Here is a 43,688-nt window from a genome sequence, read left to right on the forward strand (position 1 = left end):
GTAGCTGTCGATCGCGATACGCTCGGCTATCAGATCCTCCTTGATCATATCGATCAGCGACTCGCCCTCCACGTATTCGGAATGGCTTTTCGATTGCAATCCTTCCGGCGCCAAATCGGGCTCTCCGCCCAACTGCACGATGCGTTGGGCAATGCTGTCCGCGTGCATCTGTTCCTCGTTGGCGTGCTCCAGGAACTCTTGGGCGACGCTTTGCGCATTGATGCCGGTCGCCATGAAATAGTGGCGCTTGTAACGGAGCACGCATACGATTTCCGTGGCCAGTGCTTCGTTGAGCAGTCGGATCACAACCTCTCGGTCGGCCTTGTATCCCGGAGTCACCGCGCCCTGCTCGATGTGCTGCCTTGCGCGTTCTCTTAACGTTTTGACGTCGGTCAAAAACGGTCGATCTCCCATAGCCGAATCTCCTTACTGGTGATGGACATCTTGCTGTCGACGCTTGGCAGGTCTTGACCCGCTATTCGTTAAGACAGCTGATCCTGCAAAAAAGTCGAGCCAGTATCGAAGAGATGACGCCGGAATTGAGGGATCATCCTGCAAAAAGCCGAGAACTTCGGGTAACCGGCGCCAAGCTGCCGAGTCGTTGCCGGTATCCGGCCTTCAAGCCTCCAAGTGCTTGTACCTAAGCATTTTTTCACTATAATGTTTCCCTTCTTTTTGGGGCAGTCTTGCGACTGCCTTTTTATTTTGGGGAAGACGAGTGATGACCAGTCAGGTAATGCCGACTTATGCCCGGTTGCCGATAACGTTCGACCGGGGCGAGGGTGCATGGCTTTGGGACACGGAGGGCAAGCGCTATCTGGACGCCATTTCAGGGGTGGCAGTATGCAGCCTGGGTCATGCCCATCCAGCCGTTTCCCGTGCGATCTGCGAACAGGCGGGCAAATTGCTGCACACTTCGAACATTTACCGCATCGAGCTGCAAGAAGAGCTCGCCGGCGAACTGTGCCGCCTGAGCGGACTGGATAACGCCTTTTTCTGCAATTCCGGCGCCGAGGCGAACGAAGCGGCCATCAAGATCGCCCGCCGTTACGGGCATCATCGCGGCATCGATCGGCCCGCCGTGATCGTCATGGAGGGCAGCTTTCACGGCCGCACGCTCGCGACCTTGAGCGCCACCGGCAATCCCAAGGTGCAGGAGGGTTTCGAACCCCTGGTCGAAGGCTTCGTGCGAGTGCCGTACGGCAGCGTCGCGGCTGTCGAGGCCGTGGCCAACCCCAATGTCGTGGCGGTCCTGGTGGAACCGGTGCAGGGCGAGGGCGGCGTACGCGTTCCGGCTGACGATTTCCTGCCCGGCCTTCGCCGCATCTGCGACCGGCGCGGTTGGCTCTTGATGCTGGACGAGGTCCAGACCGGTATCGGCCGGACCGGCAAATGGTTCGCCTTCCAGCACCACGGCATCATGCCCGATGTCATGACCCTGGCCAAAGCCTTGGGCAACGGCGTACCGATCGGTGCCTGCCTCGCCAGAGGAATTGCGGCGGACATGTTGACCGCCGGCAAGCACGCGTCCACCTTCGGCGGCAATCCCCTGGCATGTAGCGCCGCACTGGCCGTATTGCGGACGATCTCCGAAAACCGCTTGGTGGAGCGTGCGGGAGAACTCGGCGAGCGTTTGTTGATCGGGATTCGCGACAAGCTGGCCGGCAATCCTCGTGTCGTGGATATCCGCGGGAAAGGGCTGATGATCGGCATCGAGCTCGATACCCCTTGCATCGATCTGGTCGCTCAGGCGCTGAGCCGCGGGTTTTTGATCAATGTTACGGCGGACCGAACGATACGCTTGTTGCCGCCGTTCGTTTTGAACGACGATGAAGAGAAGCTGTTAATCGAAGGGATCTCTGCTCTGGTCGCCGACTACACGGCCCATGGGGTCGGAGAACGCGTATGAAACCACGTCATTTGATTACTCTTTTGGATTTGAGCAGCGAGGAGTTCCGCGCGCTCATCCGACGGGCCATCGAGCTCAAGCACATGAAGAGCCCATACGAGCCGCTGAGAAACAAAGTGCTCGGGATGATGTTCGAGAAGTCCTCCACCCGCACCCGATTGTCGTTCGAGGTCGGCATGGTGCAGTTCGGCGGTGCCGCGATCTTTCTGTCGCCGCGGGATACCCAGTTGGGACGGGGCGAACCCATCGAAGACTCCGCCCGCGTCGTTTCGCGCATGGTCGATGGGGTCATGCTGCGTACCCATGCCCACGAAACGGTGGAAACTTTCGCGGCCTATTCGCGGGTGCCGGTCATCAACGGTCTCACGGATAGATTCCATCCGTGTCAGCTGCTCGCCGACATGCAGACCTATTTCGAGCACCGCGGCGACATTGCCGGCAAGACGGTGGCCTGGATCGGCGACGGCAACAATATGTGCCAGACCTATATTCACGCGGCAGGATTGCTCGATTTCAAGCTCCGGATTGCTTGCCCCGCAGGTTACGAGCCGGAATCGGCATTGATCGAATGGGCCGGCGATCGCGTGGAACTGCTGAGCGATCCGTCGGACGCAGCGCGCGGAGCGGATTTGGTGGTGACGGATGTTTGGGCAAGCATGGGGCAGGAATCCGAACAGGCGCAGCGCAGGAATGCCTTCCAAGGCTACCAAGTCGATTCGACTCTGATGGAACTGGCGGCTTCGGAGGCGCTATTCATGCATTGTCTCCCGGCCCATCGCGGCGAGGAGGTCAGCGCCGAAGTGCTGGAAGGCCCGCAAAGCGTGGTCTGGGACGAGGCCGAGAACCGCTTGCATTCGCAAAAGGCGTTGCTGGAATTGCTGCTGGTAAAAAACTGACTTTTTATCCGGGACGCGGCGGCCGACACTGCGCCGCCGCCCGCGTTCAACGGAGGAGATGCCGCACCGCTTCGCGTTCGGCCAACAGCTCGGCTTCGGTTATCTTGAGTTTCTCCCGGCTGAACTCGCCGGTTTCCAAATTTTGTACGATCCGGTACTGTGCGTCCTCGATTTCGACCGGGTAGGAAAACATGAGGCCCGGTGCGATACCGTAACTGCCGTCGCTGAGGATAGTCATACTGGTCCAGTCCCCAGTCGGCGTGCCGAACAGCCAATTCCGCATATGGTCTAGCGCTGCGTTGGCGGCGGAAGCGGCACTCGATTTTCCGCGTGTTTGAATCACCACCGCGCCGCGGTTCTGTACGGTCGGAATGAACTCCTTTTCGTACCAATCCCATTCGACCCTGTCGAGCGCCGGCTTTCCCTGAACCAGTGCATGATGCAAGTCCGGGTACTGCGTGGTCGAATGATTGCCCCAGATGATCACTTTCCGAATATCGCTCACCGAGCAACCGCAATGCAGGGCTAACTGGCTTACCGCCCGATTGTGGTCGAGCCGGGTCATGGCGGAAAAATTTTCCGGCGGAAGATCGGGGGCATTGTGCTGGGTGATCAAGGCATTGGTGTTGGCGGGATTGCCGACCACCAGCGTTTTGACGCTGCGTTTGGCGGCGGCATTGAGCGCCCGGCCCTGGATGGCGAAGATGTCCGCATTCACCCTCAAGAGATCCTTGCGCTCCATGCCGGGCCCCCGCGGTTTCGCGCCGATCAAGAAGGCGAGATCGGCATTTTCGAACGCCACATAAGGATCATCGGATACGATCACATCGTGGAGTAAGGGCGCGGCGCAATCGATGAGTTCCATCCTTACGCCGTCCAATCCGACGATGGCCTCCGGAATCTCGAGCAAATGCAATACGATGGGTTGATCGTCGCCCAGCAAGTCCCCTGCAATCAGCCGAAACAGCAATGCATAACTAATTTGCCCCGCCGCTCCCGTAACGGCGATATGCGCAGGCGTTTTCATGTGAATACCCTTTTTATAGTTGAGCATCGAGCCGCGGCACGAAGGCCGATAAGCATCTCCCTGCTTGAAAACCTCTCAGACATTAGACAGGGATGCGGCGCGATTCGCCATTCCATTCTATCCATCGGCACTGCTCCGAATACCATTACGAGTCGGCAAACATTTTTCCTATCGTGTGCTGGATTTGTGGACGCGGCTACGGTCCCTGCAACGCCGAACGGATTGCTCATCCTAACGGAGGAAAGTACCGCCTGGCGCAAAAGCTCGCGTGACGGAACTTTCAGCCGACCGTGAAGCCTTTTTCGGTGATTGCCTGCTTAACCGAGGCCAGGTCGGTTCTTGTTTCGTCGTAATCGATTTCGACCGTGCTGGCCGTGTGGGAAGCCTTGGCTGATGAAACGCCGACACAGGATTTAACGGCGTCCTGGACCTGATTTTCGCAGCCGCCGCACTTCATGCCCGTTACCTTCAAGACAATTTTAGCCATTGGTCATACTCAATCTGTGAAATCTGTGATTTTCGACACGGACTCGCGGGCCAGCCGCGATTGTGATCTCGCCAGTGCGACATCGTCTGAACTAAAAGCCGGTGGATTGCGCCGAAGTTCAAACAGGGCAATGCCGCTTCTAAAGCAGGCTTTGAACTTGATGCCATGTCCGGACGCCCAAGAATTATAAGTCTTGGCGTTGGAGCGAACCAGACATTCAATACCGGCTCGAATGGCATTTGAAGCAATAGTCCGTTTGACAGCCGATGTCCGATCGCTCGATGATTCGATATCGCTAGACATTATTTATTTGTGACTCCGAACAGCCAAAAAATTCCGCGTAGTTTTTAAGGGCCGTTAATAATCGCCGACTTTGTCTCGGACGCCCGTCTGATATCGCAGGACCGGATTACAGCATGAAAACACAACACGCCGCGCTCCTTACCGATCTTTATCAGCTTACCATGCTGCAGGCCTATCATCGGGAGGGCATGTCCGGCACCGCGACCTTCGAACTGTTCGTACGGAAGGTTCCGCCGAACCGAAATTTTCTGATTGCCGCCGGGCTGGAACAGCTTGTCGAATTCCTGGAAGACTTCGAGTTTTCCGACGAGGAGTGCGAGTGGCTCGGTACTTTGGATTACTTTACGCCCGAGTTTATCGACCATTTGTCCAAGCTTCGCTTCACCGGGGATGTTTATGCCATCCCGGAAGGAACGGTCTTTTTTCAGAACGAGCCGATCGTTCGGGTAACGGCGCCGATTGCCGAGGCCCAGATCATCGAGACCCGTTTGATCAATATCGTTCAGCTCCAGACCATGATCGCTTCGAAAGCGGCTAGATCGGCGCTCGCCGCGCCGGGAAAGCTTTTGGTGGATTTCGGACTGCGCCGCGCCCACGGCGCCGAGGCCGGTCTGATGGCCGCCCGAGCCGCTTATCTGGCCGGTTTCGACGGTACGTCGAATGTTCTGGCCGGAAAATTATTCGACATTCCGGTTTACGGCACCATGGCCCATTCCTACATCATGGCGCATGACGACGAGGTCGAAGCATTCGAGCGGTTTGCGGAAAGCCTGCCGGGCAACGTGCTGCTTCTGATCGATACCTACGACACGCTGGAAGCCGCCCGAAAAGTGGTTGCTTTGGCTCCCAGGCTGGCCGAAAGAAACATCCCCATAAAAGGGGTGCGTTTAGACAGCGGCGATATGGCGGAACTGGCTAAGGGGGTACGGTCGATTCTGGATGAGGGCGGGCTCACGGAGTGCAGCATTTTCGCCAGCGGCGATCTGGACGAGCACGAACTCCTGAGGATGCTCGAGGCAGGCGCTCCTATCGATGGATTCGGAGTCGGAACGCGTTTGACGACGTCCCAGGATATGCCGTACTTGAACTGCGCCTACAAGTTGCAGGAATATGCGGGGCGTCCCAGACGCAAGCGATCGAAAGGCAAGGAGAATTGGCCTGGGCGCAAGCAGGTGTACCGCCGTTACGACGATGAAGGCCACATGCTGCACGATGTGATGGCCGAGGAAAGCGAGTCTCAGATCGAAGGCGAACCGCTGCTTCGCCAGGTAATGGCCAAAGGCAAGCGCGTCGGTGCACAGGAGACGCTCGCTGTCATGCGGGAGCGGCTACGGGGACAATTGCAGCAATTGCCGCCCGCCCTGAAAGCCATCGAAGATGGCGCGGCGTACACCGTTCTGATTTCCGATGGTCTGCAGCGTTTGGTGGAACGGATGGATAGCGCGGGTCTTTGAACGGGGTTGTTCGGTTTGCGTCAGCCAGGCTCACCGGCCCAATGGCCCACGGTTAATCTCGCGCCTCGGGACGGCGAATTGTATTTCGTCGAAGATTTCGTTTCTCGCCCGGAAGCGGATGCGCTTCATATCCTTTTGCGGCGGGATTTGGCTTGGCAGGAAGAAGACATCACGGTTTTCGGCAGGCGGGTGAGGGTACCGCAGTTGGTGTGCTGGTACGGGGACGCGGGCGCGGCTTACCGCTACTCCGGCGTGAGCCATGAACCGCTGCCTTGGAACGAAACCTTGTCGATGCTGAAGGACCGCGTTGAAAGGTTTTGCGGGCGGCGGTTCAACAGCGTGCTCGGCAATCTCTATCGAGACGGCCGGGACTCGATGGGCTGGCATGCCGACAAGGAGAAAGAGCTCGGATCGAACCCGTTCATCGCCTCTTTGAGTTTTGGCGCCGAACGGCTGTTCAGGCTTCGCCACAACAAGACCGGAGAAACCTTGGAAATCGTCTTGACCCACGGCAGTCTGCTGCTCATGGGCGGGCGTTTGCAGCATGGGTGGCGACATTCCGTGCCGAAAGCGCGGGAGCCTAAGACCGAACGCATTAATTTGACTTTCAGAACCATTTTTTCCTGAGTTGAGGAGTTCGATCCATGGGCGATGTCGTTAATTTCCGGCGGCCGAAGGCCTCGGAAAAGCACGCCGGCAAGACATTGTGCCGGAGCGGTTTTCACAAATGGATAGTGGTGCGGGAAAAGCCCTTTGACGTCAAGCAGGGCAAGCTGATTACCGTTTATCGGTGCGAACGCTGCGGCACCACGAAGAACGAGTCACGCTGATCAAGCCAAGTTTAGGGCTACGTCGAGTTTCTCCGTCGTCTCAAGCCTTGTTAGCCGAAATCGATCGGCGAAACCAACAACTTGTCCACTCGATTCTTGTCCATGTCGACCACTTCGAAACGAAGGTGATTCCATTCGAAATGATCGGCCGCGCGCGGAACGTGACCGAGCTGCAGCATGACGAAGCCGCCTATCGTATGGAAATTGCCCGTGGCCTCGTCGGGTAGTTCCTCCAAGTCGAAGATCTGCTTGAATTTCGCGGTGCTCAGCATTCCGTCCAAAAGCCAGGAACCGTCGTTTCGCTGAATGGCTTCCGGTTCTTCTTCCCCTTCAGCCATAGGAATGTCGCCCACGATGGCTTCCATCACATCCTTGAGCGTGACCAGTCCGGCGACTTCGCCGTATTCGTCCACGACTAAAGCCATGGGCGTTTTCGAGCGCTTGAACTCCTCCAACAGTTGCATGGGATTGAGGGATTTCGGCACGTAGCGTGGCGTTTTGATCAGTCGGCCCAGGTCGATGGAATCGCCGAGGAGGGCTTTGGTCAGCAGATCCTTGGCCTGGACGAATCCTATGACGTTGTCGAGCCCGTCTTTGCAGACGGGGATTCTCGAATAGGGGCTGTCGATGATCTTTCGGCGGTTTTCCTCGAATGAATCCTTGATGTCCAGGTAATAGATATCCATCCGAGGCGTCATGATCGCCCCGACGCGAAGCACATCCAGGCGCAGGACGTTCGAAACCATCTCCTGTTCGGATTTATCGAACACGCCGGCTGCGGTGCCCTGATCGATCATGATCCTGATTTCCTTTTCGGTGATCAGCGGCTCCTCGGGCTGTCGCGCTCTAAACAGCCGCAGAATGAAGTCGGTCGATAGGCTCAGAATCTTGACCAGAGGATACGCCACCAGCGAAATGAAATTCATCGGCCGGGCGATAACCATGGCGATTTTCTCCGGCTTTTGCAGCGCTAGCCGCTTCGGAACCAGCTCGCCGATGATCAGAGAAAAGTAAGTAATCCCGATGACCACCACGGCCAGCGATAGACCGCGGCTGTAAGGCGCAATTTCCGGAAACTGTTCGAGATATTCGGCTAGTTCGCCGGAAATGGCGGCTTCACCGAAAGCGCCCATGAGAATCCCGATCAAGGTGATGCCGACCTGAATCGTGGAAAGGAAATGAGAAGGTTCGTTGGCTAACTGGAGGGCGGCTTTAGCGCCGAAATGGCCTTCTTGGGCGGACTGTTGCAGGCGGATTTTCCGGGCGGAGACTATGGCCATTTCCGACATGGCGAATACGCCATTCAACAGAAAAAGAAAGACCAATATGAGAATTTCCATCAAAAGATAGCGGTTGTTTATCCGGTAAGCTAGAGTAGCGAATAAGAAAGGGCGATGCAAAAATGGTGTTTTGAAGCGCCGACAGTTGAAGAAGGGGAAAAGAAAACCGAAGGAGACATCTTGCGAACCCCACGCCATGTTGCCGATACGGCTTTCTCTTGCAACACTTTGACATGGGTTGTTGTCGAATGTTGCACGACCTATGGAAGGCAGCAGCTCGTCGCAAAGCCGTTGAAAAATGTCGTTAACGGTCTTATTTCAGAAACCGGCATGTCCGGCTTTGTTCTCTCTAGCGTGCCTGATATGTGAATCCAAGTTTGCGTTTATAAAGGAGGAAATGCTATGACCGACAAGCGAGAGAGTCAGACCAAAAAGTCCACCGGCAAAGAAGTGACGCAGCCGCAAGCGGGGCAATTCCTAAGCCCCTTGGACGAGCTCGAGCAATGGTTCGACGAGGTGCGGCGCAACTGGATGCAACCGTTCTTTTTTGGACGGGGCTGGCCGGAAAGAGAGTCCGTCTTCGGCGGGCGCGTGCCTAGAGTGGATGTGATCGACCGCGAACCGGAGTTGCTGGTCCGTGCGGAGTTGCCGGGGGTCAGCAAGGAAAACCTCGATGTCTCGCTGCAGGACAATACACTCAGCATTCGAGCCACGACCCGACGCGAGGAAGAGGAGGAAAAAGGCCAGTTCTACCGGCGCGAGCTGAGTCGGGGCGAATTTCAGCGGACCATCCGCCTGCCTTGCCCGGTGGAAGGGGATAAGGTCAAGGCGAATTTCAAAGATGGCGTGCTCGAGTTGACCATTCCCAAGGTGGCCACCTCCAAGCGTAAAAGCATTAAAGTCGAATAACCCATGAGGGGCCGTGGGACATGCCCCACGGCCTTTTTTATGGGCTGGACCAGCGCTGATGCGATCACCGTTTTCACCTCTCTACTTTTTGTTCTTTTTGGGCTTGCTGCTGTGGATTATCTTCAGTATCAAGCTGGGGCTGATTACCCTAACTTTCCAGAAACTCGGTTTGAATCCGGAATCGGCGCTGACGCTGTTGATTACCTCCTTGCTCGGCAGCGCCATCAATCTGCCTTTGTTTACGCTGCGGGTATCCGCCGCGCCACCGCCGATTGAAAGAATAGGATACGGCTTGCTGCGCCGGCCGCCGGTGCCTTTTACCGGCCGCACTCAAGTCGCGGTAAACGTGGGCGGCTGTTTGGTGCCGGTGCTGTTCTCGCTGTACCTGGTCAACAGCTACAGTGTTCCGCCTTTGCAAATTATTGCGGCTACGGCTTTTGTCGCTTCGGTCAGCTACTTCATGAGCCGGCCCATTCCGGGCGTCGGCATCGGCATGCCGGTCTTGGTCGCTCCGCTCGCGGCGGCTCTGGCCGCCATTTTCCTGGGAGAGGAATATCGGGCTCCTCTCGCCTATATCTCGGGATCGTTGGGGGTCTTGATCGGTGCCGATCTCTTGCGCCTGAAGGATATTCGCCGAATGGCGGCTCCGATTGCATCCATCGGAGGCGCCGGCACTTTCGACGGCATTTTCATAACCGGCCTGGTGGCAGTGCTCTTGAGCTGAAGCGGCGACATTCTCGAATTGCGGTACCGGTTTTGGGCGGCCGATTACGGTGACAATGCTGACTCTTAAACTTCTATTCCTGCTAATGGCCGCTAACGGCGTTCCCATACTGATCAACAAGGGACTGGGCGAGCGTTTGGCATGGCCTATAGACGGCGGCGCGCATTTCGTCGACCGGCGGCCGCTGTTTGGCTCGTCCAAGACCTGGAGAGGGTTCATTGCTGCGATTCCGGTTACCGGACTGGCCGCCGCGGGGGTAGGATTTCCCTTCGAGCTGGGTCTTTGCATCGGCGCCACGGCGATGCTGGGCGATCTCTTTTCCAGCTTCATCAAGAGGCGTCTTGGTGTTCCGGCCAGTGGCATGGCATTAGGACTGGATCAAATTCCGGAGTCTTTGTTCCCTTTACTTGCCGTGCGTGTCGAGCTGGGTTTGGAGCTTATCCATGTGGCCGGTCTCGTCGCCGGCTTTACATTCCTGGAACTCGTGGTCTCGCGTATCCTTTTCCAGCTCCGGATACGCGAGCAGCCCTACTAGGTCGAGCGCAACTGATGCAGGGTTATCTCGGGCGGGCAGTTCAAACGCACATCCACGATGCTGACACCGCTGCCGGCTGATGTGTAACCCTGCAAGGAGTGGTAACGCCATGGTCCGTTGCAGAACGCTCTAGGGGCGTTTGCGTTGAGAATGATGGGAATGCCTCCGGGCAGGCAAATCTGGCCGCCGTGCGTGTGGCCGCTCAGCATCACGTCGAAATTGGCATAGGCCGCGTGCCGATACATCTCCGGCGAGTGCGAAAGCAGAATGGAAACCGACTCCTGTGGAATTTGATCGGTGGCTTTCTCGATGTTGTCGGCGCGGTAGTAGTGAGGGTCGTCGATGCCGGCGAGATAGATGGTCGCATCGCCGCGAGTTAGGGCGATAGACTCGTTCAACAGCATGTGGATTCCCAGGTTTTCCAGCCCAGGCGACATGCGGATGGTGTCATGATTGCCCAGGACGCCGTAGACCGGCCCCTTCAGAAACGGACGAACCTTTTGCATGGCCGTCAGCGTCGGTTCGTACGGACCATAGGTTTGTGCACGAAAATCGCCGGTCAGAACGCAGATGTCGTAGCCATCGACCCGGTTTACGGCGTCGATGAGCGTGTCGGGAATATCCTCCGAGATGTCCAGATGAAGATCGGTAATGTGCAGCAGAGTAAAACCGTCGAACGCCCGCGGGAGCCGTTCGAGCTTGATCTCGTTATGACGGATTTGGATGGTTCGGGCATTTTCGCGGCCTCGGTTGTGCAGCCACAAGAGTCGCAGGATATGGCGCATCAAGCCATGAACGGAATACCAATTTTCGATATGGAATAAAGTGCGTCCCTGGCCGAACACGCGAGCCTCGAAATCATGCTCTATGCCCAGTCTTTGGTTGAGGTGGCAGCGCCCCACCCGCCTTTCCAACCTTCGATAGGTCTCTGAATCGATGGGCGGACAACGGAGGTGGCCGAGGGGAATGGATTCTGACGCGAGCGCCGCGTCTCCGGCCGCCTTCAGCGGCGGAAAGGGAAAGCGCTGGCCCGGTGGCGTGGGCTGCATTCGCGTCAAGGCATCACATGATTCAAAAGCTTGGCCAGCTTGCCCACCGCATCGTACACGACCGGAACGGCATCGCCTATGCGGGACGGCTCCTTGACGGCTCTTTCGACCCGAGCCGCCGCTTGGTTCATGGCCTGAACCGCCTGCTGGTAAACCGGTGACGAGCTGCTGATGGTGATATTGACAAGGTCGATTTTCTGCTGAAACAGTTGATCAAGCAGTTCGTCCACCTGATCGGCTTCGGGCAGCTTTTTTTCGCTCAGGGTTTCCAAGGCGCGAATCGTGCGTTGCAGGTTCTGAATAAGACTTTCCATTTTTTTACACCTTCACGAGCGATTGTTTACAAACATTGAACGAAATCACGCGGAGTTCGTCCAGAGCTTGTTGTATTCATTCTCTTGCCATATTCGTGTTAACTATTTTCGCTTAATCCGCCTCAATAAAAAAATACGCTAACAGAGCTTTCCATGAACATTGCAGCGATACAACAGGCTCTACGAGAGTTTGCCCGTGACAGAGACTGGGACCAATTCCACAGTCCGAAAAATCTCGCGATTGCGCTTTCCGTGGAGGCGGCGGAACTGCTGGAGCGTTTTCAATGGCTTAAGGATGATGAATCGCATCGTCTGGCCGAAAATCCCGAAGATTATCGCGCAGTGCGGGAGGAGATCGCCGACGTTCTGATTTATCTGCTGCGGCTGGCCGACCTCATGAGTATCGATTTGGAGGAGGCCGTGCAGGAAAAGATGCGGAAGAACGCTGAAAAGTATCCTGTCGAATTGGCCAAGGGAAACGCGGTGAAATACAATCGGCGCGACCAATAATCCCTCGCGGAGAACGGGTCTGTCATTTTTCGCCATTCGTTGCAGTCTGTGATGACAAAAACTTTACGCAATCAAGTGATCGCTTTGGCCGGCCTGTCCCAGGCGGTTTACCTCGTGCAGCACATCGCCAAGCGGGGAACGGCCGATCGCGAGGACATGGCGGCCAGCATCGGCAGCGTGCTCAAGATCGACTCGGGGGACGTGGTGGATGTTTACGGCGGTCTCCACTGCGTTATGACGGGGCTCAGGCAAATCGAAAAACAGTTGGGCGGTCCCGATGTCGTGGATCCGGAGCAGGCGCGCTACGCCTCGACGCTTATTTTTCTCGAGCGCAAGCTGATGAAGCAGCCCCGCATGCTCGAGGCCATTCGTGCAGGCATGGAAAAAGCCGCCGCCATTGCCGAAGAGCGGGGTGTTCTGGATGAGGAAGTGCTCGCAACGCTTGCCGAAACCTATCATCAGACCGTCAGCCAACTGAAGCCGCGGGTGATGGTGGCGGGCGAGCAGATGTATCTGTCCGATCCGGAGAATGGCAACAGAATCCGTGCGCTCTTGCTGGCCGGTATCCGCTCGGTGGTGCTGTGGCGAAAGTGCGGCGGCAGCCGATGGAAACTGCTGTTCCTTCGTCCGAAGCTGCAAAAGGAAGCGCAGCAGTTGCTCGAGTCGCTCAGTCGTACTTGAGATACCTGAAGCGCGGATCGTCCGGTGTGCCTTCCAGGATGCCGCCGGTTTCCGCGCCAGGCTGCCATTGCACGACCTCCTCGATCTTTTTCGCCAGAGCGAAATCCTTGTCCGTTACGCCTTTTGCCGTGTGAGTCATCAGCTTGACGATGACGAACGCATAAGACACGGTCAGATCGGGATGATGCCAGGCGGCCTCCGCGAGATGTCCGACCGTATTCACCACCATCAGGGTGGCTTTCCAGCTGTGGGTTCGGAATTTTCGGCGTATCCAGCCGTTTTCGTAATACCAATGCGGAAGCTCCTGCTTCAGGCGCTCTTCGATTTCTTCCTGGGAATAGGCCTTTTCTTCTTTTTTGGTCATGGTGAATACCTCCGGGCACGAGTGCTGACCAGTGACCCAGCTTGTGGTTCCCGAAACCTATTGTCAAGGCTCATACGGGTTCTGAGCAGTAGCATCAGCGCCATCATCCCCGTTGCATTGACCCGGTCATCGGCGAGATTTAACCTTGGCCTATCGATCTCTCGGAAACCGCTGGCTTTCTGCTGATCCGGAGCTCCGCGAGGGGAAGGAGAATACGATGGGTACACAAGGTCGAATTTTGGTGACCGGCGCGCTCGGCCAAATCGGTTCGGAGCTGATTCCGGCGTTGCGGACCCGATACGGAGACGGCCTCGTGGTGGCGGCCGATATTCGCATGCCCCCCGCCGGCGCGGGCGAAAGCGATAGCCTGTTCGAGCATCTCGACTGTACCCAGTTGCGCCAGATTCAGGACGTGGTGCGCCGTTACCGGATCGAGACCATTTATCATCTGGCGGCACTTCTTTCCGCCGTAGCCGAAGATCGGCCTCAGGTGGCCTGGAACGTCAATATGGGCGGTTTGTATCGTATGCTGGAAGTCGCCCGCCAGTACCGATGCGCCGTATTCTTTCCGAGTTCGATCGGCGCTTTCGGACCGACCACGCCGCGCGAAGACACGCCTCAAGACACCATCCAGCGTCCGACGACGATTTACGGCATCACCAAGCTTACCGGCGAATTGCTCTGCGACTACTATTTTCGCCGGTTCGGCGTCGATACCCGAGGCCTGCGCCTGCCGGGGATCATTTCCTATCGGACTCCGCCCGGCGGCGGAACCACCGATTACGCGGTGGAAATCTTCTACCAAGCGATCCGCTATCGTCATTACACCTGTTTTCTCCGGGCCGACACGCGTCTCGACATGATGTACATGCCCGATGCCGTTCGAGCCATGATGATGCTGATGGAAGCCGACGCCGCCGGGCTGAAACACCGCAATGCATTCAATGTGACCGCCATGAGTTTTACCCCTGGCGAATTGGCTGCCGAGATTCGGAAACATATTCCGGAATTTGCGATCGACTATGAGGTGGACCCGGTGCGTCAGGCGATTGCCGACTCCTGGCCCCAATCCCTGGACGACAGCGCGGCACGGACGGAGTGGGGCTGGACGCCACATTACGACATAACGCGTATGACGAGCGACATGCTCGAAAAGATTCGCGCAAAATTGCAGGGTGTATCTGCATAGGGACGGCAGCGGACTGCCTGAACGGATTGGAAAAGCTCCATGGAGCCCGGCTATCCCGGCTTTGATTCGCGTCCGATTGCCGTTTCCGGAATCAATTATTGAGCGACGAGGTGAACTATGGCCATGGACCGAATGGAGGCTTTGTTGAAGCAAGAGCTGGCGCAGCTGGACCGGTCCGGCGTGCGCAAGAGCCGGGAAACGATCATTACCGGCGTTCTGCCGCCGAGGGACGGGCACGGCATCCGTTATCTGCTGAAAGGAGAGGGAGACCGTCCGTTTCTCCGCATGAACTCCAACGGCTATCTTGGGCTCGCGCATCACGCGGACGTGATGAGGGCGGAGGAGGAAGGCGTCCGGAATTACGGTGCGGGTCCCGGAGCCGTGCGCTTCATCAGCGGCACCTACGAGCCGCATGTGCGGCTGGAACAGCGTCTGGCCGAGTTCCACGGCCGCCAGGCGGCAATGCTGTTCAGCTCGGCTTACGCGGCGGTGATGGGCGTTTTGCCGAGTCTGATCAGCCCCGAAACCGCGGTCATCAGCGACGAGTTGAACCACAACTGCATCATCAATGCGATCCGCCTGGCCCGGCCGAAGGAGAAGTTCGTTTACGAGCATTTGAACCTCGATCAGGCCGAGACGTTTTTACGGCAGGCGGCCGAGTCGTGCCGGCGGGGAATCATCGTGACTGATGGCATCTTCAGCATGCGGGGCGATCATGCTCCACTAAGGGAACTGATGGCGCTGGCCGAGACCTATGATGAAAAATTTGCCGAAGGGGTGTTCGTCGTCGTTGACGACTCCCATGGCGTCGGCGCTTTCGGGCAAACCGGCCGAGGCACCGAGGAGTATGCGGAGTGCGGGCCGGCGGATATTTTGATCGGTACCTTGGGAAAGGCTTTCGGCGTCAACGGGGGGTATGTCGTCGGCAGTTCGCTGCTGGTCGATTTTTTGCGCGAAAAAGCCCCGCTCTACATCTATTCGAACCCGATCACGCCGGGCGAAGCGGCCGCCGGCGCGAGAGCCGTGGAAATCGTGAGCGGTTCCGAGGGGCAGCAGCGGCTCGCGCGGCTGCGAGACTTGACGGCCAAGTTCCGGCAAGGTCTAACGGATTCGGGATTCGAGACGCTTCCCGGCGCGCATCCGGTCGTCCCTTTGATGCTCAGGGATACCGAAAGGACCCGGAGCATGGTCCTTCATCTGCGCGAGCGGGGCATTCTGGCGACCGGGATCGTTTATCCGGTAGTGCCCCGCGGCGACGAAGAAATCCGGTTTCAGGTTTCCGCGGATCATACCGAGGCGGACCTAGACGAGGTCTTGACGGCGCTGCGCGAGTTCTGGCGAACGAACGCCTCGTAATCGAACACCGGTTCCCGTGGCAAATCGGCCGGCAACCGTTTTCGAGCGCACGAGTCTTATGAATAAGCTTTCGCGTGAATATGCGGCGGGGCGCAAGTCGACAGGGCGACTTCGGGTTGTATATCATGTGCCCGGAGCGGCACGGAAATAAGGGGCTGAGCGCATATTCGGCCCCATCGACCCAAGCCTTACAGGGTCACAACACAACAACCAATGGACCGAACCACCAAGCAGAAGCCGGAAATTTGGACGAGCCGGACAGCATGCGCTGGACCAGGGCTTCGGTGGAGACTTTTTGGACTACTTACAGACTTGACACTTAATGGGAAAGACCTATGCAAGTACCACTAGAGATTACGTTTCGAGGCATTCCTCATTCCGACGCCGTTGAAACCCGCATTCGGGAGAAAGCCGCAAAACTGGAGCAATTCTGTGATCACATCATCAGCTGTAGAGTCGCCGTCGAGGCGGAGCATCATCATCAGCACCAGGGTAATCTCTATAAAGTCAGAATCGATTTGAGCGTTCCTCAGAAGCAGATCGTGGTCAGCCGCGACCATCACGACAAGCAGGCACATGAGGATGTGTACGTCGCGTTACGCGACGCGTTCGATGCCGCAAAGCGTCAGCTCGAGGAGCACGTCCGCATGCAGCGTGGCGAAATCAAGAACCATAAAATTTCGTCCACCGCCCTCTAATCGTTTAACCACACGACGGTCCGGGGCGTAACGAGATTTAATTGCTTCTTACGCCCCGCCGGTGTCCCGGTTCCCGCCAAAACCCCTTTCTCAGTTCCGCGCCTGTTTTATATCCGAGTGTCGTGACAGAGCGACATGTGCCGGCGGCGTCACGGGCTAATCGTTCTGTTCGCAGCAGATAGCGGAATCCGTCATGGGCTCCGTCGGGCTGATTACGACTCCGGTAATGGGATTGGGCCGATAAGTGGTACAACCCTTTAGTCCCATGTCGTAGGCCTGGCGGTACAGTGACTCCATATCGGAGAAAGGAAAGTTCTCGGGCAGGTAGACCGTTTTCGAAATGGCGTTGTCCACCGAACGTTGGATTGCGACCTGCATACGTAAATGTGCGAGCGGCGACAATTCGAAGGTGGTGACAAAAGCCGGCGGCAGCGTGTGCTTCGAACATTCGAGCTTCCACAACCGGACCGCATAGTTTTCGATGTCGTAGTTCTGAAGACCTTCGGGAGTTAGGACGCGTCGTTGATAGCGCTCGGCAAATGCCGGTTCGAGCCCGTTGGACACGTTGTTCGCGAGCAGACTAATGGAGCCGGTGGGCGCGACCGCCAGCAGATGGCTGTTCCGAATGCCGTGTCCGGAAATGCCTTTTCTGATGGTGCGCGGCAAGGCCCGAACAAATGGACTCTGTAGGTATTTGTCGCGATCCAAACAGGGGAAAGAACCCTTTTCGCTCGCCAGTTCGATCGACGTCCGATATGCCGCGAGACACACGGTTCGCATGATTTTGTCGGCAAGCTGACACGCCTGTTCGTCGTCGTAGCGCACACCCAACATTATCAGGGCGTCCGCCAGCCCGGTAATTCCCAGACCGATACGCCGTTTATCGAGCGCTTCATTCCGCTGTTGCGGCAAGGGAAACCGGCTGACATTGATGACGTTGTCCAGCATGCGCACAGCCACGGCGGTAATCCGTTCGATGCCCGCGAAATCCAGAGCGGCGTGATCCTCGAACGGCCGCGATACGAAGCGGGTGAGATTGATGGAGCCCAAATCACAAGCGCCGTAAGGGGGCAAGGGGATTTCGCCGCAAGGATTGGTGGCCGATATGTGTTCGCAATACCAAAGATTGTTTTCCCGATTGATGCGGTCGATGAACAGAACGCCCGGTTCGGCATGTTCATAGGTGGACCGCATGATGGCATTCCACAGGTCGCGGGCTCTGATCACTCGAACGATGCGGCAGGGAACAGGGGTGTCGATATGGGACCAGCGTCTCAGAACGATCTGTCCGGTACCGGCAGGGGTTCCCTCGGGATTGACGGGAAATACCAGCGGCCAATCCCGATCATGCTTCAGCGCGTCCATGAAATCATCCGTGATCAGTACGGAAAGATTGAAATTCCGTAGCTCGCCGAGGGTTCGTTTGGCACCGACAAAGGTTTCGATGTCCGGATGATCGCAGCGCAATGTACCCATCATGGCACCACGTCGGGCACCGGTCGAAAGAACCGTGGCGCACATGCTGTCCCAAATGCGCATAAATGATACCGGGCCGGAGGCGACGCCACCGCATCGGTGGGCGGGGATGCCGGACGGGCGCAGGGTGGAAAAGTCGTAACCGATGCCGCCTCCTTGCTGCATGGTGAGCGCCGCTTCCTTGAGCGCCGAGAAGATGCCTTCCATGGAATCTTCAATAGTGCCCATTACGAAACAGTTGAACAGCGTGACATCGTGTCGGCTGCCGGCTCCGGCCAGAATTCGCCCGCCCGGCAAGAACCGGAAGTCTTCCAAGGCTTCAAAAAAAGCGCGTTCCCAATGGGCGGAATTTTCGGGCTCGGCGCTGGCCAGGGCTCGCGCTACACGCCGCCAGGTATCCCTTACGCCAAAGTCGCGGCTCGCTTCGTCCGTGAGACGGTATTTCCAATTCCAGACCTCCCGTGACACGGGGTTTTCGAATACATCGGCGCGGTCCTGCATGAGACATCTCCGCTGCGTTTTGCGAGATCGTTGTGCCGGGATGAGCGGCGGGGGCAAGCTGGATGCCCGATTTCGCCGCGACATCCGACATTGTTCTTGCCTTAGACGCTTAATTCAACCCTGTTTTCTCTGAAGGCTCTAAATCTTGCCAAACGATTTTGCTCCGGGACGCGAGATCGTGCCAGCTACGGCCTTGCGAATCGAACAAAACCCAGAGATAGCCGAGGCCTAGGCAGCCGAAGGATATCAAGCCGCAGAAGAAGCGAATCGAAGCCTGGCCCCAGGAGATGGAAGTGTCGGCTGTCGTGCACAGGCGAATTTTCCAGGAACGCATTCCGAGAGTTTGTCCGCCATGGGTCCAGAACCACCCGACAAACGCGAAGCTGACCGTCAATAGATATGCGCTATACAGCCCGTGGTTCGGTTGAAAGGCTTCTCCGTGATGAAGCGGCAGCAGGAGGACCGTTGCGGCGAAGAGTACCGCAACCAGCACGACCATGTCGTAAACGAGCGCCGCCAGGCGGCGCAGCAAGCCGGGTGAGTTGTGCTTCGGAGTCACAAAGGCGACTCAATCGGAGTCTTCGACGCGCGTCCCCGCCTTATGCGGAGTTCGTCGCAGCGGATGAAACATCAACTGCGGCGCTCGAAACATTTGGCTTGTGCATGGTTTTTGCATTAATCATTAACGAGCGGTTTTTCCGGAAGTTGGTACTAAATCACATTATCTCGCGCCGTCCGCATGTAAGCTGAACGTCGAACAGTTTCGACCGGCGAGATAGCAGGATGACCGTTCAGTGAACGCTTGGTTTATCGTCGTTACTCAACGACAAGAGTCTCTGGGTTTCGTTAGCCGCCGATTTGGCGCCAAAGAACATCGAGAGGTAGACCAGTAGCGCGACTAGCAGCATGGACAGGGTGATCGGTGGGCGTACCAGGGGCAAGAACAGCAGAACCAAAAAGTTCGCGATGAGAGCGCTGGTATGAATCGGGCAAGCAAGGAATACGTCGAGTCTGGGTTTAAACATGTATCTCCTCTTCCAAAATCTTTTGCAATCATGGATTCGTAGAGATGCAGAATCGTACATCCCCTTCGAGCTGGATCGCCATTCCGGTGGCAATCCGGGAATCCTTGAAGTCGGGCAGCCGGCAGCGAATAGTAGCATAAAGGCTATGCAGGCCGCGGCGTTGTTGCAAAAGGGGATAATCGAACTGATCGTCAAGCGGTTTTCCTTCTACGCCTTGTTGACGATATGCTGGATATTGATCGCCGCTGCGGGATTGGCGTTCGCCGTTTTTCTCGACATTCAGCGGGAAACCCAGCGGTTTTCCGAGACGTCCGCCCTGATTCAAACGCAATTGGTTTCGCAAACGCGCCGCTATGTTGATGCGACACATGGACTGGCGGCATTCCTCAAGACCGAGGAGCCCATAAATCAGGAGAAGATCACTACCTACGCGCGCCTGATCTCGGACCAGGATGCCGGCATCTACTTCATGGGCACCGTTCCGAAGTTCGACAAGGAGACTTTGGAAGAATTCGTTGCCTTAAGGCTTCATGAGGGTGTCGCTTCTTCGGTACATCTTTTTTCCGATCGTAGGAATCGCCTGATTCGAGTCGCGGCTGTGGGCAAACCGTTCTTGTATGCTCCGAATTCCATTGCGCCGGACGCCGATGAGACGCGACCCTTGTCGGAGACCGATGTCGATTTGGTATCGGTACTCGGAAACGCCTTTCAGCGCGCTCTGAGGTCCGGAGAAATTGCCGCCAGTCGCTCGTTCCTGCTCAATAACGGCGATTGGGGTTATGCGCTCGTGGAGCCGGTAAGTTTAACAGGCGGCGTAAGTTTCGCCGTAGTGATATGCAGGGTGAAGGCTCTTTTCCATCTCCCTTCCGATTCCGTTGCGTTGGCGCTCACCCTGTTCGAGTCGGTGCACGCTGGAGCAAATCCGGGTGACAAGTTGATTCATAAGCAGGCTTCGCCGGCAACGCCCCTCGAATCCAGCTTGTTTCCCAAGCTGCTTTTTCGCAGCTCTTTCGGAGAGCCGGAGAAACACTTATCTCTCGAAATCGAACAACAATTGGGGTGGGCGAATCTTGATTGGAACCGGCTGAACCTGATTTTTGTGGGATCCTTGGCATGTCTCCTCATGTTTTTCAGTGTTGCCAGAATCTATGACCGCTATGAAAAACGTAAACTCGAGGAGGGCAACAGGCTATTTTTGTTGGCCAATTTCGATCCGTTGACCGGACTGCCCAATCGTCAGTTATTCATGGATCGGTTGGATCAATCGCTGGCCGAAGCTCACCGGTCGAGGCGGAAGGTGGCCGTGCTTTACCTCGATTTGGACGGATTTAAACAGGTCAACGACTATTACGGGCATCAGACCGGGGACAAGGTCTTGCAACGCGCCGCCCGCATTTTTCAGCATTCCGTTCGGGAAACGGATACCGTAGGCCGATTGGGAGGAGACGAATTCGTAGTGCTTCTGCAGAATATCGGAGACCGTTCCGGTGCGGAATCCGTGGCCAGGAAAATCAAGAAAGCGTTTTTCCAACCGTCCGTGGACGTCAATGGAACCAATAAGTTGATGCCGGTCTTAGGCGCTAGCGTGGGCATCGCCGTCTATCCTGAAGACGGCTCGACCACCGCCGAATTGCTGAGGGCAGCCGATCAAGCCATGTATCGGGACAAGGCCGTCGGCAAGAGCCAACAGAGTCCCACCCTTGTACTCAAATCTCTGGATTGTCATCCGGCGTCGTGGTGACGATCACTGCTTTTCCAACGCATCCCGTCACAAGTACTTCCGGAGCGGCGTCAGAACGAAAGACTGATCGCCGCGTCCCCGGCGCGGCGCATTGAGCTCGTTTGCGTCCGGCTCCGGCGTTTTTTGGGGTCCATTCAGCTATCGCGATTTATACCGGCGACTTCGTTTCAGAACCGCGCAGGGACAAGCGGGTCCTAATCATTAGGAGCGGAAATCCTCCGATTACTGCTTTAAAGCATTGAATATTCATTGTGGATACGGAGGTCTGTCATGAAAACATCAATCATCATCACCGTGCTCGCATTGCTGGGTTCATCCTGGGCAGCGGCTGAGCAACAGCGAGTTCCGGGAACTCCCAACCCGGATGAAGCGACTGAAAGATCCCTGGACATTACCAACCAGCCGGCCGAGCCGCCGGCCCAGCGCCCGTCCGGCCAGCAGATCGAAAAGGACATACCGGCGACCAAGCATCAGGTCGAGGTCGAACGGGAAATCAAGAGCGAGCGTTTCAAAAAGCTGGACGAGAACCGCGACGGCCTGATTTCCGAAAGCGAAGGTCGCTCCGACAGCAAGTTAATGGAGCGTTGGCGCGAAATGGACAGGAATCAGGATGGCCAATTGGATCCGGATGAGTTTTCGAAGTTCGAGCAGAACGAACCAGTCGAATAGCCGGCTACGTAAATGCGGACTGGCGCATTGTCATTTCCACCTCGAAGACGCTATTGCCGATTCCTCCGGGGGCGCCGCAACTATCCCTGCCGCTTTCAACGGCTCACGGCCGCTCAGAAGGTGATCTTTCCTCGGGTCGCATCGGGTGTCGCTTTCGGCGGCACCCTCATTTCAAGCGGAGCATTGGCTATCCCGTCTTGCCAAGCATGGTCTTACGGAGATAGGCGAACGGTTTTGCCGATTGCGTGAATGACCGAAGCGGCCGGGCCATTGCGGTAAAGCCGAGCGTCTTCAAGATTTCATGCGGGTCGCCTTGTGGAGTTTGAAGCAAGGCTTGATCGAGTCCGTGTATCGCTAAATAGCATGGATCGTCCGGGACGGACCCCAGGCTTAGCGGATTCAAGGTTCGTAGGGCAGGGCCGACCTTGGTCGGTACGCAACCGACAGCAAAACTGTTACGAGGTTCCGATTCAACCAGATCGCGGCTGCCGAGGGCATGATAGTCACCGCGGCCCATCAGCGGTTGACCGGGATATTCGGCATTTGAACAGCAAGACCAGCCGTCCTCCACCGTAAGAATGCAGAAGACCATAATGATCGGCTTTTCACATTCCGAAACGGCCTTTATCACCGGCTCCCCCTGTTCGAATGTCCTTTGTCTGACGATGCAGCGGTCGGTTTCCGTGAAGGAAAAATGCGAGTCAACGTCAAAGGATGTCGGGTACTTTGCACCGAACGAGATGCTCGACGGAACGGCCGGCTTAGCGGCGACGACGCCCGACAAAATCGAAACCGCTGCGGCGGCAGCGGCAATGCTGAGGGTTTTCATAGGGTTCTTCCTTGAGATGGTTTCCGTCGCTCGTGTCTCGTTCGGAGTCCCGATCAGCTACCAAATTGTGCGTACAAGAAGATACCCGCATCAATTCGCGGCATAACATAAGTATGCTTCCATAGGTGTACAAACCTATACCGTCGGCTCGACTTACTCGACACCATTAAGTACCAATACGGTAGCGGGAACTGAATAAGCGGCGACTTTCTCGAAGGGGTTAGGTCGCCTGATGTGCCTTGCTGATACGGTTCCAGGCGGAAATTTCCCTCATGCTAAGGAGGCTGCCGACATGGACTATATCGATATTGCTCAGATCGTTGAAGAATGTACGCGAGCCGAAGCGTTGCAACGCCTGAAGGCGTCATTGGCCGAGAACGAACAACAAATTACCGACCCCGAACGGGGGCTGGTGGTTTGTCTCGATTGCGAGGCTCCTATTCCTTTGGAGCGCCTTGCGGCCAATCCCCGCGCGGTACGCTGCATCGATTGCCAACTGGAGTACGACCGCGAGCAGCAGAACGAGGCTCGGTTATATCCGAATTTCGATGACCGGGATAAGTGAGGTCTCGCACTTTGGTCCAGCATCTGTTCGGCGTAATTGCCCGCCGCTTTTGCGAAAACCGGTACGAGACCTGATCGAGTCTACCGTTTGCTCGCGATACGGTTGGTTTCGCCGATTTATTCGTGCTGCTCTGCAAGGCTCTCGCGCATCCAGAGCAGCAATGTAATTTGCCGGGTCGCTTGGTATCCACGCGATACGGCAAAGATGTTTTCAAGGACCAAAATGGACTGAGTGTTATGTTGCCATCCGATTGTAGCGTCCAGCTCATGGACATTGACGATTCGATATCCGCCGAAGACGCCATTTCGGTTCAGTCGCGAAAAGACGAATTTCTCGCGATGCTGGCTCATGAATTGCGCAATCCGTTGGCATCCATCCGTAACGCGGTCGAAGTGTTGCGCCGCTTGGACTTGCAAGAGCCAAGGGCGGAGTGGGCACGGGAGGTGGTGGACCGCCAGGCGGCTCAGTTGTCCCGAATGATCGACGACTTGCTCGACGTATCCAGGATTACCCGAGGGACGATTACGCTTCGCCCGGCCCCGCTCAATCTCGCTGCCATAATCGTTCGGGCGATCGAAGTCAATTTGCCGCTGATCAAGGCCCGTCGGCTCAAGCTCATCGTCGAATCGGGGCCGCTCGATCTCGATCTGGACGGTGATGAGGTGCGCCTAACCCAAGCCTTGGCCAATATTCTCAACAATGCCGCAAAATACAGTAACGAGGAGGGGCGGATTTGGCTCTCGGTGGAGATCGAATCGGGCCAAGCGGCCGTGCACGTCAAGGACGAGGGAATCGGCATACCTCCCGAGCTTTTGTCCCACATTTTCGATCTGTTTACTCAAGGGCCGAGGACATTGGACCGCACGCAAGGCGGCCTGGGGATAGGGCTTTCCGTGGTGCGACGCTTGATCGAAATGCATGGCGGGAAAGTGGAGGTTTCCAGCGAGGGCGAAGGACGAGGCACCGAGTTCGTCGTGTGGCTGCCGCTCCGAGGCGAACAAGGCCTTATTTCCGGTCGCGATCCTCACGATTCTCCGGCGACCTGGTCCCGGCTAAACTTTTTGGCAACGTAGTGATCAACCGCCTGAGACTATGGTTGCTTTCCTAAGCTCAAGCCGGACGTTGTCCGGCTTTTTTCGTCGTTCGATCGCGGGTTAAAGCCCGCTCCCACTCATAATTCCATTCGGCATTCGAGTGAACACTCATCGTAGGGTGGGTTAGCCCTTCGACAGGCTCAGGACGGGCCCCTCGGCTCCGCTCGGGACAGGCCCTTCGACAAGCCTGTCCTGAGCATCGTCGAAGGGCTCAGGACAGGCTCCGCGTAACCCATCGATTCAAGGTCGCTCGATGGGTTTCGCTTCGCTCTACCCATCCTACAAGAATGAATTCCTCGGAAAGCGATTTGGAATAAGGCGCCTGCAATCAATCCATACGCGCCAACGGAAACGACGATAAGAAATGCCGCGGCGTCAAGCCATGCGGCTGATCGGCTTTAGTCCGAGGCGCCTGGCAAGGCGATGCAGATTGCCCCGGTCCAGTCCCAGGCGGCGAGCCGTTTCCGACCAATTGAAACGGCACTCGTCCAGCGTCTTGAGGATCAACTGCCGCTGAAAATCGTCCACCGCACGTGCAAGCGATATCGGGTTCGTTCCGAACGCCAAGCCGGTCTTGGCATCCACGCTCCAGTGGATTTCAGAGCCGATGTCCAAATCTTCGGGTTGCAAGGTCAACGAACGTCCCCGGTCCGCCGAGGCGCGCAGAGCGGCGCGGAGAACGACGTGCTCGAGTTCCCGTACGTTGCCGGGCCATGAATAGGCCCTCAGGGCTTCGATGGTCGCGGGCGCCAGGTTGGCGCGGTCCAAGCCCAGGCGCGTCCGCGCCTGATCCAGGAAATATCCGGCCAGCGGTGCAATATCCGTGAGCCGTTCCCGCAGCGGCGGTACGTTCAAAGGGTACACGCTGAGCCGATGATAGAGGTCGGCTCGGAACCGCCCCGCCTTCACCTCTTCGTCGAGCTGCCGATTGGTTGCGGCGATGATGCGGACGTCGGCCCGGTGGCTCTTGTCCGAGCCGAGCCGCTGGATCTCGCCGAATTGCAGGGCACGCAGCAGCTTCGCTTGGATAGCCAGGGGCAGTTCGCCGACTTCGTCCAGAAACAAAGTGCCTCCCTCCGCCAACTCGAATTTGCCGGCCCGATCGGTATGGGCGCCGGTGAAAGCGCCGCGGACATGTCCGAACAGTTCGCTTTCGGCCAAGGACTCCGGCAGCGCGGCGCAGTTCACGTACACCAGGGGTTGGTCGGCCCGCAGCGATTGCGCGTGTATGACGCGAGCGACCACCTCCTTGCCCACCCCGGTTTCTCCCATCACCAGGACCGTCAGATCGGATCGGGCTACGATACCGATGTTGCGCCTCAGTTCCTGCAGCGCGGGGCTGTCGCCGAGTATCTGCCCGCGGCGCTGTAGGGCCTCGTTGACCAGTTCGCTGGTCACCAGTTCGCGGTGTCTAGCCAATCTTTCGAGCGCACTGATAAAGGATTCGTGACGCAGCGCCACCGTCGCGATGGCGGCAAAGGTCTGGAATATGTGGTCGTCTATGCCGTCGAATACGCCGGGTTTTAACGCATCCGCCGAGAGCACTCCGAGCAGGGTGTTCTCGTTATAAAGGCTACAGCCGATACAGGAATGGACGGGCAATCGGCCTCCGGCATCATTCAGCAATAGCGAATCGTAAGGATCGGGCCTAGGGTCGTCGGCCTCGAATCGGATCGGTGTTCTCGAACCGAGGATCGCCGCCAGCCGGGGATGTTGCTCCGGGGCGAATTGGCGTCCCATGACCTCGGGCGAAAGGCCCCGCGTCGCCACGGGCACGAGTACCCCGTCTTGGAAGCGCAACAGGGCGCAAGCGTGATTTCCCGTGACTTTGGCGAAAATTTCGAGAAATCCCTCGAGGCGCTCTTTCATCGAAAGATTCGCCGTCAGGCTCAAGACCGCTTCGCGAATCGCGCTCTCGGTCGTTCTTATCTTCGAGCGTTCGTTCATATTTCAAAGGTTCGTAGTCGAACATTCCCATAGAGGCGTAGTCGAATTAACCACAGTGCTGTCATAGTGACAGCAATGAGTTCTTGTGGCAATTGGCGCGTTATTTCCGAATGCACGGTTATTAACCCTGCCTCTAAATTAGGCCGGGTTAATCCGGGGCAGGGATGCCCAGGCGCGGCGACAAGCCGCGTAAGCCCAGGCCGGGCGTGTGCCGGGCCTGGGCGGCGGCCCGAAATACCAGAAGGGTATTTACGGGCCTGATTAATGGATTCGAAGCTTTGTTGGAGGGTTGAAGGTCAGGCCGGGTTGTTGTTTGTTGTCGAGTCGATGTCATTATGACGACATTGGCCGGTGTTTCTTTGAAATGTTTTTTGAATTCAATCACCTGCGTTGTGGCATTAGGGTTGCTAAGGATGGGGCACGGGTGCCCGGCGCATCGGACATGTCTACGTCGGAAAGCGACGAATAGCTTGTTCGAAGCGATGTCCGGGTTCTTTATCTCGCACTGGATTCCATGGGACTGGGGTACCTCCCAAATATGAAACGTTATAGCTTGTTGCTGTTTTTGCTGGTTGCACTGAACGCTTGTCTCGCTCCTCCGATCAAGCCGCCTGCCGACCGGTCGGGCAGCTTGCAGTCGATCCTCGTGATTCCGGTGGAACCGCCGCCCCTCGAAGTGATGCCGGACCTCATCGAATCCCGGCTGCCCATTTATCGGCAAAACGATACCGTTCCTTACGATCTGTTTCTGGAAAGGAAGATTTACCGGAATCCCGGCGGAGTACTGATCGCCGGACTGGTAAGCCACAATGATATCGTGCCGGAACCGTCTCTCCCGCGAATCGCGTCCGTGGCAGACAATCCTGAGCTGGCTCCGGTCGCCTCGCTGGCGGAGAACTGGGCCCCCACGCTGGTGTTGGCGCGGGAAGCGGCCGAGATGTTGACCGCCGGGGGATTCAAAGCCGTTTCCGCCGAGCAGTACTACCCGTTGCCGATCGCCCCCGGCAACCGCACCGCAAATCTCGCCTACTGGCATAACGCCATCCGGCAGTGGTACAACGGCGACACCTCGTCCGTCGATTATCGGTCCCACGCCAAAGAGCGGGTGGATGCCGTGCTGGAGGTGGGAATCGGGACCTACAGGATTTTCGAGTCGCAGACGCCCTTGCAGGTGCTGGTCAAGCTGATTGACCCCGCCACCGGGCAAGTCATCGGAAGAGCCGATGCCGATGCGTATCCGGTGGCCGGAGCGGCACCCAATCTTCTCGACCACGAAGCGGAAAAGTTCAAGCAGCTCGTGACCGATGTCGGCGCGAAGCTCGTTCGCCGCGGCTTGGCCGACTTGGGGCTGCCGGCGCCGCGGCAAGCCCGGTCCGATCAGCAGAGCATCGAAGCCGCTTCGGCGGCTATGGCGAGCAGCCGCTCCGAATGACAAGGGCGGCTGCGCTTCATGCTCATCGCCTGCCCTCTGGAAAAGGCGGCGCCGGCGGATGGCCGCTGCGCCGCCCGGCTGACTGCGGTCAAGGCGTCGATTAGGTGACCGTTTTCTTCCCCAGACGCCTTCGCGGCTGGCGCTTCACTCTGTTCAACATCGCGCTCGGCTTGGGGCACATGGTCGTGCTTTTCAACGCCGGCTCTTATATCGCGCTGATGCCGCATGTCGCGGGCGACCTGGGAGGAGTATCGCCGAGCCTCGGCACCTGGGCCCAGACCGATTTCATGATCGCTCTGGCCTTGGCGTTTCCCATCGCCCGCTGGCTGTCCGGGCGTTTCGGCGATTACCGCTTGTTCGCTACGGCCTTTGTGATCTATGCAGCGGCCTCTTATTTCTGCGCCATCAGCGAAACTTTGCGGCTGTTCCTGCCGGCGCGCATCGTTCTCGGCTTTGCCGGCGGCGTTACGCTGCCAATCGGACAAGCCCTGTTGCTGAAAGAGTATCCCGCTCGGCTCAAATCGGTGGGGCTTGGGATATGGGGGTTGTTCACCCTGATGCCGTTTACGATCGGATTTCCCATCGGCGGCTGGCTGGCCGACGAAATCGGGTGGCGTTATCTGTTTTATCTCAACATCCCCGTCGCCCTGGCCATTGCCGGCGTAACCGGTTCATTACTTTATGGGCGGGGATTCCAGCGGCGCTACACCCGTTTCGATTTCGCCGGCTTTATCCTGTTGGCTCTGATCTTCGGCGGCGTGCAAACCATTCTGAATATGGGCAACGATTTCGACTGGTTCGATTCGCCCTTTCTGCGCGGCGTACTGATCGCCGTTGTCGTAGCGCTGCCTTGTTTCGTCATCTGGGAACTGGGAGAGCGGCACCCTGCGATGGACATCCGGCTGTTTACCCATCGCAACTTCACGATTGGCATCATTTGCCTTGTCCTAGGTTTCTTGGCGATCCAGGGACTGCTGTCGCTGTTCATCGTCCAGCTCCAATTGCTGCTGGGATACTCGTCATTTCTTGCCGGCCTCTTGTTCCTGGTGATGATCTTTTTGGCGGCGCCGGCGATCGCCGTCATGCACGAGCTTATCAAGGGCGTCGATGCGCGGGTGTTCGCCTGCCTCAACCTGCTGGGCTTGGCGTTCACCCTGTCCTGGATCGGGCTCTTCGACGATCCGGGATCGTTCGATCAGATCGTTTGGCCCATGCTGCTCCTCGGCTTTTTTCTGGGTTCGTTCTTCACGCCGCTGACCGCCATCGCCCTTCACGGGCTGACGCCGAGCCAAATGATGCGCGCCGCGGAAGAGGCAGCAGCGCTGAGAATCGCCGCGGGTGCGCTCGGCATTACCTTGCAGGGCGTCATGCTGTTTCGGCGCAGCCCCTTTCATCAGCTTCATCTGGCCGATCAATTCGGGGGGCGCCGGTTTCCGTCGCTGGACTTGCTGCCGCGGCTCTCGTCGCGTCTGGAGACTGCCGGCCTCGATCCCGGCATCGTACAGGGCAAGCTTCTGGCCCTCATCAGACAGCAGGCCGCCATTCTGGCGGTCAACGATGCCTTCTTGATGGCGGGATATCTCTTTCTCGGGCTGGCCGGGCTGGTGTGGCTGGCCCATCCCACTCACAGGCCGCTGCGTCCGAGTCCGGCGGAGGACCTGAGGGAAACCAAGGCCGAGGAACTGATGGAGCAACCATGAATCGCCGATCTGCCTATCGTCGCCTGATTGCTGGTCTTAGCGTCCTGTTTCTGATCGCAGGCTGCGCCTGGATTCCGTCCGGCGGGCAGCGTGCCGAATTTGCCGACGCCCCGGGCATTACCCAGAAACTGTCCGAAGCCCGCGACGGTGAGCTTCTGGGGGTACGGAATTCGTGGCCACAGGAGAGCTGGTGGCGGCAGTTCGGCAGCTCCGAGCTGAACCACCTGATGGACATGGCGCTCAAGGATAACCCAGGTCTCAAGGTGGCTGCCGCCCGGCTGCGCGAGGCGGAAGGCTTTGCCCGCGTGGAGGGGGCGAGACTGCTGCCGTTCCTGGATGCGGAGGCGGAGGTCGCAACGGCGCGGTTTTCCGAGTACAGCTTCAATGTCGCCCTTAGGGGAGCGCATACCGTCTCGGCGTTGATCAATCCCTTGAGCCTCCGCTACGAATTCGATTTCTGGGGAAAAAATCGGGCGGCATTGGAGGCGGCTCTGGGCGAAGCGGCAGCCGAAGACGCGGAACAGGCCGAAGTCAGGCTGCAATTGACCGCCGCGATAGCGAGGTGTTACTTCCGAGGGGTCGCGCTGCGGCAGCAGCTCGATCTCGCTGATGACATGGTGGAATTGCGGCGTAATTTGCTCCAACTGGCCGAAACGCGTTACGAGCTGGGGCTGGACTCCGCGGATCCGGTCAAACAGGCCGAATCCGAGCTGGAAGCGACCGGCAAGCGCCGAGCCATTACCCGCGACTACCTGGACTTGCAGCGGAACTTGCTTGCCCGCTTGATCGGCCGCGGTCCTGATGCGACACAGCACCTGTTTAATCGCAGCGTGACGCTGCCCGAAAAAATTCCGCTGCCCACAAAGCTTCCGCTGGAACTGCTCGCCCACCGTCCGGACCTCGCTGCCGCACTGCACCGGGCCGAGGCGGCGGCGCAACGGATCAAGGTAGCCAGAGCCAGTTTTTACCCGACGGTCGATTTGACCGCGTTCGTCGGCTTGAACGCCCTTCGCATGACCAAGGGTGCGAGCTCCCTCGCCAATATCCTTTTTTCGGGTAACAGCTTCGCCTATGGCGTCGCGCCTGGCCTCAGGCTCCCCATCTTCGAAGGCGGGCGGCTGCGCGGCCAGCTGTCGGTGCAAAGGGCGGAATACGACGAAGCCGTGGAGCTCTACAACAAGACCCTGCTGCAAGCGGTGCAGGAAGTCGCCGACAGTCTCAGCAGTTGGCGCGACACCCGGGCCATCGTCGAAGCGCACAACCGCCTGCTGGCTTCGCAGCGGGAAGCCCTCGATCTGGCTCAAGAGCGGCTTCGCAGCGGCCTGGACGATCGCCGGACGATGCTGGCGCGCCGGCATTCCGTTCTGGATCAGGAATTCACGCTCAAGACCCTGGAAACCGATCAGCTCGTTGCCATGACCGATCTCATCGAGGCATTGGGCGGCGGATACGCCAACGGTCTCGACGACACCCGCCTCCGACCGATTTCAGATTGAGAGGGCTCCTGCCGAAACATGGACCAAGCCTAGGCGCTATTCTGTCGAGCCCAAAGACAGTCCCTTCCACTCGATTCAAAATAATTCCAAAAACTCGAACAGGCATCTATGAAGATTCATCCGAAGGCGATCCGCGCGCGGCGCAACCGTCGTCTTTTGCTGGTGGCGCTGGCCGTGCTCGCGTGCGCTCTGGCCGCGGCCATCTACTGGTGGGTGCATGGCCGTTTCCGGGTCGAGACCGACAATGCCTTCGTCGCCGGCAATCTGATTCCGGTCGAAGCGGATGCGACCGGCATCGTCACCCAGGTCCTGGCCGAGGAAACCCAGTTCGTGAACAAGGGCGACCTGCTGGTCCGGCTCGACGAACACCGCGCCCATGCCGCCCTGGGACAAAGCGAGGGTGACCTGGGGCGGACCGTGCGCGGGATCGGCGCGCTGTTCGCGACGCGCCAGCAACTCTGCCAGAAACTGGACGCGCGCTCGGCCCAGCTCGCACGGGTGCGCCACGACGTCATTCGCTTCCGTCAGGCGTTTCCCAGCGGTTCGGTTTCGGAGCAAGTCCTGCAAAACGCCGAGGATCAGATGACGGCCCTCGAAGCGGAACTGCGGGAGGTCGGCGCGGAACTCCAGTCCATCGAGGCGCGGGTCGGGGGAACCAGTCGCACCGAACACCCCGAAGTGGAGGCCGCCAAGCACCGCTTCGTCAACGCTTACCTCGATTTCGTCCGACAGCGCATCCGGGCGCCCGTTTCGGGTTATGTGGCGAAACGCAAAGCTCAGGTCGGGGATCGGGTCCATCCCGGAGATCCGCTGCTCATGGTGGTGCCGCTGGACCATCTCTGGGTGGAGGCGAACCTCCGGGAGACCGAGCTGCGCAAAGTGCGGCCCGGCCAGTCGGCCGAGGTGATCGTCGATCTGTACGGACGGCGCCGTGTCTATCACGGCACGGTCGAAGGCCTGGTGCCCGGCACCGGCAGCGTGTTCGCCCTGTTGCCGCCGGACAATGCGACCGGCAATTTCATCCACATCGTCCAGCGGGTGCCGGTGCGCATCGCCCTGCGCAAGGACGAGATCCTGAAACGGCCCATCCGCCCCGGATTGTCCACGGTGACGTCCATCCATATCGATGAACCCGGCCGGCCGCTGGACACCTCGCTAGCGGAAGTTACCGCTCCGGCGTATGAAACCGATATTTTCAGAGACGAGCTTGCCTCCGCGGAACTCAGGGCGCAGGAAATCATCACGGCCAACGTGGTGCCGCAAGACGATTCCTTGGAGTCTTCCTGCAGCCGGTCCGGCGCACCGCTTCATGCCACGCAAACCCCGCCTCGGCGGAGATAATCCTAGAAACGGCAGTTGACCGCTTGGATGGAGTAGAAACGCCTCATGGATTCTGACCGTCGTCCCTCCTACCGATTTCACCGCTTGGGTGAAGCCGCTACGTGCACTCGAGCACGCCCAACTGCCGTTTCCAGGATAATCGGAGCGGTAACTCATGGTGTTCCAGGCCGTTTCAACGGTGCCGCTCACCGAGGGTGGCGCGAAGGCGGGTGGGGTCAATGCCGCCGCCATGGCCCTTGATGCCCCGGCCGCCATCGTCGGCGATCGGGCTGTTCGCGATCTGCATCGATGCAAAACGCGCCGAAATGCCGTCTCCGCGATTACCGAAAACGCGAGTATTCGTGAGAACCAGCATTGGCGGACACTCCAAGCCCGTGGTATCGCTTATCGGAGAAATTCCGGTTTTGCCCTGTTGAAGCGTTACGTTGTACAGCATGACGCTGGGCGGTACCGAATAAAAGCCATCGCCGCATGCCACACGGAGCGATAGCAGATCGAAGACGGGCGTATTCGGGGCGTCCGAGAGTGTAATCGAATGGCCGTTGCCGTCTATCGTTATGCGCGTTTGAACACAGGGATCCGGGTAGTAACGGCAGTCGCTCGCCACCACGGGCAATGCTTCCGTCAGGACGACGTCGCCGGTGAGTTCGATGGTGTCGTCTTCGGAGCCCGCGGGACAGCCGCCGGTCCGGGTATTGAATATCGCCGCCGTAATGGCATCGGCCAGAGTGCAAGCCGTGCTTTTATCGGCGCTTCCGCCTACGGTAAAAACCGTCGCCTCGGCAGATTCGGCCGCCAAGGCGGAAGCTAGCGGCAATAAGACCCGTAGATATTGGCAAAGCGTTGAGCTGAAGATGAAAGCTGGCATGCCCTTTCCTCCTTGTTCGACATGAGTCGTGCACAATCCCGAGATCATCGGTAACTGCGGAAGTCTGCATTCGGCCTCTGATGCCTTCAATGTCATTTAACAATGTAGAAGGCGGCGGAATCGGCTCGCTCGGCCCGACTTGATCCCGAATATTGCCGCGCGGGACGGAGCTTTTGCGGGATCGAGAGACATGGAGTCCGCCAACGGAAGCATCGTCGTGAGCCGAAAAACGCTCATGCCCGTTAGGGCGGCTCGCCGGTCAGGCGTTCGGATAATGTTTTACGAAGTGTTTCGACCGGTTTTCGTACCCGTTCGCCATGTAGAAGCGGTGGGCGTCTGTGCGCAGGTCGCTGCTGGTCAACTCGACCCGGGTGCATCCCCGCCCGATGAAGAAGTCGTCCGCTGCGCGCAGCAATTCGGCGCCTATGCCTCGTCGTCGCATGCTTTGGTCGACCACGAGAGCGGAAATGCGTCCCCATTTTCCGATTTCGTGGAGCGGACTAACGACGTGCAGAACGATCGTTCCGACCACCTCCGCGCCGATTTCGCCCACCAGCGCCAGATCAGAATCCGATCCGTCATAGGCGAGGAGTCTCGCCCGAAGTTCGCCGACGTCGATAACGTAGCCCAGTTGCCGGAAAAGGCGGATCAGCCGTTCACAATCCGAGGATGCCGCGGGGCGCACCTTCATGAGCAGCCTCCCAGAGGAGAATCGGCTCCGGCTTCGTTCGGCATTACCGGCGCGGACGATCAAGCTTCCCGGCTGAGATGCGCCAGCGCGTGCGCATGGGATTCCCAGTTTTGGCCGTCGAAGGGCTCGATGACCAGTTCCTTGGGCTTCGGACTAAGGCAGCGGACGTTCACGTCGTAGCCGTCCGGGTTCGATCTAGGGATATAGAAGGGCTTTATGCCGCAGGTCTTGCAGAACAGGTGCTTGGCGACGCCAGTGTTGAAGGTGTAGACAACGAGGTTCTCCTCACCCTTTATCAGCCTGAATTGCGATTTGGGGACGATGAGGTGCAGGAAGCCGGACTTGGAGCAAATCGAGCAATTGCAGTCCTGGCAGACAACGCGCTCGGGGGCCTCGACCTCGAATTGGACCGCTTCGCAATGGCAACTACCGCGGTAGAGCATGGTTTCCGTCTCATGAAAAAGAATGCCGATATTGCGGACCGTCATGACCGACTGTAAGCGGCATGTGTTATTAACCCAGCCTATAAATATAGGCCGGGTTAATCCGGGGCAGGGATGCCCCGGCGCGGCGACAAGCCGCGTGAGCCCAGGCCGGGCGTGTACCGGCCTGGGCGGCGGCCCGAAATACCAGGAGGGTATTTACGGGCCTGATTAATAACGATCCGGAGGAACATGATAATGCTCGGGGCGATTGAAGCCTAGCGAGGCTATCGAGGACGCGAATGATGGCACGGCCAGGGGCTCTTTCCGATTCCTACGCAACTCGCGATGTTCTTCCATAAGTACCGGCCGTTTCAATCCAAAAGCTCGTTCAGCCGCCGTTCGAGAAACCGCCGCTCCGGTTCCTGCCGTGTCAGGCTAAGCGCCCGCTCGTAAGCGGCGCGGGCTTCCGCCGTTCGTTCCAGCCGGCGGCACAGGTCGGCGCGAGCCGCATGCGCCAGGTGGTAGTCCTCTAAATCGCCTCGGGCGAGAATGCCGTCCACGAGCGTGAGGCCTGCCTCGGGCCCGTCGTACATCGCCACCGCCACGGCGCGGTTCAGTTCCACCACCGGCGACGGCTCGATTCGCAACAGCACGTTATATAGCCCGACGATCTGCGCCCAGTCGGTCTCGCCGGCGCTCGGCGCTTCGGCATGCACGGCCGCGATCGCCGCCTGCAGCGTGTACGGGCCGAACCGTCGCGACGACAGCGCCCGTTCCACCAGCGCCAGCCCTTGCGCAATCTGGTCCCGGTTCCAAAGCGCGCGGTCCTGCTCGTCCAGCAGTATCAGTTCGCCGCCGGGCGAGGTGCGCGCGGCACGGCGCGATTCGTGCAGCAGCATCAGCGCCAGGAGCCCCTGCGCTTCGGGTTCGGGCAGCAGTTCGATCAGCAACCGCCCGAGACGGATCGCTTCCTCCGAGAGATCGTGTCTTGTCAGCGAGCCGCCCAGCGAGGCGGAGTAGCCCTCGTTGAACACCAGATAAACAACACGCAGCACGGCGTCCAAGCGCTCCGGCAGATCTTCGCGTGTCGGCACCTGATAGGGAATGCGGGCGTCGCGGATTTTCGCCTTGGCGCGCACGATACGTTGAGCCAGTGTGGACGGGGCGGTGAGGAAAGCGCGAGCAATTTCTTCGGTGGTGAGGCCGCACACCTCGCGCAGCGTGAGCGCGACCTGCGCGTCCGGCGACAAGGCAGGATGGCAGCAGGTGAAAATCAGCCGCAGCCGGTCGTCTTCGACGCTCTCGTCGTCCCATGCCGCCGGATCGCCGAGCCCGTCCGCTACCCGTTCGGCGAGCGCCATCAGCGATGCCCCGCCGTTCCCGATATCCGCGGGGTCCCGTCCCTCCGAATCATCGGTGCCGAGCCGTTCGGCGGCATCCGGCGGCAAGTCGACGAACCGTGCACGCCGGCGCAGGTTGTCGATGGCCTTGAAGCGGCCGGTGGATACCAGCCAAGCCCGCGGATTGGCTGGCATGCCTTCCTGCGGCCATTGCTCCAGCGCCGCCCGAAAGGCATCGTGCAGCGCTTCTTCGGCGAGATCGAAGTCGCCGAGCAAACGCACCAGGGTAGCGAACACGCGGCGCGAATCGGAACGGTAGATGGCGTCTACCGTCTCACGCACCCGTTCTGCAGCGTTCTCGTTTGACGACGACATCTGTCGCTCTAGGCGTCGCTTTGCTTGAACATTGCCTCGGCACGCCTATTGATTTCCTCTGGGGTAAGCTCTTCCTTGCGGGTCGCGAGAAACCAGACGTGCCCAAAAGGATCTTCCAGCGTGCCGGTGCGGTCGCCGTAAAATTGGTCTTGCACCGGCCTGACGGCTTTCGCTCCGGCGTCGACGGCGCGGGTGAACAGAGTATCCACGTCTTCCACGTACACATGAAGACCGACCGACGAGCCGCCCAGCGCTTGCGGGCTGCGTAACGGACTCGCTTCGCACGAATCGGCCAGCATGACGGTCGAGTCGCCGATTCTGATCTCGGCGTGTCCGATTTCGCCGCCGGGCGCCACCAGACGAAAAAGCTCCACAGCGCCGAATGCCCGTTTGTAAAATTCGATGGCCTCGGCCGCACCCTTGATGCCCAGGTACGGTGTCACGCTGTGGTATCCGTCGGGGATCGCTTTAACCGTCATCTCCTTGCTCCTTCCAAGTAAAAGATCACTCACGACATGGGCGACCCAGCGCTCCGTGCGAACCGCTGGCATCGGTTTCCAAGCGCCTGTTATATCGCTTGATGGATATCTCGCGCCTAGAAAGTGGCGAGCCGACGCCGGGCGAACTCAATCCGCCGGCGCCGTCTCAGGCTTGGGACGCGTAACGGCAGCCGTTTCCGTCAAGGTGAGCGTATGTTGTCGTACGTCGGCGGGCCACTTCGCGACAGCCTGATGTAATCGGTCTTGATCGCCGGCAAACAAGGCCCGTATGGCTTCTTCGAAGCCGGGCTCGTTTCCGGCCATCGCATTCATGAATCGATACGCGGCTTCTCGCGCCTGACGGACTTGATCGTCCTGTCTGTTCGCGCGCATGGCCTGTTCGACGAGCTTTCGCAACGCCACGGAGGCGCCTCCGGGCTGGGAGGTCAGCCACTCCCAATGCCTGGGCAGCAAGGTGACTTCGCGGGCCGTGACACCGAGCTTCGGTCGTCCGGCGGTTCGCGGTGCGCTCGCCGAGGTGTCCGCGACCGGCTCGGTCTGGTTGCCCTGCGCGTGCGACAGCCGATCGAGAACCGCGGACACGGAGCCGCGGAGGTCCAGCTCTACGGGCGCGCTGGTGACGGCGTCGAAGATCAAGACGATGTCTTGGCTATCCGTATCGACGAAAGACTTCACCTTCGCGGCCACGTCACGGGGCGGACCCAGCGCGATGCGTTTGGCTCCTGCAAACGCGATCCATGTCGGTTGTGGATTAGTGTTCATAAGGCGACCTCGTTTGAAAATAACGAAGTCAATTTTATCCGGGTAAAAAATAATGTCAATATTACACGGGTAAAAGTCGTGCTTACGGGTGTTCGCCTTGGACCGCCCGACAATCCAAGCTCGGTTGCCGGTCTGGTACAGGGGCGGCTTTGTTCACGACGCGTGATCTTCGCAAGTCATCCATCGTTCCCGGCGGCGGGCGAGGAGCGGGGTGAACTGGCGGATCATCTCGGAGTCCTTGTATTTTTCCCGGACGGCGTCCGCATCCGCCCGATTTCGCCAGTTGGCGAGAGCGATGATATGTCCCGGATCATCCTGATCGATGAAAATCTGATGCGAGATGTAACCGTCGAAGCTTCGCATGTCCGACCACACTTGGCGCGTCAGCCGGAGTCCTTCTCGTTCCGTACCGGGTTTCAGCCAAGTATCCCAAATGACCGTGATCATCCTCTGATGTTGTCTATACAACGAAACTCGCACACCGCGCATCGACGTTAGGGGCGTGGTACCGGCGCCGAACTTGGCGGGAGTCCGTCACGCCGTACCGTCTCCTGTGGTCAGCCCGACAAAGCCAAGCGCGCTCAGCGTCTTGGAATCCTCCGCGATGGGCCGTATCTCGACGCATCCGATCTTGGCCCCGGGAATCATCGAGGCGACCTCGATCGCCTCATCAATATCCTTGGCTTCGATGACGTAGTAACCGCCGAGCTGCTCCTTGGTTTCCGCGTAGGGTCCATCGGTCGCCGAGACTTTGCCGTTCCGCACCCGGATCGTGGTCGCGGCAGCGGGCGGAAGCAGCCGATTGCACCCGACGAAGTGGCCGCTTTTCCGGATACCGTCGGTAAACTCGCGGTACTCTTCCAGGTGCTTCTCCGCATCGGCTTCGGGCATTTGCTCCATCACCGTTTCGGCACAAATCAAACACAGGTACTTCATCACGTTTTCCTATTCAAGACTTACTCCGCCGCGTCGACGAGCCGACCGGGACGGCGGCTCTGCGCAACATTTACTTTTCCGCGATGGCTTTCAAGCTGGCGAGGCCGGCCTCGAAGTCCTTGCCGATCATCTTGTCCATGCTGATGAAGAGTCCTATGAGTTTTGAAATGTAAGGGCTGGGGCCTTGCATGGACCAGGTGGTCCGGGTGACGTCGCCCTGCGGTTCTAGCGTGAACTCGACGATGTTGTGGGCTTCGAAAGGCTTGATGAAGTCGAGTTTCATGGTGATCTTGGAGGGGGGAAACGACTCCGTGATCTCGAGGCGTCCCTGGCCGATATCCGTGTTGCCGTCCCATTCGTACGCCGCGCCCTTGCCGTCGGCCGCGCCGGTATAAGTCCGTTTCATCGCCGGGTCCTTTTTTTCGAACGGCGACCACTCGTTCATCTTGCGCAAGTTATTAATAAGCATGAAGATTTTTTCCGGCGGCGCGTTGATGCTGGTCGAGCGCTGGACGCGGAAAGTGTTGGGTCTGGTCGCGGCATAGATGAGGACCGCGGCGATCAGAAGGGTAGCTACGACGGCAATGTTCTTGAACATAGATTTTTCCAGTGCGGTGTCGGACGCAAGAAGGGACTGTCAGGGACCCGGCGGGAGACGATACGCGGCTAGTTCTCCGTACCGATCCCGAGTTTGCGACAGCGTTCGATCGCCTCACCCGGTTCGAAGTCGTCCAGCTCGAACAACTGGCGGACCTCGATCTCGCCTTCCCTGCCGTCACCGGCTGGATTAGGGAAGCGCTTGGTCCATTCCAACGCCTCTTCCTTGGATTTCACCCGGATAATGGTGTAGCCGGCGATCAACTCCTTGGTTTCGGCAAAGGGTCCGTCCACCACCGAACGCTTCTCGCCGGAGTACTCGATGCGCCAACCCTTCGCGCTCGGCTGGAGCCCGGAGCCATCGATCAGTGTGCCGGCTTTTGCCAGTTCCTCGTGGTATGCCGCCATCTCGGCAATGAGGTCCTCGGTCGGCATGACGCCCGCCTCGGAGTCTTTGGTGGCTTTGACGATGATCATGAATCGCATGGGCGTTTGTCCTGTTCAGTTTCGATTAAGGAGCTCGGCTTCCGGACGGCCTGGACCGGCGGAAGCCGAGCTCCTGGGTTGGCTCTATTCCGCACTCTCTACGATGATCATCCACGCCACGCCGAAGCGGTCGATGACCATGCCGAAGCACGGCGAAAAGAAGGTTTTGCCCAACGGCATCTGCACCTGTCCGCCTTCGGCCAGCGCGGCGAACAGGCGATCGGCCTCCGCTTCGTTCGGCGCCGAGAGCGATAGCGAAATGCCCTGGAAGTTCGGCTGCCCCTGGCAGAAACCGTCGGAAGCATGCACCGTACTCTCGCCGATACGGAAGCTCGAATGCATGACTTTTTCCTCGGCTCCGGGCGGGAGCGGGCACTGATGGGGCTCAGGGCTTTCCTTGAAACGCATCAGCATCATTACTTCGGCGCCGAGCGCGCGGCGGTAGAAATCGAGCGCCTCCTCGCAGCGGCCTTCGAAGAACAAATAGGGTTGGATATGCATGGTATCTCCTTTTCTCGGTTGAGGTATTAAGACGCCTACGGGGTCAGCTTCGCCAGTTGTGCCTGAAGGCGGTCGAAATTCTGTTCGTTCGCTTCGACGCACACCGCCCGGACCTTGTCGCATTCCGCGGCGCTTTCGAAGAGCATCCGCCATTCGAGCCGGGTTCCTCCGGCCTCCTCCGTGAAGGTGACCGTCATCTGAAATCGCGGACCTGACACATGCTGGAACACAATGCGCTCGGGCTCGACGACCTCGAGAAAGACGCTCTCGTTCGGATAATCGACCCCGTCGGGACCGTGCATGACAAAACGCCAGACGCCGCCCGGCCGCAGGTCGAATTCGTGAAAAGTGTTGGTAAAACCCTTCGGCCCCCACCACGCGGCCAATTGGGCGGGATCGCGCCACGCCTTCAACAAGCGCTCGCGCGGTACATCGAACACTCGCGAGCTGACAATTTCACGGTCGGCAGCGCTTGTCGGGGTGGAATCGGTCATATGGATTTTTTCTCCTCTTATCGATTGATGAAAAAAACAGTCGTCATCCAAGATCGAACGGGGCGGCTGTCGTCATGGGATCGGGCTAAAGGTCGAGCGTGAATACGGCTTTGCCGGTAGGCGGATCGAAGGGGAGGGAGCAATGCTCGTGCACGATCCGCCAGCTGCCCTTTTTCCGCTCATAGCCGGCCGTGAGCCGCATCCAGGTTTGCATTGCCGGATGGTCCTTTTCTTCCCCGGTGAAGCGGAACAGCCAGTGGGCGAGCGCCAGGTCTCCACTTACGAAGATGTCGAGGTCCCGCGTTTCTATGGCGAAAGAGTCCGGGAAGCACGGCAAGCACTCTTCCCAAATACGGCGGTAGTCCTCTGCGCCTTTGGTTTGGAACGGAGGTTTGCAATCGTAGAAAACGACATCAGGCGCGTAGCGGGACATGATTCGGCCCACGTCCTTGGCGCAGACGGCATCCATCTGATCGGCGATGAGTTGTCTAATCTGGGCTTCGTCGTAGGCTTGGATGGTTTCGGTTGCCATGGTGGTGGATCCTTATCGGTTGGTTTTCGGCGAACAGATGGAAAACGCCCAACTGCCGCTAGGTGGTCGAATGAAGAACCGCGAAATCGACATCACCGAAGTCCTCTCCCTCGGCATGCCAGTCCAGCACCCGTTAGGCCCGGCCATGGAGCGGTCCAGGGACGTTACCGTCGACCGGAGCAGTTTTCTCATGGCTGTGTTACGGCGTGAGGTCGAGCAAGGCGCGGCCGCTCTCGATATCGAAGGGCGCCGAAAAATGCTCGTGCACGATCTTCCATTGTCCGTTCAGCCTGCGGTAGCAGGCAGTCATCCGCATCCATCCGACTTTTTCCTCGCCGTTTTCTCCCGTTCCGCCGCACCGGTTGAGAGCATGGCAGAACGCCACGTCATTGCCTGCCACGATGCTCAGGTCGTGAATTTCGAAGATCATCGGGCCGGGACACAGGGCAAGGCAGGCTTCCCAGTGTTGTCGGTACGCGTCCACGCCCTTGAATTGCAATTGCGATACGGCATCGAATGCGAGGATGTCCGGGGCGTAGTGGGAAACGATTGCGTCCATGTTTCCGTCCAGCACGGCTTTCAGCCAGCTGTTCACCAGGTTTCGGATCTCGGTTTCGGTCGTTTCAGTTTTCATGGCTTTTCTCCCGTAGATGGATGGGTTGAGTCGGGCTTCACCGAAGTGGGGGGTACATGAGCTCCCTTTCACCCAGCGTATTTGTCATGGTGGCGCCACCATCCATACGGTGGAGTTTGCGGCCATCCGTCCGGAGAGTCTTCCCAATCCTCCTGCCGGCCGAAGGGTGTCAAGTCGAGGTAGCTCCAATGACTGCCGAGGTACTCGGCGCCACGTCCGGCCGTGAAGTAGGTTTGAAAGATGTTTCCTCCCTCGCGGAGGAAGACGCTCACGCCGAACGTTTCGCCCTGCTCGGTGGTGACGCCGAAGTCCCGGTTGAAGTCGCTTCCGAAAGAGGAATACCAGGGCACGTCCCAGCCCATGCGTTTCCTGAACGGCTCGATCTTGGCCAGCGGCGCGCGGGAGACGAGGACCCGCGAGGTGTCGCGGGCGTGAAGATGGGCGGGGTGGCCCATGCTGTCGACCACCCATGAACAGCCGACGCAACCCTCGTCCCGATTTGGGTCGAACATGAAATGGTAGACGATGAGCTGGCGGCGGCCCTCGAACAAATCGGGCAGATTCAACTGGCCGTCCGGACCTTCGAAGACATAAGCCTTGTCGATCTTCACCATCGGCAGCCGGCGGCGTTCGGCATTCAGCGCGTCACGCGCCCGGGTGAGTTCTTTTTCCTTGATGAGCAGTTCCTCGCGTGCGGCGAGCCACTCGGCCTTGGATACGATTTTCGGTAGATAAATAGGGTGATTCATGGTGACCTCTCTCTGCGATCGCATGGTATTCGCGTCGGGCAGCGTCACGGGGCTCCGCCGTAGCGGCTTTCCACGTTCAGCACTGGCTCGATGGGGCGGACCTCGATGCTGCCAAGGCGCGCCGACGGCCACCTCGATGCGATCCGGACCGCCTCGTTCAGATCGGCGGCTTCGATCAGAAAGAAACCGCCCAGTTGCTCCTTGGTTTCGGCGAAAGGACCGTCCGTCACCGATAGTCCGCCGCTCCGAACCCGTACCGTCGCGGCGGTTCGAACGCTCTTGAGGGCGTGAGTGACGATCAGGTGGCCGCTTTCGCGAAGCTCCTCGACATAGGCGAGCGTCTCGCGCCGCAGGGCATCCCACTCGCTTGCGGACAAAGCGTTAAGTTTTTCTTCCGCTTCGTACGCCAGACACAGATATTTCATGGCTTTCTCTTTTGTTGAATTTCACGGGCGGGATGGACCGTATTCGTCCTACGGCTTCAACTCCCGGATCGGACGCACCTCGATGCTGCCCACGCGCGCCGGCGGGATCTTCGCGGCGATCTGGATAGCCTCGTTGAGATCCCGTGCATCGATCAGGTAGAACCCGGCCAGTTGTTCTTTCGTTTCGGCAAATGGGCCATCGGTGACCGACACCTTGCCGCCGCGGACCCGTACGGTCGTGGCGGTCTGAACCGATTCCAGGGGTTCTCCGCCAAGCAGATGCCCGCTCTCGCGGAGCGAATTGGCGTAGGCCAGGCATTCGGCATCTTTCGGACTTTCGGGGAGGCTGTGCAGCTTTTCTTCCTCGCTGTAAACCAGGCACAGGTATTTCATGGCTTCCTCCATATCGTGATGAAAAGGCTGTAGGCGCTGGATAGTCGTTCGGGGAAGCGCCGATTCGACACTTGATCGTGAAATCGGGAAAAATTTTTCCGGCGCTTTCCGAAAACGCAGAGAAGCGACCGTGGCTTCAGCGCAGAGCGCTGCGATGCCGCCGGACCGCCCTATATCAAACGTACAAGTAAGCCGAGTACAGATACTCGCTTCGTGAGGTCAAGGTTGGGCATGAGCGAGCGTGTGCCCGCTGAATCCTTTCGTCGGCTTTCGCGGATGGGTCACTTGCACGCTTTTGTTTTTCCGCCATATGCAACCGAATAAGGCTCGTCGAAGCATGTGATCAAGCGATCGACGACGTCGAGGTTCGGTACGGCACCTTGAAGTCTTGGCCCTTTGGCGATCTCTTCCCGGAGTTCGGCCAGTTTCTCGCGGTTTCGTTCCAGAAAGGCGATTGTCGCCCGGACATAAGCGTTCCACCGGATCGGTGACTCGGCCGGTTCATTTTCGTACAAAGCGGCCCTAAAATGCGAATTAAGAGCTAACGGAGAGAAGATGCCAGCCCATTGGTGTCTCTTGAGGAGGGTTCTGCAACACCCCTCGGAGAGACGACCATGGACTGGCAAACTCAACTCATTACGGTGTATCT

At 58.5% G+C, this 43,688-nt stretch carries 53 protein-coding genes; 22 read left to right on the forward strand and 31 right to left on the reverse strand.

The genetic code is table 11. The annotated features are described in order from the left end of the window. Window positions 1-414, reverse strand: a 414-nt coding sequence (locus tag ABJK70_RS01265) for a ferritin-like domain-containing protein (RefSeq protein ID WP_347257285.1), incomplete at its 3' end; no start/stop codon positions are given. 307 nt (window positions 415-721) lie between these two features. Between ABJK70_RS01265 and ABJK70_RS01270 the strand changes: the two genes are divergently transcribed. Further along, on the forward strand, window positions 722-1,909 hold the full coding sequence (locus ABJK70_RS01270; RefSeq protein ID WP_086134004.1) for an acetylornithine transaminase: 1,188 nt from the start codon (window positions 722-724) through the stop codon (window positions 1,907-1,909). Next, complete coding sequence (gene argF, locus ABJK70_RS01275; RefSeq protein WP_077728658.1) at window positions 1,906-2,805, forward strand: ornithine carbamoyltransferase; 900 nt, start codon at window positions 1,906-1,908, stop codon at window positions 2,803-2,805. Before ABJK70_RS01270 ends, argF begins: the two co-directional genes overlap by 4 nt. 46 nt (window positions 2,806-2,851) lie before the next feature. On the opposite strand, the gene ABJK70_RS01280 is transcribed toward argF, so the two are convergent. The 3 genes from ABJK70_RS01280 to ABJK70_RS01290 all read right to left on the reverse strand — a co-directional run bounded on the left by ABJK70_RS01280 (window position 2,852) and on the right by ABJK70_RS01290 (window position 4,622). Next, window positions 2,852-3,832 (reverse strand): malate dehydrogenase, encoded by a 981-nt coding sequence (locus tag ABJK70_RS01280; protein ID WP_347257286.1) that lies wholly within the window; start codon window positions 3,830-3,832, stop codon window positions 2,852-2,854. 280 nt (window positions 3,833-4,112) lie between these two features. Further along, window positions 4,113-4,319: a heavy-metal-associated domain-containing protein gene (locus ABJK70_RS01285; RefSeq protein WP_077728659.1), complete on the reverse strand. Its 207-nt coding sequence runs from the start codon at window positions 4,317-4,319 to the stop codon at window positions 4,113-4,115. Window positions 4,320-4,328: 9 nt separating this feature from the next. Next, complete coding sequence (locus ABJK70_RS01290; RefSeq protein ID WP_347257287.1) at window positions 4,329-4,622, reverse strand: hypothetical protein; 294 nt, start codon at window positions 4,620-4,622, stop codon at window positions 4,329-4,331. A gap of 113 nt (window positions 4,623-4,735) precedes the next feature. Between ABJK70_RS01290 and ABJK70_RS01295 the strand changes: the two genes are divergently transcribed. From ABJK70_RS01295 to ABJK70_RS01305, 3 genes are read left to right on the forward strand one after another with little or no spacing between them, the layout of a single operon-like run. Continuing rightward, the gene (locus ABJK70_RS01295; protein WP_347257288.1) at window positions 4,736-6,076 is read left to right on the forward strand and encodes a nicotinate phosphoribosyltransferase; all 1,341 of its coding nucleotides are present in this window, start codon (window positions 4,736-4,738) and stop codon (window positions 6,074-6,076) included. 15 nt (window positions 6,077-6,091) lie between these two features. Further along, window positions 6,092-6,703, forward strand: coding sequence for an alpha-ketoglutarate-dependent dioxygenase AlkB (locus tag ABJK70_RS01300; RefSeq protein ID WP_347257289.1), 612 nt, complete (start codon window positions 6,092-6,094; stop codon window positions 6,701-6,703). A 17-nt stretch (window positions 6,704-6,720) separates the two neighbouring features. Next, window positions 6,721-6,906 (forward strand): hypothetical protein, encoded by a 186-nt coding sequence (locus tag ABJK70_RS01305; RefSeq protein ID WP_086134007.1) that lies wholly within the window; start codon window positions 6,721-6,723, stop codon window positions 6,904-6,906. A 50-nt stretch (window positions 6,907-6,956) separates the two neighbouring features. Here ABJK70_RS01305 and ABJK70_RS01310 read toward each other — a convergent pair whose 3' ends face one another. After that, complete coding sequence (locus tag ABJK70_RS01310; protein WP_240502395.1) at window positions 6,957-8,246, reverse strand: hemolysin family protein; 1,290 nt, start codon at window positions 8,244-8,246, stop codon at window positions 6,957-6,959. A 54-nt stretch (window positions 8,247-8,300) separates the two neighbouring features. On the opposite strand from ABJK70_RS01310, the gene ABJK70_RS01315 reads away from it, so the two are divergent. Genes ABJK70_RS01315 through ABJK70_RS01330 form a run of 4 tightly spaced genes read left to right on the forward strand, consistent with a single transcriptional unit; the run spans window position 8,301 to window position 10,354 of the window. Then, complete coding sequence (locus tag ABJK70_RS01315; RefSeq protein WP_139841055.1) at window positions 8,301-8,555, forward strand: hypothetical protein; 255 nt, start codon at window positions 8,301-8,303, stop codon at window positions 8,553-8,555. 33 nt (window positions 8,556-8,588) lie between these two features. Further along, a complete protein-coding gene (locus tag ABJK70_RS01320; protein ID WP_086134008.1) occupies window positions 8,589-9,095 on the forward strand; it encodes an Hsp20/alpha crystallin family protein in 507 nt (168 codons plus the stop codon). Window positions 9,096-9,153: 58 nt separating this feature from the next. Then, window positions 9,154-9,819: a DUF1614 domain-containing protein gene (locus ABJK70_RS01325; RefSeq protein ID WP_077728663.1), complete on the forward strand. Its 666-nt coding sequence runs from the start codon at window positions 9,154-9,156 to the stop codon at window positions 9,817-9,819. Window positions 9,820-9,874: 55 nt separating this feature from the next. Next, window positions 9,875-10,354: a CDP-archaeol synthase gene (locus ABJK70_RS01330; RefSeq protein ID WP_240506927.1), complete on the forward strand. Its 480-nt coding sequence runs from the start codon at window positions 9,875-9,877 to the stop codon at window positions 10,352-10,354. Here ABJK70_RS01330 and ABJK70_RS01335 read toward each other — a convergent pair. Further along, the gene (locus tag ABJK70_RS01335) at window positions 10,351-11,403 is read right to left on the reverse strand and encodes a metallophosphoesterase (protein ID WP_133718759.1); all 1,053 of its coding nucleotides are present in this window, start codon (window positions 11,401-11,403) and stop codon (window positions 10,351-10,353) included. The genes ABJK70_RS01330 and ABJK70_RS01335 overlap by 4 nt on opposite strands. A 5-nt stretch (window positions 11,404-11,408) precedes the next feature. Beyond that, entirely contained in the window at window positions 11,409-11,717 is a 309-nt protein-coding gene (locus ABJK70_RS01340) for a hypothetical protein (protein ID WP_077728665.1), read from the reverse strand. Window positions 11,718-11,870: 153 nt separating this feature from the next. Here ABJK70_RS01340 and ABJK70_RS01345 point away from each other — a divergent pair, with 153 nt between their 5' ends. Beyond that, window positions 11,871-12,227 carry a nucleotide pyrophosphohydrolase gene (locus ABJK70_RS01345; protein WP_086134010.1) on the forward strand — a complete coding sequence of 119 codons (357 nt, stop codon included), beginning with the start codon at window positions 11,871-11,873 and terminating at the stop codon, window positions 12,225-12,227. A gap of 51 nt (window positions 12,228-12,278) precedes the next feature. Further along, entirely contained in the window at window positions 12,279-12,908 is a 630-nt protein-coding gene (gene hflD, locus ABJK70_RS01350) for a high frequency lysogenization protein HflD (RefSeq protein WP_156880572.1), read from the forward strand. On the opposite strand, the gene ABJK70_RS01355 is transcribed toward hflD, so the two are convergent. Continuing rightward, a complete protein-coding gene (locus tag ABJK70_RS01355; protein ID WP_086134011.1) occupies window positions 12,895-13,272 on the reverse strand; it encodes a 4a-hydroxytetrahydrobiopterin dehydratase in 378 nt (125 codons plus the stop codon). The two genes, hflD and ABJK70_RS01355, sit on opposite strands and share 14 nt — an antisense overlap. A gap of 217 nt (window positions 13,273-13,489) precedes the next feature. Here ABJK70_RS01355 and ABJK70_RS01360 point away from each other — a divergent pair, with 217 nt between their 5' ends. The 3 genes from ABJK70_RS01360 (at window position 13,490) to ABJK70_RS01370 (ending at window position 16,515) form a co-directional block, all read left to right on the forward strand. After that, a complete protein-coding gene (locus ABJK70_RS01360) occupies window positions 13,490-14,461 on the forward strand; it encodes an L-threonine 3-dehydrogenase (protein WP_347257290.1) in 972 nt (323 codons plus the stop codon). Window positions 14,462-14,578: 117 nt separating this feature from the next. Next, on the forward strand, window positions 14,579-15,817 hold the full coding sequence (locus ABJK70_RS01365; protein ID WP_347257291.1) for an aminotransferase class I/II-fold pyridoxal phosphate-dependent enzyme: 1,239 nt from the start codon (window positions 14,579-14,581) through the stop codon (window positions 15,815-15,817). 335 nt (window positions 15,818-16,152) lie between these two features. Next, window positions 16,153-16,515, forward strand: a complete 363-nt coding sequence (locus ABJK70_RS01370) for an HPF/RaiA family ribosome-associated protein (protein WP_077728670.1) — start codon at window positions 16,153-16,155, stop codon at window positions 16,513-16,515. 156 nt (window positions 16,516-16,671) lie between these two features. Here ABJK70_RS01370 and ABJK70_RS01375 read toward each other — a convergent pair whose 3' ends face one another. The 3 genes from ABJK70_RS01375 to ABJK70_RS01385 all read right to left on the reverse strand — a co-directional run bounded on the left by ABJK70_RS01375 (window position 16,672) and on the right by ABJK70_RS01385 (window position 19,517). Continuing rightward, the gene (locus ABJK70_RS01375) at window positions 16,672-18,492 is read right to left on the reverse strand and encodes an adenosylcobalamin-dependent ribonucleoside-diphosphate reductase (protein ID WP_347257292.1); all 1,821 of its coding nucleotides are present in this window, start codon (window positions 18,490-18,492) and stop codon (window positions 16,672-16,674) included. 109 nt (window positions 18,493-18,601) lie between these two features. Then, the gene (locus ABJK70_RS01380; RefSeq protein WP_347257293.1) at window positions 18,602-19,051 is read right to left on the reverse strand and encodes an RDD family protein; all 450 of its coding nucleotides are present in this window, start codon (window positions 19,049-19,051) and stop codon (window positions 18,602-18,604) included. A gap of 232 nt (window positions 19,052-19,283) precedes the next feature. Then, the gene (locus ABJK70_RS01385) at window positions 19,284-19,517 is read right to left on the reverse strand and encodes a hypothetical protein (protein WP_077728672.1); all 234 of its coding nucleotides are present in this window, start codon (window positions 19,515-19,517) and stop codon (window positions 19,284-19,286) included. 145 nt (window positions 19,518-19,662) lie between these two features. Here ABJK70_RS01385 and ABJK70_RS01390 point away from each other — a divergent pair, with 145 nt between their 5' ends. Both ABJK70_RS01390 and ABJK70_RS01395 read left to right on the forward strand, forming a co-directional pair. Next, window positions 19,663-21,258 (forward strand): GGDEF domain-containing protein, encoded by a 1,596-nt coding sequence (locus ABJK70_RS01390; protein WP_168175340.1) that lies wholly within the window; start codon window positions 19,663-19,665, stop codon window positions 21,256-21,258. A gap of 270 nt (window positions 21,259-21,528) precedes the next feature. Further along, window positions 21,529-21,927: a hypothetical protein gene (locus ABJK70_RS01395; RefSeq protein WP_347257294.1), complete on the forward strand. Its 399-nt coding sequence runs from the start codon at window positions 21,529-21,531 to the stop codon at window positions 21,925-21,927. 187 nt (window positions 21,928-22,114) lie between these two features. On the opposite strand, the gene ABJK70_RS01400 is transcribed toward ABJK70_RS01395, so the two are convergent. Next, a complete protein-coding gene (locus ABJK70_RS01400; protein ID WP_077728675.1) occupies window positions 22,115-22,756 on the reverse strand; it encodes a hypothetical protein in 642 nt (213 codons plus the stop codon). Window positions 22,757-23,048: 292 nt separating this feature from the next. On the opposite strand from ABJK70_RS01400, the gene ABJK70_RS01405 reads away from it, so the two are divergent. Next, window positions 23,049-23,321: a TraR/DksA C4-type zinc finger protein gene (locus ABJK70_RS01405; RefSeq protein WP_166642682.1), complete on the forward strand. Its 273-nt coding sequence runs from the start codon at window positions 23,049-23,051 to the stop codon at window positions 23,319-23,321. 236 nt (window positions 23,322-23,557) lie between these two features. After that, complete coding sequence (locus ABJK70_RS01410) at window positions 23,558-24,394, forward strand: HAMP domain-containing sensor histidine kinase (RefSeq protein ID WP_077728677.1); 837 nt, start codon at window positions 23,558-23,560, stop codon at window positions 24,392-24,394. 396 nt (window positions 24,395-24,790) lie between these two features. On the opposite strand, the gene norR is transcribed toward ABJK70_RS01410, so the two are convergent. Then, the gene (norR, locus tag ABJK70_RS01415; protein WP_077728678.1) at window positions 24,791-26,362 is read right to left on the reverse strand and encodes a nitric oxide reductase transcriptional regulator NorR; all 1,572 of its coding nucleotides are present in this window, start codon (window positions 26,360-26,362) and stop codon (window positions 24,791-24,793) included. A 538-nt stretch (window positions 26,363-26,900) separates the two neighbouring features. Between norR and ABJK70_RS01420 the strand changes: the two genes are divergently transcribed. From ABJK70_RS01420 to ABJK70_RS01435, 4 genes are all read left to right on the forward strand, one after another. Continuing rightward, the gene (locus ABJK70_RS01420) at window positions 26,901-27,794 is read left to right on the forward strand and encodes a hypothetical protein (protein WP_077728679.1); all 894 of its coding nucleotides are present in this window, start codon (window positions 26,901-26,903) and stop codon (window positions 27,792-27,794) included. Window positions 27,795-27,898: 104 nt separating this feature from the next. Continuing rightward, complete coding sequence (locus ABJK70_RS01425; protein WP_077728680.1) at window positions 27,899-29,494, forward strand: DHA2 family efflux MFS transporter permease subunit; 1,596 nt, start codon at window positions 27,899-27,901, stop codon at window positions 29,492-29,494. Next, window positions 29,491-30,990: an efflux transporter outer membrane subunit gene (locus ABJK70_RS01430; RefSeq protein WP_077728681.1), complete on the forward strand. Its 1,500-nt coding sequence runs from the start codon at window positions 29,491-29,493 to the stop codon at window positions 30,988-30,990. The genes ABJK70_RS01425 and ABJK70_RS01430 overlap by 4 nt, the downstream gene beginning before the upstream one ends. Window positions 30,991-31,098: 108 nt before the next feature. Next, window positions 31,099-32,331, forward strand: a complete 1,233-nt coding sequence (locus ABJK70_RS01435; protein ID WP_077728682.1) for an HlyD family efflux transporter periplasmic adaptor subunit — start codon at window positions 31,099-31,101, stop codon at window positions 32,329-32,331. A gap of 172 nt (window positions 32,332-32,503) precedes the next feature. Here the strand turns inward: ABJK70_RS01435 and ABJK70_RS01440 are convergent, their stop codons facing one another. The 18 genes from ABJK70_RS01440 to ABJK70_RS01525 form a co-directional block, all read right to left on the reverse strand. Next, entirely contained in the window at window positions 32,504-33,199 is a 696-nt protein-coding gene (locus ABJK70_RS01440; RefSeq protein ID WP_133718806.1) for a hypothetical protein, read from the reverse strand. Window positions 33,200-33,458: 259 nt separating this feature from the next. Further along, the gene (locus ABJK70_RS01445; RefSeq protein WP_086134020.1) at window positions 33,459-33,890 is read right to left on the reverse strand and encodes a GNAT family N-acetyltransferase; all 432 of its coding nucleotides are present in this window, start codon (window positions 33,888-33,890) and stop codon (window positions 33,459-33,461) included. A gap of 59 nt (window positions 33,891-33,949) precedes the next feature. Further along, window positions 33,950-34,378, reverse strand: a complete 429-nt coding sequence (locus ABJK70_RS01450; protein ID WP_240502398.1) for a GFA family protein — start codon at window positions 34,376-34,378, stop codon at window positions 33,950-33,952. A gap of 308 nt (window positions 34,379-34,686) precedes the next feature. Next, window positions 34,687-35,997 carry an RNA polymerase sigma factor gene (locus ABJK70_RS01455; protein WP_240506933.1) on the reverse strand — a complete coding sequence of 437 codons (1,311 nt, stop codon included), beginning with the start codon at window positions 35,995-35,997 and terminating at the stop codon, window positions 34,687-34,689. A 41-nt stretch (window positions 35,998-36,038) separates the two neighbouring features. Further along, window positions 36,039-36,509 carry a VOC family protein gene (locus ABJK70_RS01460; protein ID WP_086134022.1) on the reverse strand — a complete coding sequence of 157 codons (471 nt, stop codon included), beginning with the start codon at window positions 36,507-36,509 and terminating at the stop codon, window positions 36,039-36,041. A 147-nt stretch (window positions 36,510-36,656) separates the two neighbouring features. Continuing rightward, on the reverse strand, window positions 36,657-37,292 hold the full coding sequence (locus ABJK70_RS01465; protein WP_077728687.1) for a DUF2239 family protein: 636 nt from the start codon (window positions 37,290-37,292) through the stop codon (window positions 36,657-36,659). A 153-nt stretch (window positions 37,293-37,445) separates the two neighbouring features. Then, window positions 37,446-37,739, reverse strand: a complete 294-nt coding sequence (locus ABJK70_RS01470; protein ID WP_347257295.1) for an antibiotic biosynthesis monooxygenase — start codon at window positions 37,737-37,739, stop codon at window positions 37,446-37,448. Window positions 37,740-37,826: 87 nt separating this feature from the next. After that, complete coding sequence (locus ABJK70_RS01475) at window positions 37,827-38,228, reverse strand: YciI family protein (protein WP_133718811.1); 402 nt, start codon at window positions 38,226-38,228, stop codon at window positions 37,827-37,829. Window positions 38,229-38,298: 70 nt separating this feature from the next. Further along, window positions 38,299-38,826, reverse strand: coding sequence for an SRPBCC family protein (locus ABJK70_RS01480; RefSeq protein ID WP_077728690.1), 528 nt, complete (start codon window positions 38,824-38,826; stop codon window positions 38,299-38,301). Window positions 38,827-38,894: 68 nt separating this feature from the next. Further along, window positions 38,895-39,311 (reverse strand): YciI family protein, encoded by a 417-nt coding sequence (locus ABJK70_RS01485; protein WP_086134026.1) that lies wholly within the window; start codon window positions 39,309-39,311, stop codon window positions 38,895-38,897. Between the two features lie 84 nt (window positions 39,312-39,395). Further along, window positions 39,396-39,812 carry a VOC family protein gene (locus ABJK70_RS01490; protein WP_077728692.1) on the reverse strand — a complete coding sequence of 139 codons (417 nt, stop codon included), beginning with the start codon at window positions 39,810-39,812 and terminating at the stop codon, window positions 39,396-39,398. 35 nt (window positions 39,813-39,847) lie between these two features. Next, a complete protein-coding gene (locus ABJK70_RS01495; protein ID WP_077728693.1) occupies window positions 39,848-40,306 on the reverse strand; it encodes an SRPBCC family protein in 459 nt (152 codons plus the stop codon). A gap of 85 nt (window positions 40,307-40,391) precedes the next feature. Further along, on the reverse strand, window positions 40,392-40,838 hold the full coding sequence (locus ABJK70_RS01500) for a nuclear transport factor 2 family protein (protein ID WP_086134028.1): 447 nt from the start codon (window positions 40,836-40,838) through the stop codon (window positions 40,392-40,394). A gap of 199 nt (window positions 40,839-41,037) precedes the next feature. Further along, window positions 41,038-41,472, reverse strand: coding sequence for an SgcJ/EcaC family oxidoreductase (locus ABJK70_RS01505; RefSeq protein ID WP_086134029.1), 435 nt, complete (start codon window positions 41,470-41,472; stop codon window positions 41,038-41,040). 68 nt (window positions 41,473-41,540) lie between these two features. Next, window positions 41,541-42,221 (reverse strand): DUF899 domain-containing protein, encoded by a 681-nt coding sequence (locus ABJK70_RS01510; protein ID WP_077728749.1) that lies wholly within the window; start codon window positions 42,219-42,221, stop codon window positions 41,541-41,543. Between the two features lie 44 nt (window positions 42,222-42,265). Further along, entirely contained in the window at window positions 42,266-42,646 is a 381-nt protein-coding gene (locus tag ABJK70_RS01515; RefSeq protein WP_077728696.1) for a YciI family protein, read from the reverse strand. A gap of 48 nt (window positions 42,647-42,694) precedes the next feature. After that, the gene (locus tag ABJK70_RS01520) at window positions 42,695-43,039 is read right to left on the reverse strand and encodes a YciI family protein (RefSeq protein WP_077728697.1); all 345 of its coding nucleotides are present in this window, start codon (window positions 43,037-43,039) and stop codon (window positions 42,695-42,697) included. A 281-nt stretch (window positions 43,040-43,320) separates the two neighbouring features. Continuing rightward, on the reverse strand, window positions 43,321-43,688 hold a 368-nt coding region (locus ABJK70_RS01525), incomplete at its 5' end, for a hypothetical protein (protein WP_347257296.1).

The organism is Methylocaldum sp. (assembly GCF_039794385.1).
In the GTDB taxonomy this organism is placed as follows: domain Bacteria; phylum Pseudomonadota; class Gammaproteobacteria; order Methylococcales; family Methylococcaceae; genus Methylocaldum.

What these genes read in the sequence shown, in the direction of transcription:
- ABJK70_RS01320 (WP_086134008.1), top strand. Translation starts at nt 8,589, where the DNA reads ATGACCGACAAGCGAGAGAGTCAGACCAAAAAGTCCACCGGCAAAGAA.
- ABJK70_RS01375 (WP_347257292.1), bottom strand. Translation starts at nt 18,492, where the DNA reads ATGCAGGACCGCGCCGATGTATTCGAAAACCCCGTGTCACGGGAGGTC.
- ABJK70_RS01505 (WP_086134029.1), bottom strand. Translation starts at nt 41,472, where the DNA reads ATGAAAACTGAAACGACCGAAACCGAGATCCGAAACCTGGTGAACAGC.
- ABJK70_RS01390 (WP_168175340.1), top strand. Translation starts at nt 19,663, where the DNA reads ATGCAGGCCGCGGCGTTGTTGCAAAAGGGGATAATCGAACTGATCGTC.
- ABJK70_RS01340 (WP_077728665.1), bottom strand. Translation starts at nt 11,717, where the DNA reads ATGGAAAGTCTTATTCAGAACCTGCAACGCACGATTCGCGCCTTGGAA.
- argF (WP_077728658.1), top strand. Translation starts at nt 1,906, where the DNA reads ATGAAACCACGTCATTTGATTACTCTTTTGGATTTGAGCAGCGAGGAG.
- ABJK70_RS01460 (WP_086134022.1), bottom strand. Translation starts at nt 36,509, where the DNA reads ATGACGGTTAAAGCGATCCCCGACGGATACCACAGCGTGACACCGTAC.
- norR (WP_077728678.1), bottom strand. Translation starts at nt 26,362, where the DNA reads ATGAACGAACGCTCGAAGATAAGAACGACCGAGAGCGCGATTCGCGAA.
- ABJK70_RS01290 (WP_347257287.1), bottom strand. Translation starts at nt 4,622, where the DNA reads ATGTCTAGCGATATCGAATCATCGAGCGATCGGACATCGGCTGTCAAA.
- ABJK70_RS01465 (WP_077728687.1), bottom strand. Translation starts at nt 37,292, where the DNA reads ATGAACACTAATCCACAACCGACATGGATCGCGTTTGCAGGAGCCAAA.
- ABJK70_RS01360 (WP_347257290.1), top strand. Translation starts at nt 13,490, where the DNA reads ATGGGTACACAAGGTCGAATTTTGGTGACCGGCGCGCTCGGCCAAATC.
- ABJK70_RS01385 (WP_077728672.1), bottom strand. Translation starts at nt 19,517, where the DNA reads ATGTTTAAACCCAGACTCGACGTATTCCTTGCTTGCCCGATTCATACC.
- ABJK70_RS01450 (WP_240502398.1), bottom strand. Translation starts at nt 34,378, where the DNA reads ATGACGGTCCGCAATATCGGCATTCTTTTTCATGAGACGGAAACCATG.
- ABJK70_RS01370 (WP_077728670.1), top strand. Translation starts at nt 16,153, where the DNA reads ATGCAAGTACCACTAGAGATTACGTTTCGAGGCATTCCTCATTCCGAC.
- ABJK70_RS01495 (WP_077728693.1), bottom strand. Translation starts at nt 40,306, where the DNA reads ATGACCGATTCCACCCCGACAAGCGCTGCCGACCGTGAAATTGTCAGC.
- ABJK70_RS01430 (WP_077728681.1), top strand. Translation starts at nt 29,491, where the DNA reads ATGAATCGCCGATCTGCCTATCGTCGCCTGATTGCTGGTCTTAGCGTC.
- ABJK70_RS01400 (WP_077728675.1), bottom strand. Translation starts at nt 22,756, where the DNA reads ATGAAAACCCTCAGCATTGCCGCTGCCGCCGCAGCGGTTTCGATTTTG.
- ABJK70_RS01355 (WP_086134011.1), bottom strand. Translation starts at nt 13,272, where the DNA reads ATGACCAAAAAAGAAGAAAAGGCCTATTCCCAGGAAGAAATCGAAGAG.
- ABJK70_RS01500 (WP_086134028.1), bottom strand. Translation starts at nt 40,838, where the DNA reads ATGGCAACCGAAACCATCCAAGCCTACGACGAAGCCCAGATTAGACAA.
- ABJK70_RS01480 (WP_077728690.1), bottom strand. Translation starts at nt 38,826, where the DNA reads ATGTTCAAGAACATTGCCGTCGTAGCTACCCTTCTGATCGCCGCGGTC.
- ABJK70_RS01325 (WP_077728663.1), top strand. Translation starts at nt 9,154, where the DNA reads ATGCGATCACCGTTTTCACCTCTCTACTTTTTGTTCTTTTTGGGCTTG.
- ABJK70_RS01440 (WP_133718806.1), bottom strand. Translation starts at nt 33,199, where the DNA reads ATGCCAGCTTTCATCTTCAGCTCAACGCTTTGCCAATATCTACGGGTC.
- ABJK70_RS01405 (WP_166642682.1), top strand. Translation starts at nt 23,049, where the DNA reads ATGGACTATATCGATATTGCTCAGATCGTTGAAGAATGTACGCGAGCC.
- ABJK70_RS01365 (WP_347257291.1), top strand. Translation starts at nt 14,579, where the DNA reads ATGGCCATGGACCGAATGGAGGCTTTGTTGAAGCAAGAGCTGGCGCAG.
- ABJK70_RS01310 (WP_240502395.1), bottom strand. Translation starts at nt 8,246, where the DNA reads ATGGAAATTCTCATATTGGTCTTTCTTTTTCTGTTGAATGGCGTATTC.
- ABJK70_RS01305 (WP_086134007.1), top strand. Translation starts at nt 6,721, where the DNA reads ATGGGCGATGTCGTTAATTTCCGGCGGCCGAAGGCCTCGGAAAAGCAC.
- ABJK70_RS01445 (WP_086134020.1), bottom strand. Translation starts at nt 33,890, where the DNA reads ATGAAGGTGCGCCCCGCGGCATCCTCGGATTGTGAACGGCTGATCCGC.
- ABJK70_RS01345 (WP_086134010.1), top strand. Translation starts at nt 11,871, where the DNA reads ATGAACATTGCAGCGATACAACAGGCTCTACGAGAGTTTGCCCGTGAC.
- ABJK70_RS01475 (WP_133718811.1), bottom strand. Translation starts at nt 38,228, where the DNA reads ATGAAGTACCTGTGTTTGATTTGTGCCGAAACGGTGATGGAGCAAATG.
- ABJK70_RS01420 (WP_077728679.1), top strand. Translation starts at nt 26,901, where the DNA reads ATGAAACGTTATAGCTTGTTGCTGTTTTTGCTGGTTGCACTGAACGCT.
- ABJK70_RS01280 (WP_347257286.1), bottom strand. Translation starts at nt 3,832, where the DNA reads ATGAAAACGCCTGCGCATATCGCCGTTACGGGAGCGGCGGGGCAAATT.
- ABJK70_RS01330 (WP_240506927.1), top strand. Translation starts at nt 9,875, where the DNA reads ATGCTGACTCTTAAACTTCTATTCCTGCTAATGGCCGCTAACGGCGTT.
- ABJK70_RS01485 (WP_086134026.1), bottom strand. Translation starts at nt 39,311, where the DNA reads ATGCGATTCATGATCATCGTCAAAGCCACCAAAGACTCCGAGGCGGGC.
- ABJK70_RS01510 (WP_077728749.1), bottom strand. Translation starts at nt 42,221, where the DNA reads ATGAATCACCCTATTTATCTACCGAAAATCGTATCCAAGGCCGAGTGG.
- ABJK70_RS01520 (WP_077728697.1), bottom strand. Translation starts at nt 43,039, where the DNA reads ATGAAATACCTGTGCCTGGTTTACAGCGAGGAAGAAAAGCTGCACAGC.
- ABJK70_RS01395 (WP_347257294.1), top strand. Translation starts at nt 21,529, where the DNA reads ATGAAAACATCAATCATCATCACCGTGCTCGCATTGCTGGGTTCATCC.
- ABJK70_RS01410 (WP_077728677.1), top strand. Translation starts at nt 23,558, where the DNA reads ATGTTGCCATCCGATTGTAGCGTCCAGCTCATGGACATTGACGATTCG.
- ABJK70_RS01270 (WP_086134004.1), top strand. Translation starts at nt 722, where the DNA reads ATGACCAGTCAGGTAATGCCGACTTATGCCCGGTTGCCGATAACGTTC.
- hflD (WP_156880572.1), top strand. Translation starts at nt 12,279, where the DNA reads ATGACAAAAACTTTACGCAATCAAGTGATCGCTTTGGCCGGCCTGTCC.
- ABJK70_RS01515 (WP_077728696.1), bottom strand. Translation starts at nt 42,646, where the DNA reads ATGAAATATCTGTGTCTGGCGTACGAAGCGGAAGAAAAACTTAACGCT.
- ABJK70_RS01295 (WP_347257288.1), top strand. Translation starts at nt 4,736, where the DNA reads ATGAAAACACAACACGCCGCGCTCCTTACCGATCTTTATCAGCTTACC.
- ABJK70_RS01435 (WP_077728682.1), top strand. Translation starts at nt 31,099, where the DNA reads ATGAAGATTCATCCGAAGGCGATCCGCGCGCGGCGCAACCGTCGTCTT.
- ABJK70_RS01490 (WP_077728692.1), bottom strand. Translation starts at nt 39,812, where the DNA reads ATGCATATCCAACCCTATTTGTTCTTCGAAGGCCGCTGCGAGGAGGCG.
- ABJK70_RS01285 (WP_077728659.1), bottom strand. Translation starts at nt 4,319, where the DNA reads ATGGCTAAAATTGTCTTGAAGGTAACGGGCATGAAGTGCGGCGGCTGC.
- ABJK70_RS01335 (WP_133718759.1), bottom strand. Translation starts at nt 11,403, where the DNA reads ATGCAGCCCACGCCACCGGGCCAGCGCTTTCCCTTTCCGCCGCTGAAG.
- ABJK70_RS01470 (WP_347257295.1), bottom strand. Translation starts at nt 37,739, where the DNA reads ATGATCACGGTCATTTGGGATACTTGGCTGAAACCCGGTACGGAACGA.
- ABJK70_RS01315 (WP_139841055.1), top strand. Translation starts at nt 8,301, where the DNA reads ATGCAAAAATGGTGTTTTGAAGCGCCGACAGTTGAAGAAGGGGAAAAG.